The sequence below is a fragment of the Enterococcus sp. C57 genome (genome assembly GCF_040887305.1).
Lineage (GTDB): Bacteria > Bacillota > Bacilli > Lactobacillales > Enterococcaceae > Enterococcus_B > Enterococcus_B hirae.
The window spans coordinates 1-57,671 of the sequence record NZ_JBFOFP010000010.1 but is presented as its reverse complement, the minus strand read 5'-3'; the positions used below and the strand labels follow the sequence as shown (position 1 = coordinate 57,671).

The window sequence follows — 57,671 nt, the reverse complement described above, 5'->3', positions numbered from 1 at the left end:
ATCCCCTGCACTTGTTGTTCATACAGGTCCTGGTTTGTTAGGCGTCGGGGTTCAAGTATTAGAAAAGTAATCAGAAAAATAGCTATTCAACAAAGTCAAACAGCTTAAAATAGCAAAGAAGAGGTTGAAATAAAAGTGTTTAGCATCGAGAAATAAGAAGGGATTTTCGAAAATTGAAAAGAAGTATAAATACTAGTGTTGCTGTTAATTGTTATCTACTTGGCACTTCCCAAATTATTGGTTAATTTCGGCTTATTTTTCGAAGATGTTGGTTTCACCATTTATTTGTTTTTTCTAGATACTAGAAGAGACTGAGGCAAGTTTTGCCTTAGTCTCTTTTTGATCGTTTAGCTAAGAATGACTCTGAGCGATAGGAAAGATAAAAATCAACATTTTACAACTTAAACAAAAAAAGATAAATATTATATAGCTTAAGTAGCGATGTATTTGGCAGCGTAAAATGTTATAATACGAACTATTAATAAAAAGAGGTGGTATAAATGAAAAAAGTAGGATTTGTAATGGTTATTTCAGCTTTTCTTCTTGTTGGTTGTGGCACAAAAGGAAATAAAGCAGAAGAATCAAAGGCTGCTTCATCCAGTGAAACTCAAACAATGACTAACTCTTCAAGTTCAGCCAAACAAGCATCATCACAAACCCAATCTACTACGACTAACTCCCAGTCTGTCGCGAAAAATACGAATACTACGCAAAATGAAACAACGAGCGCATCAACGACAATCAGCAGCACCACCGAAACAATGGTCACTCCCGATCCGCTAAGTGGCTATACAAACGACCAAATTGAATATGCCCGTGTCTGGTTAGCGGTTATGGGTACACACTACAAAACCGATTTAGCCAGTGGGAATTTTAAACTTCATGTGTCACATTCAGCTGCTGGAGCAGCAGTCAATCCTTATGATAGCACGAGTTTGACTTTTCCAACTGAAACGGTCACTCTTTCAGGAGAATATGGTTATCAAAGTTTAGTTGTTTATTCAAGCAATCATAACGGTACGATCACTTGTTATCCTGTTCCGAGTCATTTTCAAGGTGATCCAAGAGATCAAGCAGCAGTGAAAAAGCAGGAACAAGAAATCCTTGATCAAGCAACGATTGTTTCGATCCCGACTGGCAATCCTGAAGATGTCAAAGAATTAATTGCGGTACAAGTTGTAGATAACTGATGAATACCGTCGTTTTCTATAAAAAATAAAATAGCCCTATCAATCAGTAAAACGAATCGAAAAAATGCTATTTTTTGATTCGTTTATTTTTTGTCACCAAAAACAAATAAAGGATAAACAAAATGAGGATTCAAGTGAGAAGTGTATGTTTTCTGTAAGGCTTTTTTTACAAAGATGAAACATCTTGGAAAATACGTTATAATGGGAGAGTATGACAATAATAAAAAAGAGGTGGCTCTTTAATGAAAAAGATTTTAGTTGTCGATGACGAAAAGCCGATTTCGGATATCGTCAAATTCAATTTAGCCAAGGAAGGCTATGATGTTTATACTGCATATGACGGGGAAGAAGCCTTAGAAAAAGTCACTGAGGTGGAACCTGATTTGATCTTGCTAGATTTGATGTTACCAAAAATGGATGGCTTAGAAGTCGCGCGTGAAGTACGGAAAACCTACGACATGCCGATCATTATGGTGACTGCAAAAGATTCTGAAATCGATAAGGTATTAGGACTGGAATTAGGTGCTGATGATTACGTGACGAAGCCTTTTTCTAATCGTGAACTAGTGGCTCGAGTGAAAGCCAATCTTCGTCGTGGCGCAACTGCTACCAAAGAAGTAGAAGAAATTGCCCCTTCTGAACTCGTGATTGGTGACCTGACGATTCATCCGGATGCTTATATGGTAACGAAACGAGGCGAAACAATTGAACTAACGCATCGTGAATTTGAATTGCTTTTTTACTTAGCAAAACACATCGGACAAGTGATGACACGAGAGCATTTGCTGCAAACCGTGTGGGGTTATGATTACTTTGGTGATGTGCGAACTGTAGATGTAACCGTGAGACGTCTACGCGAAAAAATTGAAGATAATCCAAGTCATCCTAATTATTTAGTGACACGGCGAGGTGTTGGTTACTATTTACGTAACCAGGAACAGGAGTAATTGATGAAAGGAAAAGTGCGCTTTTTTCGATCAGTCAATTTCAAAATTGCGATCACGTTTATTTTGATCTTACTGATTTCGATTGAGATTATTGGTGCCTACTTTATCCGAGGGTTAGAGCGTTCAACAATCAATACATTTATCAAAGATATGAATCAAACAGTTGAATCTTTAGCGACCACGATCAGTCCCGAATTAAATCGTAAAGACAACGCAGACATTGAAGAAGTCAATGCCAATATCAAACGATTCATTGAAAACAATGCCTCGAGTGACATTTTAGAGATTCGAGTTATTGATGAAAAAGGGATTATACGTGGGACAACGGATGTCAGTGATCAAAGCTCAATCGGTAAGAAAAACGATTATGTAGATATCAATGATTTCACAACAAAAAGGTATGTCGCATTAGATAGTGACGATAAGCGAGTGAATATCAATATTCAACCGATCCTGTCCCCGACCGGCGATGCCGTTATCGGGGCTCTTTACGTCAAAAGTAATATTGAGCAAAAATATTCTGAAATCAATAATACTGCGATTATATTCTTCACAGCTTCGTTAATCGCAGCCCTGATCTCCATGGTCGTATCAGTCTTAGTCGCACGGTCGATCACTCAGCCCATTGGCGAGATGCGAGAGCAAGCGATTAGGATTGCTCGGGGAGATTATAGTCGTAAAGTTAAAGTCCATGGACAAGATGAATTAGGGCAACTGGCGGATACATTCAACCAGCTGGCTGAAAGAATCGAAGAAGCTCAAGACACGATGGAAGCGGAAAGGAATCGGTTAGATAGCGTCCTGTCACATATGACAGATGGTGTCATTGCGACCGATCGAAGAGGTAAAGTCATTACGATCAACGATATGGCTGTTTCTTTATTGGATGTCAAAAATGAAGATGCAATCGGTCAGTCGATTTTGACTTTGTTAGATATTGAAGAAGAATATACATTACGTAAACTGCTAGAAGACCCAAATGAAATGGTACTTGATCGTTCAACTGGATTAATGGAAAGCGACCAAATGATTTTACGAGTAGATTTCTCCATGATCCGCAGAGAATCAGGTTTCATTAGTGGATTGGTAGCTGTGCTGCATGATGTAACAGAACAAGAAAAAACAGAAAGAGAACGTCGTGAATTTGTCTCGAATGTGTCTCATGAACTTCGCACACCGTTGACAAGTATGCGTAGTTATATTGAAGCTTTAAGTGAGGGAGCTTGGAAAGATGAAGAAGTTGCTCCTAATTTCCTAAAAGTAACGTTAGATGAAACAGATCGAATGATCCGCATGATCAATGACCTGTTGAATCTTTCGCGAATGGATACAGGAAATACACAATTACAGTTAGAGTACGTCAATTTTAATGAATTAGTCAATTTTGTTCTTGACCGCTTTGATATGATGGTGGGTAACCAAGAAAAGAACTATACGATTAAACGGGAATTTACTCAAAGAGATCTTTGGGTAGAGATTGATACCGATAAAGTAATCCAAGTGATTGATAATATTATGAATAATGCGATCAAATATTCTCCAGACGGTGGAATGATCACATGTCGTTTGTTGGAAACACACAATAATGTGATTTTAAGTATTACTGACCAAGGACTTGGGATTCCTAAAAAAGATTTGAATCGAGTATTTGAACGATTTTACCGCGTGGATAAAGCGCGTGCGAGAGCCCAAGGTGGAACGGGGTTAGGGTTGGCTATCTCTAGAGAAGTAGTCAAAGCCCACCGTGGCGCAATCTGGGCAGAGAGTAAAGAAGGAAAAGGATCAACCTTCTATATCTCGTTGCCATATGAACCATATGAGGAGGAATGGTGGGAATGAAAATTTCTGAAAAAGTTATTCGAATAGGATTGCTCCTAATGATTGCTTTAAGTATCTACCTCTCATATGCCATTTGGCTAAGTCCAGCAGGTAAAACCTCGGTTAATTTTGACGAATCCAATTCACAGATGATCGATTCACAAAACTACCGAAAAGCATCTGAAGTTTTTCTTCCATTACATGTGACTTGGTTGCATTCAGGACAAATAAAGGAAACAAATAGTGAAAATCTTGTTTCTCGCCTCCAAACAGTTATCGAGGGCGCTCGATTTGGCAGAGTAACAGAAATCGTCAATGGCGATAAAGAGAAATTTGACAAGCTAAAAACTATTCAAGAAGGCATTGAGCTTACTTATAATGCGCCGCTGCTACTTAGTGAGTATAAAGAAGCCTTTCATCTAAGTTTGGATTTTTCAGCGCTTCCTAATCGGACAGATTCTATTTACTTTATGCGTATCCAGTTTGATAAAAATGAGAACAAAGTGCGATTCCTTGATTTTGAGACGGATTCCATTTACGAATCGAATCTTTCAGTTGATTGGAAAGAGTTGGAAAAAGAATTAAAGGCAACCGATAGTACGTGGACGGAGATGGAAAAAACGCCTTCGATTGTTGAGACGCAATATGAAACGAAAGATAAAATCAAATTAAAAAAATATAGTTATATCCTGTCACAACAACCATATACTTTGTTTAGAAATGCCTTTTTCCAAAAGCCAGACGAGGTCAAAACAAATAATGAGAGCAATGAACTGCTTTTTTATGATGGAAATGAGACGATGAGGATTCATTCAGAAACACAAATCGTTGATTTTAGGGGAGAAATCGGACAAGACAACGTCACAGCGAATATTTTCTCACAAAGTTTTCCATATATTAGTAAATTAGGCAATTCATTAGGAAATATGCGTTATTTTGATCGAGAGAACAATCAGATCGATTATCGAATATTTGTAGAAGGATTTCCTGTATTTGGTTCAGACAGTAAAGGGAAAGTTGAGATTGAAATTGGAGCGGGTCAAGTAGATTCACAAGTGAAGATCCAAACCAGCTTGAATACGATCCAAGTACCGATTCCATCTGATGAAGAAGTTGAATTGCCACAAACAGAAAAAGTCATCCAGAGTCTTTTGGATAAAGGGGCAGACAAAGAAAAAATCGAGTCGTTGATTGTTGGCTACACGTGGCAAAATATCAAGGAAACGAATCGAGTCGTCGATTTATTACCTGAGTGGTATGTAAAATACCAAGGTCAATGGTACGCTGTCAATGATTTGCTTGGACGATTACCTGAAACGGAGGCGAATTAAATGGATTTCAAAAAAATTGAATGGATTTTTTTCGTTGCTTTTTTAGGGTTAAATGTTTTTTTATTTAGAAGTTATCAAGAAACGATCAGCCAAGAAAATAATGTGATCCGATCAGGACAAACCGAATCCATTCAACAACGACTTTCTAGTGATGACATTTCTTATACTGGTAAAATCTCTTCAGAAAGTAGACAAGGGTATTATTTAAGTGCGGAGGAAACGGACCTTAGTAAGGAACTGGACAGTCAACGTCATGGGACAAGTAAAAAAGGACTGTTGAGTAGTGGGATTGTTTTCAATGACAATGTTTTAACAAAAACTTTATCTGAGACAGAATCAGAAAATAGTATTTTTGATCCTGATAAAATGGGAAGTTCAGTGAATAGCTTTTTAAACAAAAAAAACAATGTACTCTTTGGTAGCGATTATGTTTATATGAAGAATTTTTCTGATCTAGACAGTGCAACGCCGGAAGTACAAGCAAGTCAAAAATATGATGGCCTACCTTTTTATGATGATACAGCTAAAATTGTGTTTTCACTGAATAAACAAGATAAAAGTTACATGGTCACGAAGTACACGCAGACACATTTATCCGATATTGAACAATTACGGGAAAAAACAGAATTACACACAGAAGAAGATGCAATCAAAACATTGTATGTAAATAATAAGATTTCTCGAGGTTCAAAAATCCTTTGGAGGCAGCTTGCTTACTCTTGTATTTTGAAAGTGCGAGAAAAGAATGTTTATGTTCCAGTCTGGTATGTGGCGATAGAAACGCCTGATAAATCGATCCAAGTAGAGTCGGTCAATGCATTTAGTAATACGATTGTAACAAATAATACGATTCCAAAGGTGGAAGATCATTAAAAAAGTAGTATAATGAAAAAAGTTTACAAAGTAAGAAGGGAAGTAGTCAAATGGCTGAAGAAAAACCAGCTTTTAAAATCAGTATCCTAGCCAGTGGAAGCTCTGGAAATTCACTTTATATCGAAAGTGATAAAAAAAGGCTCTTGGTAGATGCTGGTCTCAGCGGGAAAAAAATTACTTCTTTGTTGGCACAAATTGATCGGACACCTGACCAATTAGACGGGATTTTAGTCACTCACGAACATCGAGATCATATTCATGGGGTAGGGGTACTTGCAAGGAAATATCATTTAGATGTGTTTGCCAATGAAAAAACATGGGAAGCAATGTCTCCATTAATTGGGAATGTTCCTATTGAACAAAAGCATTTGTTTGAAATGGGGAAGGTGCAAACATTTGGGGATCTAGATATTGAAAGCTTTGGCGTTTCTCACGATGCTGCAGCTCCGCAATTTTATCGTTTCCATAAAGAAAACCGTTCATTTGTGATGTTAACTGATACAGGTTATTGCAGTGATCATATGCGTGGAATCATCAAAAATGCAGATGGCTATTTGATGGAAAGTAACCATGATTTAGAGATGTTGCGGATGGGCCCTTATCCTTGGAATTTAAAGCAACGTATCTTAGGTGATCGGGGACACTTATCCAATGAAGATGGCGCCTTAGTCATGACTGATGTTATTGGTGATCGTACCAAACGTATCTACCTTGGTCACTTGAGTAAAGAAAACAATCTAAAAGAACTAGCTCACTTGACGATGGAGAATGTCCTAAAAGAAAAAGATCTAGGTGTCGGTTATGAGTTTGATATTTATGATACCGATCCCTCAGAAGCAACGGAGTTATTTTCGATTTAGCCGTAGTCAACTATATAACCCAAAAAACGCTCAAACAACTTGTTTTGAGTGTTTTTTTGTTCATTAGTCACGGACTGTTTAACTGGGAGTATTTTGGCTAATCCAGTAACGCTTTATTAATGACAATAGGCGGGCCTTTCAAAAAATATGTAATAGTTTAAATTTTAGATAAGATATATTGTTTGTTGGTTATTTATAGTGATTTTTTATTATATTTAATTAAATACAAATATTTATCCAACTGAGGTGTTATTATGAAAAAAAGTTATTTTATTATTTTAGGGTTGTTATTATTGTCGGGGTGTTCCAACTCAGGAGTTGATCGTACCTCTTCCAGCACGGATCAGACTTCCACGCAGATCACCAAGACTTCTACAGAAAATGCACAAAATAGTACTACCAAGGAAAAAGAGAATCAACCTATTAGTAATGTAGAATCGACGGGAAATAATCCTGCAGAGGATTCAAATGTGCAAGAAATAAAGGATTCTTCAACTACTACTGAAACGATTGCTAATGAAAGCGAGAAAACAGATGAATACTATCGTTTAATCAAGCAGGCGTGGCAAGAACAATCTGACTATATCAACTCGTTAACAGATCCTAAGGTGAAACAATCTGTTCAAACACCGTCTGCTGCCGCAAACGCCAAAGCTAGCCAATTGGAATTGGACAATCCAGCAGATACTCAGTTGATCCAAACTAGTTTAAAACAAGTGCTGAATGGTCAATAATAAATAAGGAAAAATAGTTGTGATTAACAGGATCCTTTCCGAAAAAATTAGCCGAAGGAGATTGAGACAAGTTTTGTCTCAGTCCCTTCGGCATTTTTTGACAAATGCTGAAACAGCTATTCAAAGATCAAGTATAGTTAGACCGTAAATGAAAAATATAATAGAGAAGACTAGGCAAGAGGGACATTGCTCAAAACAGACAGATACAAAGTGAAACTAGCTTCCCATTATTATTGTATTAGTGAAAAGGATGAAAAGTTTTATTACGCCTAATATGTGTATCAATTACTTTTACATAATCAAAAAGTTGAAACCAGCTAAAAATTTTTAGAAAAATGATTAGAACATACCAAATGTTTCACTGTTTTGTACTCTCCATCCGGGATAACGATACCACTCAAAGTTGGAAACATAATCAGATGTGATCCACATTGACGATAGACATGCCATTGAAATGCTTTGCTATTTTTCAAAGTAGATGAATAGGGAAAGAAAAACATAGTGATTAGGCAATATATTTCAAGAATGATTCTTTGATTCGTTGACATTTTTTTCTGGTTTTTGCATCGTAAGTCTTACTGATTCCTAAAAGGAGACAAATTTCTTTACAAGAATAACCGTGATAAAGCAGTTCGATGAAGGTACCTCTAAAAAAGTCCTGTTTTTTAAAATTTTCTATTAGAAGTTTTTCCTCGATCGAACGTTCTGCACTTTTAACTGTGCAATTTTTAGAATGATGTAGCGATTCGATGTTTTCCCATCTTGTCACGTCATAAGTAATCCCATCTTTATTGAAGACCTTACTTCCGGATTTTTTATATTGTTTCCAAGTCTTCTTTTCAGCAATATAAATCCTTCGCAACGTAACATTTTTAAACGTGGAGCCTGAGATACTCTTGAAATCTTCAATACCTTCCCATATTGCTAAACAAAGGTTACTGTAGAAGTCTTCAAAAGGAATAAATACTCCGTTAGATTGTGCTTTAAATACAAAACGATGCGCACAAGATTTTATATAAGGGTCTAAATCTAAAATGATTAAATCTAAGATATCTTTATCATTCGTCAGATAATATTTCTTCAATAAGTCATCAATCATTTGCCAGATATTCATTTCGCAACACACTACCTTTATTTTTTGAAAGATACGTTCCTAAAAATGTTATTTTGTGACATATAAAATAACTTTTTTGTAAAAGTTAAATAAATGATAGTCTGATAGATATATAATAAAAACAGTAGTTTTTTAACAAAAAATTTTATTTTTGTTTTATTCTTTATAAAATCGTGAATGACAGCAGTCAGTCTGATATAAAGGAGATGTCTTTCTTTAAATGATTTTTCTAAGAGATGGTGCATTCGTAAGTAGTAATGATTGATAAAATTAATTAAAGCATGTAATGAATTAGCAAGTTCCTCATTTAATAACAAAAACAAAACAATATTAATTGTTTTAAAATCACTTTTGTATTTATCTTTTTATAAATAAAGTGTTTTTTAATCGCATTTTTGTTAGGCTGTTTTTCTCTCATACTGCGTATTTTTGTAAAACGAAAGGAAAGACACTTTAGTTGGAGGAGAAGGGGAACGAGTTGGTTTAGTGCAAAGTTGATAACTCTTGTGGGCGCTCATAAGACGATGTCGATGTGGTTAAATTTTTTCTATGAACCAATCTAATTCAATGTTTATAGTTAGATCTAGATGAACATGATTTTAATAGGATCTGAAAATAATCCAAATGGCAATGACTGCTATTTTCTGTCGTATTTAAAATAAGTGTGCTATTAGAGAAGACCATCAAAGTATTTTGAGAAGGTTAACAGAGGAAATGGCGAGTGTCACGATAAATGGAAACTGCTAGTAGCTAGCGGATAAAACATAATGAATAGCTCTAAATAAATCTATCTTTTTCATGACTATGAAGGGGAAATTTGTTAAGAGAATGAGCCGGGATCGGAAAGAACGCAAAAAAGACCAGCGACTAAGATTTGCTGGTCAGTAGATAGTATAAGGCGAGTCTTTAGATTGGTGTTAGTTGGCAGCTCATGAAGCAGCGATCCAGCCCTTTTGTACGGCGATCTGCACCACTACCACCAATGTATTCATTCCCACATGTGTGATCATCGAGGTCCAGATTCTTCCCGTTGCTTTGTATTGGAGACTAAAGAAAAAACCTAAGAAAAAGTAGATCAGTAAGTGGCCATCGTTATGGGCAAAAGCAAACAATAAGGAACTAACAATTGCCCCAATCCAAAAGTTTGTATATTTGCCAACGATACCTAAGATGCTGCGGCGAAAGACGAATTCTTCCATGACTGGACCAGCAACTGTGGTAGCTATTAAAAAGGCTGGAGCTTCAAGAATCATTTGAATAATATTTTGCGTATTCTCAGAAGGAGCGCTGTTACCAAATAAAAGAGTTTCCAACGTTACTGCAAGCGCCTGTAAGATTAAAGCAATGAAAATCCCAACAAACCCATATAAGATGATTTTTGGCGTCGAAGCACTAGGAATGGCTGCTTCTAGTGGTAGTGGTTCATTTTGCTTGAAATAAAAGAAAGCTAAAACAATTGCTCCTAGGATATAGGCAATCGTCGTTGCTGTAATCACGTCAGTAACAGTATGGACGATTCCGATAGAGGAAAGGATCAATGGGGAAAGAAAAATGAGTCCATAGCAAAAGATACTAGCGAAACTATATTTTTTTAATGACATAAAATACCTCCTTAAAGATAGGCAGAAGTAGACTGCAAGAATAGAAATTAATTATAACATAGATCAATTTAGAGGCTATTACTAAGGGACTTCTAACGGTTACGGATAAAATTAGTGTACTTTCATTTAAAAAGCTTGCAAAAAAATCAAAGTATGAGTATTATTAAAAATGTAGGTTAGCACTCGATGTGTAAGAGTGCTAACGAATCCAAAAAAAGAGTTATCGGAGGGATTTATCGTGTTAAAACCATTAGGTGATCGCGTCATTATCGAAGTCGCAAAAGAAGAAGAAACAACTGTTGGAGGAATTGTTTTAGCTTCATCCGCTAAAGAAAAACCACAAACAGGAACAGTTGTTGCAGTCGGTGAAGGCCGTTTATTGGAAAACGGAGAAAAAGTTCCTGCTGCTGTAAAAGCGGGCGACCAAGTGATGTTTGAAAAATATGCCGGTACAGAAGTAAAATTTGAAGGAAAAGAATATTTGATCGTTGCAGGAAAAGATATCATGGCGATCGTTGAATAAATAAAAAAGTACGAAAAAAATTTGATGAGGTGAATAGACATGGCAAAAGAATTGAAATTTGCAGAAGATGCACGCGCAGCAATGCTACGTGGAGTTGATAAATTAGCTGATACAGTAAAAGTAACATTAGGTCCAAAAGGTCGTAATGTTGTATTAGAAAAATCATACGGTTCACCATTGATTACTAATGATGGCGTAACGATTGCAAAAGAAATCGAATTGGAAGATCACTTTGAAAATATGGGTGCTAAATTAGTTTCTGAAGTGGCTTCAAAAACCAATGATATCGCAGGTGACGGAACAACAACCGCTACTGTGTTAACACAAGCAATTGTTCGTGAAGGATTAAAAAACGTAACAGCTGGAGCAAATCCTTTAGGTATTCGTCGTGGGATCGAATTGGCAACCAAAGCAGCAGTTGAAGAATTACACAATATTTCAACAGTCGTAGATTCTAAAGAAGCAATTGCTCAAGTTGCAGCTGTTTCTTCTGGTTCAGAAAAAGTGGGACATTTGATTGCTGATGCAATGGAAAAAGTCGGTAATGATGGTGTTATTACTATTGAAGAATCAAAAGGAATCGAAACCGAATTAGATGTTGTAGAAGGTATGCAATTTGATCGTGGTTACTTGTCACAATACATGGTGACTGACAATGACAAAATGGAAGCTGTTTTAGAAAATCCATACATTTTGATCACAGATAAGAAAATTTCTAATATCCAAGACATCTTGCCTTTATTAGAACAAATCTTACAACAATCTCGTCCGCTATTGATCATCGCTGACGATGTGGATGGAGAAGCTTTACCAACATTAGTCTTGAACAAAATCCGTGGGACATTTAACGTTGTTGCAGTGAAAGCACCTGGTTTCGGTGATCGTCGTAAAGCAATGCTTGAAGATATCGCTATCCTAACAGGCGGAACAGTGATTACGGACGACTTAGGATTAGAATTGAAAGATGCAACAATCGAAAACCTAGGAAATGCTTCAAAAGTTGTGGTAGACAAAGATAACACAACAATCGTTGAAGGCTCTGGCGATAAAACAGCCATTGAAGCACGTGTTCAATTGATCAAAAACCAAATTGCTGAAACAACATCAGATTTTGACCGTGAAAAATTACAAGAACGCTTAGCAAAACTTGCTGGTGGGGTTGCAGTGGTCAAAGTTGGTGCAGCAACTGAAACAGAATTAAAAGAATTGAAATTACGAATTGAAGATGCGTTGAATGCAACTCGTGCAGCCGTTGAAGAAGGTATGGTTTCTGGTGGTGGTACAGCATTAGTGAATGTCATCAGCAAAGTTTCAGCAGTTGAAGCTCAAGGAGACGTTGCAACAGGTGTGAAAATCGTTGTTCGTGCCTTAGAAGAACCAATTCGTCAAATCGCAGAAAATGCGGGATATGAAGGTTCAGTCATCGTTGATAAATTGAAAAATGTTGAATTAGGAACAGGTTTCAATGCTGCAACAGGCGAATGGGTAAATATGGTTGAAGCAGGGATTGTTGATCCAACCAAAGTTACTCGTTCAGCATTACAAAATGCTGCATCTGTTTCAGCTCTATTATTAACAACTGAAGCAGTAGTTGCTGACAAACCAGAACCAGCAGCACCTGCAGCGCCAGCAATGGATCCATCAATGATGGGCGGCATGATGTAGTCATTAAATCCTCATTGTCAAATGATGATTATGATGAGAAATTTTAGAATAATTGGGACAGAAAGAAGTTTTTCTTCTTTCTGTTCTTTTTTTTGGTAGAATCTACCATGATGAATCATGATCCGTCGTTTGATAAGTACCAACTTCCCAACACATGATCTCAGAGAGGGGGGCACAAAGACAATACAGACATTCCTCTGGCGTGTCCTGAAGAGTACTTTTACAAATCAAACAAATTTTCTCTTTCTATTTTTGGTTAAACAATTTTTCTTGAAATAGATAGTTCGGTCTAAAATAATTAAGGTAGCTTTGATAAGCTGATGATAAGATATCTTGAGTTCTCCTATGAATTGGTTAACCAAAATAATTCTAAAGGATTTCAGGTTGTCTTTTCTATCCTTTTAAATCATAAAAAAAGATGTTGATGAATTTCACTCATATCAAAAAGCATAGAGCCTTCTTGAGAGCTGACGATTGTCTCACAGTCTTTATTTAGGTAAATGTCTAGTCAAGTCGTGTTGACTAGGTTCCTACTTCCTACTTTATACTTATATAAAAAATATATATTTATGTGAAGGTGGAACATTGTTTGGAAGATAAAGTGTATGTCGTATTTATATTTTTACAGTATGCTATTTTGGATTTTTATATGGGAAAAATTTTTTTACATAAGAGATACAAGTTATTTTTTCTTTTATCCTTAATCATTTTTTGTTTCCTATCATGGAGATTTATCAATCTCGCTGGATTTTTTATCTTAACTGCAATGGGACTGAATTTATGGCTATTGTTTTATTCTTTTAAAAAAAAGTCTCTCTTCTCATTTGTCTATATACTTGGAGTATATTTTTTCATTCAATTTCATATTACCAGTATTGATACTATATATAGTTTTTTTGCTCAATTAGATAGTGTGAAAAATCCTTTATTTCTATTGATTGGTCTGCAAATACTAATCTTTTTGATTTTTTTGGCTGGGAATTTAATGGTAAAAAAGGTTTATACTAAAAATAAAATTTTCTTATTTCTTCATAGAAGAATACGCATAAAAAAAGTTCTTATTTTATGTGGTATTTTCTTTTTTATTTTAGCGATGTATTTCCAATTCATGTACTCGGTGTTAGATCGTGGAGACTTTTGGCTTGTATTAATTATTTTGTTGTTGAAAGGAGCCCTTATCTTCGGAGGCATTGTCTTTCTGGAGTATTCAGCTGTATGCCATGAAGATTTATTTAATACCATAAATTTTTACGAAGAAAAATTAGAGAGAATCGATGAAATAGAAGGTTTTAAACATGATTACGAAGGAATACTATTCACATTGGCGCTGTTGCTGGAAAAAGGGGACACGGAAGAAGCAATAGAGCAGCTTTTGAAGATTAAAGATTATTCTAAGAATATTATTTTTTCAAAAAATAATATTGGGGGATTAACTAAGGTAAGAAATATGGCAATTAAGAGTGTGCTTTTGATTGAAATCAATAAAGCGATAAGCATGGGAATTAAAGTAGATTTATCTATTGATACAGTGATCGCTGAAGTACCTATAAATAGTTTAGATTTTATTCGATGTCTCAAGATTCTGCTAGATAACGCAATTGAAGCGAGTATAGAGACAGAATCTCCTTATATAAACTTAACTATTAATAAACAATTTGGTATCTATCAAATTTTGGTCAAAAACAACTATGTTAATAGTGCAATATTGAGTGATATAGGGAGGAAAGGGATTACCTCAAAAGAACAGCACTATGGAATTGGATTCAGTAATTTACATCGAATTACTCAAGAATATAAAAATTTTTCCTATACAATTTTAAGAGATAATACTGCTTTTACAGTCACTCTCTTTTTAAAAGAGTAAGAAAAATTTTGTTTTTTTCATAGAAATTGTTTCAGTGACTCTTCTATTTTTTTTATTACCTTATGTCCAAAGTAAATTTCTGATCCGTTTTTAAATATAATGATTCCTAACTTACGATTAAGTGCTTTTATCTGCCGTAAATTTATGATATATGATTTTAAAAATAAAAAATATTTGGGAAATTTGAGTTTTTTTATATCTGAAAAGCTCTCATTGATCAAAAGTTCTTGAGAGGTCGTTTGTAGGTATACCCGAAAACGATCCTCTTTTATTGTTTGTATATAATTTATATGAGAAAAGGCAAATACTTGTCTTTCTTTTTGAACAGATAATATCAGTATTTCTCCGGTGTTTATTTGCAAAGAAAAAAATAGTTTTTTTAATGTAGTATGAATTTTTTTGCGCATATCGGGTAAGCAGATGCTTTTATGAATATAGTCAAAAGGAATGATATTGCGAGTAACAATAGCCATACTTTGATCTTCGTAATTGGTGATAAAAATGATCTTACAAAATGAATTGGTATATCTGATCCATTCGGCAATATCGATCCCTGTATATTGATGTTTTAAATCTATATCTATAAAAAAGATGTCAATATCGGTTATATCAAGTAGATGAATTTCTTTAATAAATGAATTGACAGACTTGATAGGTACAACTTCTGCAGAAATGTATGAGCGTTTGATAAAATCGCTGATTGTTTCTGCAATAAATTTCTGGTGTAATAACTGATCTTCGATAATGTAAATCCTTTGCATTCTTTTCCTCCAATAAAACTTTCCTATAAAACTAGTAAATGAAGTTTAACAAAGACTAGAATATTTTTACATACTTACGACGTTAAAATAACGCAAAAGGATAAAAATGCTACGTGAAAGAAATGAAAATAAACCATAGATAAGACACAATAAGTTCTAGGAGATTGTTTAAATAAACACTCATTTAATCAGAAGAGAAAAGGGAGGAGTTGTTGAGATAAGACTATATAAAATTAACGAGCTGTAAAAGACAAAAATGTATGTAACTCATTTAAAAGTAAGTTAAGGATTTTAATGATTCTTGTGGGGGAGAAGAGGGGCTTTAAATGTATAAAATAACGAATGATATTTATCTTGAAGATGAAGGTTACGGTGTCCTGATTATTGATTACTTAAAAAGTCCTTTTTTAAAGTATACATTGAAAAATGGACGTCCTGTTTTAAATGAAAAAATCTATTTTGTTCATCCGAGAGCAGATAAAGTTAAAGTCAAAGAACTTAGTAAGCAATCTCCTATGTTTATCCAAGTTTCGAAAGAATTAAACGATCTGATAGAAGAGAAAAGGGGAGGAAAAAATGAATAAAAAGCTGGCAAAAAAATTTTTCGCATTATCATTAGTTGGGATTTCTTTATTGAATACACAGTCACTGACTGCATTTGCTGAAGAGTTACAAAAAAATGATGGTACATTAGTGATGAATGATACAACCAATCATATTGAGGGATTGAATGCTTCTCATATGTGGTCAAATGACGGAGGAAACAGTTGGTCTCAAGGAAGAGAAGGACAATTATTCAGAGGGACCCAAGAAGTACGTGTAGCGGCATTTGATCAAGTTGTTGTGGATAGTTCAGTATGGCAAGTAAAAAGCTATCCAGGAGGAGCAACAGTTATCTATAACGGAAGTGTCTGGCGTAATGCTTATTGGGCAGAGCCTTCAGATAGACCAGGTAGTGCTTCTGTTTGGCAAAAAGTCAAAGACTTGCCAACACCTTTAAATATCTTTAAATTTAATCGATTTACAGGTGAAGAGGCAGAACGATTACAAAAAGAAGAAGCACAAAGAATTCAAAACGAGAAAAAAGTAATTGGTTATTTCTCAAATTGGCATGGGTATAAAACAGACTATGAGCCAGATAAGCCAGACTATAATTATAGTCAAGGAATCATCGATGGAAAAGGATACGATCCAGTAGATGTTCCTTTTGATAAAATTACTCATGTCAATTATGCTTTTATGGTTATTGACCAAAATGGAGAATTGGTTTCAAATGATCCTTGGGCCGACTTCGATGATTCACATGAAGGTGGGGGCAGAAACTACATCAATCAAATCACTCAATTAGCTGAAGAACATGATGTTGCAGCAATGGTTTCTATCGGTGGTTGGACCAACTCGGTAGACGATCATGGATTTGATCATGCTACAGCAACGCCTGAACGTATGGATCGTTTTACTACACAGTTAGTAGACTTTATGCTGAATTATCATTTTGAAGGTATTGATATTGATTGGGAATATCCAGAAAATGATGAACAAAAAGAAAAATTTGTGGCTTTGATTAAACAGCTACGTGAAAAGATGACCGCAGCAGGGAAAGAAAATGACGTCTACTACCAGTTAAGTATTGCAGTGACAGCAAATCATGAAAAAATGGCGTTTATTGCTCCCGAAATTACGAATGATTATGTCGATAACTTCAACGTAATGACTTATGATTACCGAGGTGGGTTTGATGATCAAACCGGACATCAATCTCCACTATATCCAAAAACAAGAGACGATAAAGATCAAAAATTCAATATTTCTGCAACCATGGAAGAGTACCACAAGGTTTACGGGATTCCTAAACATAAATTGATGGTTGGGATGAGTTATTACTCAAGAGGGTTTGCTAATGTTGATTCAGCAGCAATGGCTGTACCAAGTAGAGGAGCAGCCAATGGCGGAAGTTGGGACGATCCTGAACAATTAGCCGGTTTGAAACCTTGGTGGCAATTAAAAGAATTTGAAGCTAAAGCTAAAGATCCAACTGTTGAACACTTGTCTTACCATTGGGATGATGAAGCCGAGGCGCCATTTATCTATGATTCAGAGAAGAAAGAATTATTCACTTATGATAACATCGCAAGTATTTCTAGAAAAGTAAACTATACAATTGATCAAGGTTATGGCGGCGCGATTATTTGGGAATTAGCACATGATACACCAGATACAGCTGAATTAACTACTTTAGTCAAAAATATTCTAAGTGATACTCATGTTGATATTACGGATGAAACAGCCTTTACTACCCAAAGGTTTCATATTGGCGGTCAAAAAGTTCCGTCGAATCCAGAAGTATTTCCAACAGGGTTTTCACGTTTGGTAGTAGAATCACAGAACGGAAAAATTTCATTGGTCAAACACTCTGATTTTAGATTTCAATGGAATGACTGGCAAAATCAGAAATATGTTTCAGTCAAGATTTCTGAACCTAACGGCAAAATACTGTTTGACCAAACTTGGAATGGGAATGAGTCAGTCGTTGGAAATGGACTTCACACGTTTGGGACATTCGCTCAATATGACTTACCTGAAGGAAGTACTGTAGAAATTTATCATGCAGAAGGTCCAAGTTATATGTTTAGAACGAGCTTCGATCAGGAATTGAAAAGAAAACTAGGGAACGATAAAACGACTTATATTTATACGATGAAAAACAATAAATTAGAATTAACAGCTGTTAAGTAGTTAGCTTTATAAATTTATGAAGAAACTGATTATCTATGAATACTTATTTCATGGATAGTCAGTTTCTTACATGTAAGAAAGAGGTTATTTGGTGAAAAAAATTTTTTCAATATTCATACTATTGTTTGTTTTGGTTTTACCTAAAACAGTAGATGCTCATTACCATCCAGCATATTTACGTTCGATTTCAGAATTTCATTCTAGAAATCCCAATTGGATGTCTGAAATAAAAGATAATACTAGACTGTCACAGTTATCTATTCCAGGTACGCACAATACCATGTCTAACGGTCCAGGGGGAGATATCGTTCAAAACCAAGGATTATCATTGAATGAACAATTAGAAGTGGGGATCCGTTTCATTGATATACGTGTAGCTGCAAGACCAAATTCGCTTACGGTTCACCATGGGTTTGTTTTTCTAGCTAGATTTGAAGACGCTTTAAATACATTACGAACATTTCTTCAAAGGAATCCTAGTGAAGCGATTTATATGCGGTTAAAACAGGAGCATACTAGCGTCAATGATACGGAGCTGAACCGCTTAGTGAATAGCTATCTTAATAATCCTAATTATAAAAATATGTTTTTCTTAAGCAATAATGCGAATCCTACTTTAGGAGAAACCCGTGGTAAAATTGTAATTTTACGTAATTTTGAAGGATCTTCTTTAGGAATACGCTATCCAGCCAGCTTTGTGATACAAGACAATTATCATCTAAGAACAAATTGGGATCTATACGATAAATGGTTAAGTGTAAAAGAACATTTAAATCAAGCAAATAAAGTTAATGGAAACAGGATTTTTATTAACTACTTATCAGGATCAGGAGGATCCTTTCCTTATTTTGTAGCTAGCGGTCATAGCAGTTCGGGAACCCATGCAGGTAGACTTGCCACTGGTATGACTCATCCGGGATGGGCAGGTTCCGTTCCAGATTTTCCCAGAATCGATTGGTTTTTAGGTATCGCAACGATTGCTTTTGAAGGTACAAATATATTGACTTCTGACTATATCAGAAATCAAAAATTAAGACATGTTGGGATTGTTGCTGCTGACTTTCCTGGAGAAGCACTGATTCATAATGTGATCCGACTAAATGAACGTCATATAAATAAACAATCTTTTTCAATTGGCGGAGATGCAAAAGCCTCAAATCCTTCTGGTTTTGCTAGGGTTACTGTAGAAGTAAAGGGAAGAAAAATTTTATTAGTAAAGAATTCTGATTATCAATTTCATGGAAGTGGGTGGAACAATCAACGGTATGCGTCTGTTAGAGTCAATGACCCTTCTGGGAGAATATTATTTAGCCAAATGTGGAATGGAAACGGTACGGTTATAGGTAACGGTCCTCGAACATATGGAACGTTTGCACAGCAAGTTTTATCTGAGGGAAGTACAATTGAGATTTATCACGCAGAAGGGCCATGGCACAGATTTAGAACGAGTAACGATGGTGAGTTAAAAACAAAACTAGGAAATAATAAACATACGTATGTATATATGCTGAGAAACGAAAAACTAGAATTAATATCCGCAACATAAGTACGAGGCGAAGGATCTGAATGGAAAATCTTAAATAGAACTTTTCTTTTACAATTAGAAAAAGACGAGAAGATGTAAACTTTTTATGGAATAAATCTTGAATCAACAAAACCATTTATTGATTTTAGTGTTATCTTGGATTTTTTACACTAAAAATTTATATGAAAATACAAATAAGCCTTCTGAAGCTAGTTTGATCCACTAGTTCCAGAAGGTTTATTTGTGTGTAATAAATTTCAATTTTTAAGTCACTCCCAAGGATTTCGAAAGCTGAAATAATCCCTTCTATTTATAGTTCAGGTAAAAACCAGCATTTATAATAATCAATTGCTTGTCCAGTTTCTGATTTTCCTGAAGCAAGATATTGGGCAATACAAGTAGTATCCACAGGAAAATTTGCTCGTTCTAAGAGAGATTCCAAATTATTCTTTTTATAATTTATATTGTCTACTTCAAGCAGTCCACCAAAAATAATTTTTTGTTTTTGTTTTTCGAATAATAAATGATCACTTAACTTTTCATCTACAATAATTCCCTCTTGATAAGCATGACCACTGTCATTAGAAAAAAATAAGACAAAGTTTGTTGGACTAGTGGAATATTGACTGACATGTTCCATAGAACTAAGACTAAGTTGCTCTACATATGAAAAATTCATTGGAATAGATAGAGATGTCGAGTTTTTTTGTAATTGAATCAATTCTTCTAAGCTTTGTTTTTTGTGTGCAAGCATTTTTTGCTGTTTTGTTATTTTATTTAGTTCATCCATTAAATCCTGTTCTGACTTTACTAATGCTTCATAAGTAGTTTCGGGCTTTTGATGTAAGATCAATTTTAATTTTTTTATTGGGATATTTAAATTACGATAGAACACAATGTCTAGTAAATCAAGTAAAGTACGGCTGTCAATAAGTCGATAGTTATTATCATGGTCACGTTTGAAACTTAGTAAACCTTCACGCTCCCAATAACGAATAGTTGATTTGTTTAATGTGGTTAATTTTAAAATATCTTTGATATGAAATGTTTTTTTATCCATAGTATGCCCTCCCTTTAGAAAATAGTTTAACGGTTAATATCTGAAATGTAAAAAAAAAGTTTTGACTGGGCACTTGGTACATACCTTAGAATGGCTGATGTAAAGGAGGGAGTGAAATGAAAGTACGATTAAATAAAACCACTATAATCATAAAATTAGCTCTTGTAGCCGTTCTTCTTTTAGCAATTGAAAAAATAAATCAAGTTCCAGTTTTTGGAGATTCCAGCGCACCATTTTCAGTTAGGAGTTTGGAAGAAGATGGATCAGTAAATGAACAAGGCTATTACATCTTTGAAGGGAATCCAAATGAAGAAGAATCCGTGACAATCGAAATAATGAATAACAGCAATGAATCAATAAAGATTGGAGTAGAAGCCATTCCTGCTCAAACGAATCAAAATGGGATTACCTCATTCATAAGTAAAGAAAATCTTGATGAAACGCTGGAATTTCCTTTTGACACATTAGTAGAAAATAAAGAAGAAACAATTGAGCTTAATACAGGGGAAACCAAAAAATATACAACAAGAATCAATTATCCAACAAAAAAATGGGGTGGCGAGATTCTTGGAGGGTTCCGATTTTATCAAGAAACAGCGCTTCAAGATCAGCAAGTTACACATCAATTTGCTTATACAGTCGGGGTGTTGATGCGTCAAAAAAATATAGAACTACCTGTTAACGAATTAATCGCTCGGGACGCTAGGATGGGGCAGCGAAATTATAGAAATGTCGTTGAGATAAATTTACAAAATAAACAACCTGTATCGATTCGAACCATGGAAGTTAATGCAAAAGTATACTATCAAGAGGAAAAAGACCCACTCATTCAATATGAAAAAGAAAATTTAAGAATGGCGCCAAATTCGAACTTTGATTTTGGGATACCCACTTTTTCCCAGCTAGTTCGTGCCGGGAATTATCGTGTTGAGTTAATAGTGAAAGCTGATACAGAAACCTATCATTTTGTCGAAAATTTTCATATCAGTTCATCTGCCGCAAATACACTGAATCAAACAGCTCTGGACATCGAATTACCGACACCTTGGTTGACCTACTTGTTGATAGGGGTCGGAATAATCTTGATATGTTTGATTTTGTACTTACTTCTAAAAGATAAATTTAAAGGGGGTGAGGAAAAAGAGAATAATTCAGTGGTAACAAAATAAAATTGACTTTTATTAGAGGGTGAGAAAACAATGAAAAAAACAAACTTACTATTTATGACTAGTTTATTAGGAATCATGACTTTAGGACAAGCGATGAATGTAGCTGCTGTTGATTACGATGGGGCAACTAAAGCAACAACTGAAGGTTCTGTAACAGTTGGTGCACCAGATCCAGACAAACCCGAGGTTGTCGATCCAGAAGATCCAGACAAACCAATCGAGCCGCCAACTCCACCGAATCCTAATCCTGGAGATTTAAAAATCAACTTCGTAGCAGATTTTGATTTTGGAGAAATTGAACATACGAACTTAGCAATTAATCAAAATGCCCAGTTGATTGATGTTCAAGTAGATGGTCAGACGGAAAAACGAGTACCATTTATTTCAATTGAAGATCGCCGAGGTTTAGCCAGACAAGGGTGGGAATTAAGAGCTTCGCAGCCTAGTCAACTTACTAACGAAGACGGTAAAGAGTTAGATGGAGCAGAGATATCGATTCAAAACATGTATTATGCAAACACTAATAATACACCACAAATCCCTAATTCGAGGGTTGTATTGAATAGTAGTGAACAAGTTATTTCTACAGCAAATGCTACTCAAGGAGCAGGTACTTGGTCATTAGCTTTGGGAAAACCTCATGGTGATAGCTCAACAGATGGCGTCAGCCTTCATATTCCTGCTAATACAATAAAATCAGATAAAACATATTCTACTTCCATTGTTTGGGAACTCGTTGCAGATCCAGGCGCAACACCAACACCTTAGTAGACCACAGAGATAGAGGAGATGACTAATGAAGAAGCTGATTACATTTTTAGGAATAGTGTGCATGCTAAGTCAAGCCATATCTCCTTCTATATATATGGTGTATGCTGAAAGTTTCTTAGAAGATGAAAGCCCCCAACCTGTTTCAGAATTAGAAGAAACAGAAGACACTACTTCTTTGCCGGAAGATACAGTTGCGTCTGAAAATATTTCTGAAAAAGAAGATAAAGATGATTCTCCTTCTGTATCCGAAAGTGAAGAAAATGCGGATGATTCTGAAAGTAAAAGTGATGAAGAAGCTGGTAGCGCTGAGAAGACAAGTGAAACTGACATAAAAAATGTACTAGAAAATGAAAGTATACTACAAAGTTTCTCTGCTCCGCCTACAGGTGGGCCGGGTCCAGGTGCAGGGAATTCTCAAGGAGCGCTGCGGCTACGGGACAGTGCAGGTAATGCTTCAGTTTTACCTACTGCGCAGGCTTGGCGGTCTACATGGCTTAATGCTATTAATGCAACGCATTTTATTGGAGACACATGGGATGGGGATTCTTTTCAGCCATTTAGACATGCTATGTTGATTTCTGGAGCATCTGATGAAATTCTTAACGATAGAAGCCGACACATGGGATTTTTGGTAAGGTTAGAGAAAAGAGAGCTGCTTTTCTGGCCGGAGTATACTGCTCCTTTACATTATCAAATTATTGAATTTCCAGATGACGATATTGCGAATGCTTCTACAGGAAATTCGGGTGCAAGATTTACCGTTCGAATTACAGATGAAGTTGCGCCTCATGGCTGGATTGATCTATATGGATACGTTCGAGTGCTATGGTCAAATGGAAATAATAATGCTATCTACATGGGAGCAACACAAGGTTCAGGAGGTGTGTTTTTATATAATCCACAAACACGACAGATAGAATTTAAACGTCATGAAAGAAATTCTTCAACTATGTCATCAAATGCTGGAATGTTCTATACGTTTTCGGTAAGACGACCAGGTGTAGCACAAACAATAGAAAATATCAATCCTATTTTTTCGTTTACTGCTAATGGTGGAGATACAGTAGATACTTTACGTACAAAATATAATTCAGCATCTAAACCAGCGCTTGCATATGGCGATGTAGTCGAGGTATTTCACACACAACCGAATAGAGTAGGCACTCTTTCAAGCGGAAATGTACAAGGATTTGGCTCTGTCGCAGATTCACGTGATGGAAATAGAGGCTATCTTGAACTAACAAATTCAGGTTATCGACAGTTAACTTTTAATAGAGCGACACCACGTCAAGCAACAATAAGTACAAACACAACAAACGCACAATTAGATGCTAGTCTAGCAAATTATTTAGATATGAGTCGTGCTGCGGGTTCACAAATTGAACGATTTGTTACGTATCCTGATCGTTCCAGAACAGGGACAAGTAATGGCGTTATTCGTGTTCGTCAACAGTTATCGACAGGAAACTTTGTCTATAAGGACTACCAAGTACCATTTAATGTGCAAGATGGGATTCAAGCAGATATCACCCATCAGAATCTATTAGTTGGTGAAACATTTGATATTAATAAATCTATATCAAATGTTCGTTACAGGGGCACAACATTAAATAGCAATCAATATACCCTTGATTTTCAATTAGGAACAGTTTTAGATGTGGCTGGTACAAGAGATCTATCGGTGAAAGTAACACATAATACTAGTGGAGAATCTACTGATTTTAGTGTACCGATAACGCTAAGATGGGGTAACACTATTATGTTCCGAGGTGTTAATGATCGTGCGGGAGGAGCGCTTGCTTATGTTCCATCAGAGCAACGATTGACGATGACACGTGGAAGTTATGAAACTCTTGCTCCTACACATCCTCTTTTTTCACATGAATACTTCAATCTCTCTTTGTTGCGTAATTCAGCTAATCGACAGAACTTTACAGAGTTACCTGAATATTATAAGTTTTCCTCACCAGGTACGTGGAATGCTGAACAAAATAAGCAGAATTTCGGTAGCCGAACCATCAATTACGGGGATATCTTAAAAGTGCATCATGAAGAAGCTGAAGAACGATTAAGGATCTTCAATAATGAAGCAGAAGGTGCCTTGTCACATAGAGACAATATAGCTTACTTGGAATTAACACCGACAGGTTACCGCCAAGTATTGATCGATCGAGTAGCGCCTAAATCAGGGACAATTAGTCGTCGAATGACTGATGGACAATTGGATCAGCAAGTGGCTTCTTATTTAGATTTGAGTAATGCACCAAATGTCGAGGTGGTTGGTTTTACAAGATATCCAGACCGATCAAGTTTAGGACAAACGACAGGGACAATTCAGGTTCAAGAAAAACTAAGTAATGGCAACTATATCCAACTGACCTACGATGTGCCATTTACTGTCCATCAGGGGCTAGAAGCCACTCCTGTGGCTCAATCATTAACGTTAGGTGAATCTCTTAATTTAGAAAAAGCAGTGGGGGAAGTAAAATATAACAATGCTGTTCTAGCAAGAGATGCTTATGAATTCGAGTATGATACTGGCCAAGATCTGGATGTGCCAGGAAGCAGAAACACAACAGTAACAGTCGTTCATAAAGCTTCTGGTGAACGAATCCAAGTGCAAGTTCCTGTAGTAATTACGTGGGGAGAAACCCTTCTGTTTAGAGGGCAGGCAGATCGCTCAGCAGGAGCATTGGCCTATTTACCTGGAGAAAATAAACTTGTGGCTCGTCGTGGAGACTATACCTGGGCAGCCCCGATCCATCCAGGATTTCCAGATATGTATTATTCATTAGAAGTATTAAGAAATACGGATTCAAAACAAGCGCTAAATGAGTTGAATACAGTTACTAGTTATGAAGCAACTGGAAATAGAGATGTAAATGAGCATATCCGTGATATTGGAACGATTTCGATTGAACATGGAGATATTTTAAAAGTGTACCATGCAGAAGCGCAAGGTCGATTGAGAATCTTTAATAACGAAGCAGAAGGTGCCTTGTCACATAAAGACAACATTGCTTACCTTGAATTAACAGCAACTGGTTACCGCCAAATATTGATCGATCGAGTAACACCTCGTACAGGGACAATTAGTCGTCAAATGACCGATGAACAGTTGGATCAACAAGCTGCTTCTTATTTGAATTTGAGCAACGCACCAAATGTCGAAGTGGTTGGGTTTACGAGTTACCCAGATCGATCAAGCTTAGGGCAAACCACAGGAACAATCCAAGTTCAAGAGAAATTAAGTAATGGCAAGTATGTCCAAATGACTTATGAAGTACCATTTACTGTTCATCAAGGATTGGAAGCCACTACCATAGCACAAGTATTAACACTTGGTGAAACCCTTGATTTAGAAAAAGCAGTGAATGAAGTCAAGTACAATAATACTGTTTTAGCAAGGTATGCTTATGAATTAGAGTATGATCCCGGACAAGATCTTGATGTAGCGGGAAGTAGAAATACAGTAGTAACAGTCGTTCATAGAGCGACAGGAGAACGAATCCAAGTGAACGTACCTGTTACCATTAGATGGGGTAATACCATTATGTTCCGAGGTATCGGTGATCGTTCAGGGGGAGCACTTGCTTATGTTTCATCAGAGCGACGACTGGCGATGACACGTGGAAGTTATGAAACGTTGGCTTCTACACACCCTAATTTTCCAAATGAATACTTCAGTATCTCTTTATTGCGTAATTCGGCCAATCGTCAAAATTTAACAGAATTACCTGAGTATTATAAGTTCTCCTCGCCAGGTACATGGAATGCTGAACAAAATAAACAGAATTTTGGTAGCCAAACAATCAGTTACGGGGATATTTTAAAGGTGTATCATGCAGAAGCACGTACGCGACTCAGAATTTTCAATAATGAAACAGAAGGTGCCTTGTCCCATAGCAATAATATAGCTTACTTGGAATTGACGCCGACCGGTTACCGTCAAGTATTGATCGACCGGGTAACGCCTCGTACAGGAACAATTAGTCGTCGAATGACTGATGAACAATTGGACCAGCAAGTGGCTTCTTATTTAAATTTAAACAACGCACCAAATGTAGAGGTGGTCGGCTTTACGAAATATCCAGACCGATCAAGACCAGGACAAACAACAGGGACAATCCAGGTTCAAGAAAAACTAAGTAATGGCAACTATGTCCAAATGACCTACGATGTGCCATTTACGGTGACGGCTGGGTTAGAAGCAACTGCCGTTTCACAAGTATTAAACTTAGGTGAAACAATTGATCCAAGCCAAGTAGTCAAAGATGTTAAATATAATGGTCAAGCCTTATCTAACAATGACTTTGAAGTAAAAGTCAGCGAAAACGGAATCATGAATTTAGTTGGTAGTCGTACGATTAACGCGTCCATCACACACAAAGTATCGGCTGAAACTATTGAAGTGGAAATTCCTGTAACTATTCATTGGGGGAATACGCTGATTTTGAAAGGGACAGCTCGTCATGAAAGTTTAGGACTTTCATTAATAAGAGCTGGAAATCAACTACAATTGATCGGAACAAAAGGTTCAGAAGACAGAAATCTTCAGCTTCATACAGGTCTCTTTTTTGACGCCGCTTATTTGAAAATAGGCTTGATTTCAGGACAACAAAATATAGCACTGGACTTACCAAACTATCAAAGAAACTTTACGTATTATGGACGAGACTATAAGTTTGATATTATAGATGATTTCGGTGTAAATAATGTTCAAGTTGGAGATGTTGTAGAAGTTTATCATCAGGAATCGTTAAGTGCTGGCAGAATGATGAGTTTGTATACCGATAGTGTTGAAGTGGATGTTCACGAAAACAATGGATTCGTCAATCAAACAACCTATTATGAAACCACGAATGATGGATTAAGATTGTTGTTCATTAATCAGCTAAGCCCTAAAAACACAACAATCTCACAAACGATGAGTGACGAACAATTAGATGCAGCAGTAGAAACATATCTTGAATTTGGTAATGCTAAAAACGTTGAAGTAGTCGGGTTTACGAGATACCCAGACCGATCAAGACAAGGTCAAACGCTAGGGACAATCCGAGTTCAAGAAAAACTAAGTAATGGCAACTATATTCAAATGAACTACGATGTACTATTTACTGTTCATCAAGGATTGGAAGCCACTACCATGGCACAAGTATTAACACTTGGTGAAACCCTTGATTTAGAAAAAGCAGTGAATGAAGTCAAGTACAATAATACTGTTTTAGCAAGAGATGCTTATGAATTCGAGTACGATCCTAGACACGATCTTGATGTGCCAGGAAGAAGATATACTATGGTGACAGTCGTGCATAAAGCTTCTGGTGAACGGATTCAAGTACAGGTTCATCTAACCATTAGGTGGGGAGAAACTCTTCTTTTTAGAGGAGAAGCAGATCGCTCAGCGGGAGCATTAGCCTATTTACCTGGAGAAAATAAGATTGTAGCGCGTCGTGGAGATAATATTGGAGTAGCACCTATCCATCCTGATTTTCCAGAATTGTATTACTCATTGGAAGTACTAAGAAATACAGCTAGTCAGCAGTCGTTGGATGAATTAAGTATTAAAAAGAATTATGAAGCCGCTGGTAGCAGAGGTGTCAATGGGCATGTAAGTGGTATCGGAACGATTTCAATTGAATATGGAGATATTCTAAAAGTGTATCATGCGGAAGCACGGGAACGGTTAAGAATCTTCAATAACGAGATAGAAGGAGCATTGTCACATAAAGACAATATTGCTTACCTTGAACTAACACCAACCGGTTATCGCCAAGTGTTGATTGATCGAGTAACACCTCGTACAGGGCTGATTAGTCAAAACATGACCGATGAACAATTGGCCCAACAAGCTGCTTCTTATTTAAATCTGAGCAACGCACCAAATGTCGAAGTGGTTGGGTTTACGAGATACCCAGATCGATCAAGCTTAGGGCAAACCACAGGAACAATCCAAGTTCAAGAGAAATTGAGCAATGGCAAGTATGTCCAGATGGCTTATGAAGTACCATTTACAGTAGAAGGTACGCGTAAGATAACAAATGTATCCAATTTTGATTTCGGTACTATCAGAAAAAGTAATCGTCGCCAGATAGTTACAGCTTTGAATGAAGAAGATACTCCGTTGGGATTACAGTTATCTGACTATATTGGTACAAGCAACTGGTCTCTTCAAGCATATCAAAGTGCTTCATTTCAAAATTCTAATGGAGATGAACTAAGAGGAGTGGAAATTAGGCTTCATAATATTGTCAGCCAAAGTGATCAAGCAGCCAATCTTCATACGCAAAACGAAGTAAATTTAAATACGCAACCTATAGAAATTGCAAACTATGTCTTAAATAGCTCGGTAGGAAGCCATCCAGTTGGTAACACTACTATCTCATTTGGAACGAATCATACACCTGGTGTAGAGCTTCAAGTACCGAATTCATTAGAGGCAAACGAAGATACCTATAGGACAACGATCAATTGGGAACTGGTAGCAGATCCAAGTCAGGGAGTGAACTAACGTGAGGATAAATTTTAAGAAAAACAGCATTCTATTGATGCTCGTTATGATACTCGTTTTTTTCACACCGCAAAAGATAGCTGCTGATACAATTGATATGGAAAAAATATATGAAAATAATGTTTCCGTACGATTTATCCCGAAAAAAACTGGGAGGTTGCCCCAAACAGGCGATATGAGGATGGGTTATCTACAAAAGGTTGGAACCATTCTTATTCTATTGATATTTATAGGAGTAAAAGATAAGCACATAAAGAAAAATAAATAAGCTATCCAATGTTAAGATGGATTCTAGGTACCCCTAACTGTAAAAAGATAGTTAGGGGTATTTAGGATAGAAAATCATACATCTCAATCTTGCATAAAATGACTTACTTCAGTTTTTTATTGATTGCTAAAGTAAAATATTTTTTCTTCTTATTCTAAGAGAAAGGTGACCTGCTAGAGATAATTGCTTGTTGAAATCTAAAACTTTTTTCAAAATTGTATATATTAGATGATTTTGGTTTTGGTAAACGAGGTACATTCTATTTAAGTGAAAATAAAAATTTTTATGGAGCTTCTGTAGTGGGTTGCGCCACAGGTATATTTCACAATATATCAAAAGTATGGAGTCTAAGAGAACCCTTATGTAATAAGGGCTCTCTTTTTTTATTACAAGCTAAAGGGTGCAAAAATATGAAAGATTATTTTTTTAATCAATCATTCGATGCGGATAGTTGCTTATGTTCTAGAACGACCTATATACGTGAAGCTAGAGGATCTTGATGTGCTACTATTTTTGTCTTTTTTTTTCTTCTTTATATTCTTCATATTTTTCAGATTCTCATTCTTAGACAACAAGGAGTGATTATTTTCCTTTGTACTTTTTAATGGCATAGGTTTCTCTACTAGGCAGTATTCGTTAATGTTTACTAGGTTAGACATTCGTTCGTTTATTCGATGTTTTCTTCTCAATATTTTTAATAGTCTTATGCGTTGTAGTATGGCCTTTATTTTCTTCTTTATTAGTCTCAGTATTCTTTTCAGTATACCTGCTTTTTTTTGCTTTTTATACAATTGAAAAACTCCTCTCATTTACTGGTTTAAATGCATAGTAACAGAGTTTGAATGAGGTACTTGAACTTATTTTTCTAGATAATTAAAATAAAGTTCTGCTTTTTAAAAATTCAAAGACAAGTTTAAAGATTCGCAGACAAAAGTATGTATCGTATTGCTCGTTTTTTTAGAAGGTGAAGCAAAGATCTTGCTATGAGACGCGTTTCATAAGCTATACTCAATTCATCAAAAAGGAGGAATTACTGATGAATACTTATATCAAAACGACCAATGGCGCTACGAATGACTATTTTTATGCTTTTGTTGAATTTAAAGAAACAATACTTGAATTGTCTAGTCCTCAAGGGTTAAATAAAACGGTAATGAAAAAAATTCCTTTAGATGAAATTAGTGGATTGGCAAAAGATACGTATCTGGGTGGGCAACGTATTAGCTTTGAATATGATGGAACGTTCTATCAATTTTTTGAATGTGGGCATGCTGTGGTAGACTATTTACAAGAAAATCTTTTTGCATAGGTGGTTTTAGTAAAGCATGACAAACATCAGAGATATTGCAAAACTGACGGGCTATTCTGTCTCTACCGTTTCACGGGTGATCAATAATCATCCTTATGTTGACGAAACAAAACGTGCCAAGATTCTATCCGTCATTAATGAGTTATCGTATGTTCCTAATGCAAGTGCCAGACAGCTCAGTTATGGAAAAACAAAAAATGTTGGTGTTATTCTGCCTTATACGGATCATCCTTATTTCGATCAATTGCTTAGTGGGATCATTGAAGTCGCCTTCAACGAAGATTATCAGGTGACCTTGCTACCAACAAATTATCAGGCAGAAAGAGAGAGAATGTATTTAGAAGAATTTGCAGGTAAACGATTTGATGGTTTGATCGTTACTTCTCGTGCCAACAGTTTAGATGTATTGCTCTCTTATCAAAAGTATGGGCCAATCATTTTTTGTGAAGAAATAAAAGAAACAGAAGCTGGTTGCGTGTTTATCGATCGTGAACAATCTATTACTGAAGCATTATTGTATTTAAAAAAACAAGGCGTGGAAAAGCTTGGCGTTACTTTAGGAAGAAGTGGTCGTCTTAGTTTTAATACAAAAGTGACGTTGGAACTTTGTAAAAAAATATTTCCCGATTTCAAAGAGGAAAATGTTTTTTGGAACTGTATTGACTATGAACAAGGGGTGAATGCAGCGACGTATTTTAAAGAAAAAAAGGTAGATGGTGTCTTCACTAATTCAGATACAGTTGCTGCCGGTATATTGCAAAGCTCCATCTTAGAAAGTAAAAACCGTCTTGTTGGTCGTGATAATCTGTTGATCAGTGAGCTAATGTCTTTTTCTACGATTGACCATGGCTTAAGAGAGTGTGGAGAAACGGCCTTTCTACTTTTTATCGAAGAAAAAAAAGATCAAATCAAAATTCCTTATCGATTTATTGTGCGATAGTCGAAATGGTTTTAATGCGGAATCAAAAGTAGATCGAAGTAACGCAAAAACCTAAAAAAGAAACCGAATAGCCAAAAATAGTTTCTCCTATTTTTGTGATTGCTTCGGTTTCTTTTTGACGTCAATGGATTATGAAAGAATGTGGTGTCTGCATTCTGACAGGATGGATCACAAAGTGAGATCTTCGCTACTTATTTCCTAAAATGAACGTCCACTCAAAGACAACTTATTCAACCGCGTATGTTTGAATGATCGTATTCAATGCTTGGGCAGCTCCGTTTCCACAACGCTCATCATAGTAAGCGGTGAATCGTTCATCAGAAATATACAATAAGCCTAAGCCACGATGAGCTTCGGAACTATAAGAAGGCCAGCTAAAAGTAAGCCATTTTTTGTGTTCTTCAAATAGTTTCAATGCTAGTTTTTGATCAGAGTCTGATTGTAAATAAGCTGTCAAATCAGCTAAGAGTTGTTTTTCTAAAGACTGCATTTCTTCAAATTTTTCTTCAGACATATTTTGCCATTTTTTATTTGCTTTCTCAACGGTGTCGTCTCCATATTTTTCTCGTATTTCTTGTCCATAGTTTGTTTCATTTTCCATTATTTTTTGTTTTTTAAATCCTTCAAATTTCTCATGATCTTTCATTGGTTTTCCTCCTTCGTAACTCTCCAGTGTATGTTGAATAGTCATTAATAGTGTGTCGAGCTGTTTTCTTTTTTCTTGTAACATTTCTTGATGTTGGATCAACGCTTGTCGATGATCGAAAGCTGGATTATCTAAAATTTCTGCAATTTGTTCTAACTTAAAATCAAGGGAGCGATAAAACAAAATCTGTTGTAGTCGGTCAACTTCTTGGCTAGTGTAGATCCGATAGCCAGACTCAGTCACCCGTGATGGTTTCAGTAAGTGGATCTGATCGTAAAAACGCAGGGTACGAGGACTAACACCAGAAATTTCTGCCATTTTTTTTATAGTATATTCCATGCTTAACTTCCTTATAGAATGATCTTATTCCTTGACGTAACTAGAAGGTCAAGAAATTTTGAATATTTTTTTGTGTTTATTTTTATGTTATAATAAGTAAAGTAGAAAAACGAATTTTTCTGCTTTAAATATGTCATGTTGAAAGCGATTCCTTTGTTGGGCGCTTGTTATAAATAATAATAGAAAAGAGGAATAAGATGAAATTAATCGAAACGCCAGTTACAAGTAATTTAAATATTAAGACGTTTTATCCTAAAGTAGTAGATTTTTTCTTTAGTAGCAAAGCCATCAAATACTATAAACTTTATTCGCTTGATCGAACACAGATTTTATACATTGATACGTATGAAAAATCCCAATTATTGATGATTAATACGAAGAAAAAAATCACCAAGCAAGAAATTGATTTTGCAATCCGTCGTATTTTGAAAGCAGAACGTGAAGACGTCAAGGTCCATATTGGTGTAAAACAAGACTTAGAACGAGCAGGTGTCCAATTCAAACGACCAAATAAAGATATCGTTATTGTTGAACAGAAAGTAGGTCGTTCAGTGGAGGACAAATAAAACAGTCTTCTGCAAATGAGTAAGTTGTGTACCGGTCTCAAAATTGGAGCTGTTAAGAAAAACTAGATACTTGGTTCAGAGAACAAGAGAAAAAATTTTTTTCAAGGTCTCTAGGGATGGATGACTAAGGGCAAAATGCATCCCTTTAGTATTGTAGTAAGTTTTAATACATTTAAATATTTCCATCTGAGTTTGAGGTGATGTCTCTGAATTGAGTCTCTTTGTCCAACGAGGTTGGTAACGAGAAATCTTAGGATAAATTCAACAGAAAGAAGAAAACTTCTTTCTGTTTTTTTGAACTGGAAATCGGACGCTTGTTTGACTTCAAAAAAACTAGGAACTTTTTTATAAGCCTCGTTCCTCTCTTAAGTAATGCTTTTCTTGTTCTAACTTCTTCATGTCATCATGAGCATCAAAAAGTGCGTTCCCTTTTCTAAGAAACGCACTTGCTTTATATTTTTTAACTTCTTGAATCCAACGATACAAGCGGTGAGCCTGTTTTTTTAGCTACAGGCTAACTTCTTTCGCAAAAAATTATTCTTCGATCATTAGGTTGACGGCAACAATTTTACTTACTTTATCAACTGAATCTCTTGGCATAATAGAAATCCTCGATTTTCCTTCATTTTTTATCTAGTTTATTACAACAATTCCAACATTAAACTATAAATCTTTCCTAATACTTATTAAAATATAAAAAAAAATTTATGATGGTACCTCTTTATCAGTATATAATGCTAAGTGTCGGGAGATACGTTACATAAATCTTATTACTATAGATAAAGGGAGGTCGTTAAATATATAAGAAAGTGCAAAGTGTAATATTTTTATTTAGGAAAAAAAATTAAGTTTATGTAACTATGTATTATTAGATCTCTATTGAATCCAAGGATGATTTATTTAGATGATAATTAAATTTAAACCCATTCAGACATCTATTATTGAATAAACATAATTATCCGATTACTTGGAGAAAAATCAATACCGACATTTATTAATGGTTAGAGAATATGAACTTTAGGATGTCATGATAAAAAATAAAACATAAAAGGATTGATTTGATGAAACATAGTAAACTATTATTATTAACCTCGTTTTTGTGCATTAGCGCTGGGACAATAAATACCATGACAGTTAATGCAGCTCAACAAGTAACTGTCTCAGATTCAACTGTCCGAAACGCTGTAGAGGCTGTAAACCATTTATTTACCGACAATACATACACCACATTATCTCCAAACACAACAACTGAAACGATCAAAGAAGCTAGAACGCTGATTCTTAAGACCGCAGGAAAATGTGACATCGTTCATTTAAGTAATTTATGCAAGAAGGCGGAAAGCTTGTTATTAAAAAGTACCAATTCAGTAGATTCAGCTGTCCGAAATGCTGTAGAGGCTGTAAACAATTTATTTACCGACAATACATATACCACATTATCTCCAAACACAACAACTGAAACGATCAAAGAAGCTAGAACGCTGATTCTTAAGACCGTAGGAAAATGTGACATCGTTCATTTAAGTAATTTATGCAAGAAGGCAGAAAGCTTGTTATTAGAAAGTACTAATTCAGTAGATTCAGCTGTCCAAAATGCTGTAGAGGCTGTAAACCATTTATTTACCGACAATACATATACCACATTATCTCCAAACACAACAACTGAAACGATCAAAGAATCTAGAACGCTGATTCTTAAGGCTGTAGGAAAATGCGACATCGTTCATTTAAGTAATTTATGCAAGAAGGCGGAAAGTTTATTAGCACTATCTGTTCATTTATAAAAAATAGAAAGTTTATAACCTTTCACTTCTTTAAATATTCCTATAGGCACGACACCTAAAAGTGGGAAGTAAACAAATTGACATAGGCTGTTTGTTCTCTGCGCTGTACGGAGGGCGAACAGCCTAATGTCTGTAGTCTTTTATGAGAGAAGCGGTGATTAAAGTCATTTTTTTCGGAAAAATCATGGAAGATTGGACAACTTTTAATTTCACTTCAAAATTGTCTGTAACCATAAAAAAGTCGACCCCCAAAAAGGTCACTTTTTAGTCTAAATTTTTTGAGGTTGGTTCATTATTGTTCTGGGTTATAAATTTATTTTCATTTGTCCTTTTTCAGAAAATAATCAAGATTTCTTCTACTCTAGCGTTTTTTTGTTATAATGGATAAGAAATGAAAACTTGCCAAGAGGAGTAATATAAAGATGAATAAAATTTACCCAGATGACAGTTTGACGTTGCATACTGATTTATACCAAATCAACATGATGCAAACGTACTGGGAATTAGGTCGTGCGGATCTCCACGCTGTTTTTGAATGCTATTTCCGTGATATGCCATTTAACCATGGGTATGCCGTGTTTGCAGGATTAGAACGTCTTGTGGAATACTTAGAAAATTTGACGTTTAGTGAGTCAGACATTGAATACTTACGCAAAATGGACATCTACCCAGAAGGTTTTTTAACATATTTAAAAGAATTTAAATTTAAAGCTACTGTCCGCTCGGCGCGTGAAGGTGAATTAGTGTTTGCCAATGAACCATTGATCCAAGTGGAAGGTCCGTTAGCACATTGTCAATTGATTGAAACAGCCCTACTGAATATGGTGAACTTTCAAACGTTGATCGCTACGAAGGCAGCAAGAATCAAATCAGTGATCGGCGATGATCCATTGTTAGAATTTGGTACTAGAAGAGCGCAAGAATTGGATGCTGCTGTTTGGGGAACTCGAGCTGCTTACATCGGTGGAGCAGATGCTACTAGTAATGTCAGAGCTGGGAAAATCTTTGGGATTCCTGCAAGTGGAACGCATGCGCATGCACTTGTTCAATCTTATGGAAATGATTATGAAGCGTTTATGGCTTATGCGAAAACTCATAAAGACTGCGTGTTCTTAGTTGATACTTACGACACCTTGAAATCTGGTGTGCCTAGTGCGATCCGTGTAGCAAAAGAATTAGGCAATAAAATCAATTTCCTTGGGGTTCGTATCGATAGTGGCGACATGGCGTATATTTCGAAACGTGTTCGTGAACAATTAGATGCTGCTGGTTTCACTGAGGCTAAAATTTATGCTTCAAATGATTTAGATGAAGCAACGATTTTAAATTTAAAAATGCAAAAAGCTAAAATCGACGTTTGGGGTGTAGGAACGAAATTGATTACAGCCTATGACCAACCTGCGCTTGGTGCAGTCTTCAAATTGGTTTCAATTGAAGATAAAGAGGGCAAAATGATCGATACAATCAAGCTTTCCAGCAATGCAGAAAAAGTAACAACTCCTGGCAAGAAACAAGTGTGGCGAATCACTCGCAATTTTGATGGCAAATCAGAAGGAGACTACGTTACGCTTTGGGATGAAGATCCTAGAGAGGAAGCAGAGATTTTTATGTTTCATCCTGTGCATACCTTTATCAATAAAACGGTGCGTGACTTTACAGCTCGACCTATCTTACAAGATATTTTCGTGAAGGGCGAACGGGTCTATGAATTACCAACTTTAGATGAAATCAAAGCATATACACGTGATAACCTTGATTCACTGTGGGAAGAGTACAAACGTGACCTTAATCCACAAAAATACCCAGTTGATTTATCAACAGATTGTTGGAATCATAAAATGGCTACGATGGAACGGATGAAGAAAAATGTAGCTACTTTATACAATGAATATTAAGGAGGAAAAAGAATGAGCTTACAAGAAGAGATTATCCAAGAATTAGGTGTCAAACCAACCATTGATCCACAAGGTGAGATTCGAACTAGTATTGATTTCATGAAAGCTTATTTAAAGAAATATCCTTTCTTAAAAACCTTTGTTTTAGGAATCAGTGGGGGACAAGATTCTACGTTAGCGGGACGTTTGGCTCAATTAGCAATGGAAGAAATGCGTGAAGAAACACAAGACGATCGTTATCAATTTATCGCTGTACGCTTACCTTATGGCGAACAAGTAGACGAAGAGGATGCGAAAGCTGCAGTTGAGTTTATCCAGCCTGACGTTCGCCTACGAGTGAATATCAAACCTGCTGTCGATGCGCAAGTTGCTGAATTAGTCGCTGCAGGGATCGAAGTCAGTGACTTCAATAAAGGAAATATCAAAGCTCGTCAACGGATGATCACACAGTATGCAATTGCAGGTGGGCATGCAGGAGCAGTCTTGGGAACGGACCATGCAGCTGAAAACATTACTGGTTTCTTTACAAAGTATGGCGACGGTGGCGCCGATTTGTTACCATTATTCCGCTTGGACAAACGTCAAGGAAAACAATTATTACAAGAACTAGGGGCACCTGAGAAACTTTATACCAAAATCCCAACAGCTGATTTGGAAGATGGCAAGCCGTTGATCGCCGATGAGGTTGCTTTAGGTGTTACTTACACTGAGATTGATGATTATTTAGAAGGTAAAGAAGTTCCAACAGATGCCAAACAAAAAATTGAAGCTTGGTGGAACAAAACTCAGCATAAACGACACTTACCTATCTCGGTGTTAGATGATTTTTGGAAATAAGCCTAAAAACTTTGTTGAAGATCACACCAATGAATGAAGTAACATTGCTTGTTTTTAATGAACTCGTCATTTAGTAAAAAATAAGGTTGTCATAGTAAAGTTCAGATGGAAAAATAACCTGCTATATCCGAAAACAGCTTCTCGCATTTTCTGGATATAGCGGGTTATTTCTATTATCAAGAGAATATGAACCGCATGTTCTTTTTCAAGATTTAAGACAAAAGATTAAAAATAGCTATTCATTGGGTTTCAGTTCTATTCTGTAGTAGTACGTCAATGAAGTACTATTAATTAAGATTATAAACGCATGGAGGATTTTTTAACGCCTTTTTTATAAGTCACTACTTGCATACTATTGTTATGTTTTTGCAACACGATATTGAATGGTCAACAATTTATGAACGATCAAATCGGACAACGAATAAAAAATGATAAGGGTTTGTAGACAGTTCTTTACTTGTTATCTGGAAATCATTAAAATAAGGAAAGCGGTATCGAATAATAAATGAATTAAAGGAGTATCCATTTGAAAAGACATATAAAAGATAGTCTCAATCAATTGTCTGTCAAACAGAAAAATTGGTTAAAATATACATTAGTGGCGATAAGTATCGTTTTTGTCGTTGGACTAAGTAATTTGTATTTACAATGGTGTCAAAACGATCTTTCTTTTGATTTAGCTGTAAAATTTGCTTTCTCGTGGCATACGGAAAAATTTTTATTAGCTTGTTTAGTGTTATTAATGATCTTCCTTTTTTTAGTGGCAGTATTAGGTTCTTTTCTCTTTGGAACATTCTTTTATCTTGTTGGCATTGGAATATTAGGTTACGCAAACTATTTAAAAATGACCTATCGACAAGAACCGATTTATCCCGACGACCTAAAGATGATCAAAGAGTTTGGTTTATTAAAAGATATGACAGGCACAATCTCGTTTTATCTATTAGCAGGAATGATTCTATTGGTGGTAGCAGGTGGTTGTTGGGCTATCTATCGGAGTTTTAAGAAAGACAAGAAATTTCAAGCCATCCGAGTGATCACATTATTTACTACGATCTTTGCGCTAATTTATATTAGTCATTTCAATAACCCAAATAATTTATTACGTAAAGCATATAACAAAACGGCTTTGTGGATTCCTTATAGTCAAAAGATGAATTATTATAATACAGGTTTTATTGGTGGTTTCTTATACAATTTAAAAATCGATCCAATGGAAAAGCCAAAAGGGTACTCCGAAGAAAAAATCAAGGAAATTACATCACACTATCAAAAGCTGGCAGATGAAAAAAATAAAACTGCCTCAGAAGAACAACCGAATATCATTTATGTGATGAGCGAAAGTTTTTCAGATCCTAGTCGTTTGAATGGGGTGGAAATTACCGGTGATCCTTTGGCAGATTATTATGCGGTGGCTGATCAGACTTATAGTGGTCAGATGCTTTCTCAAAATTATGGTGGGGGAACAGCCAATATCGAATTTGAAGCATTAACTGGTTTTTCAATGGGACTATTCAATGCTCAATTAACAACACCCTACACAATGCTAGTACCCAAAATGAATCAATTACCTTCGATCGTTTCAACATTGAAAGATCAAAATTATCATACGACTGCGATCCATCCTTATAACACCTCGATGTACAAAAGAAAAGATGTTTACGAGGTTTTAGGTTTTGATGAATTTATTAGTGAAAATACGATGACGTATACAGACACCATTGAAGATAATCCCTACATTTCTGATGCTTCTGCTTATCAAGAAGTGATGGATCTTTTAAAAGAGGACGATACACCCCAATTTATCCATCTTGTGACGATGCAAACCCATATGCCTTATGATGGAAAATATCAGCAGCTCGAATATACAGCCAAAACAGAGGATAATAGTGGGATAAGTAGTTTAGAAAATTATCTTCAAGATATTTCGTATAGTAGCCAATCCTTAAAAGCGTTCACGGAAGAACTGAAGAAGTTATCAAGAAGAACACTAGTTGTTTTCTGGGGAGATCATTTACCAGGGATCTATTCTGACACCATTCAAAATAGTAATGAGAAACACACCTTACACGAAACACAGTTTTTGATGTTTGATAGTCAAGGAGAATTAGAAAAAACCGAAGCTCCTGTTACAAGTCCCTTTTATTTTGCTGCTGACTTGATGAATCAGACTAATCAACAGACAACTGGGTTTTATCAATTATTGTTGGCACTTCAAAATGAATTACCAGCGTTTGAGCGAGAACTATACTACCAAGAGGGGCAATGGCATCGGGAAGCACAATTAAACAAAAAACAAGCAGAACTTTATCAAGCCTATCAGATGATTCAATATGATATTGTTTCTGGAGAAAAATACAGTTTGCAAACAAATTTTTTTGAAAAATAACATATGACTTTATTACTCTGGGTAGAAAGCCTATTCAATTGTGCTAAAAAAAGGTAAAATAAAAGAGAAATAAAATCGAAAGTAGGAGAAAGAATGTTACCAAATATTGGTTATTATGTACAATCAGTCGATCGAATGGTCAAAGAGACGGAAGAGATCGGTGAACAGATGCATCCAAAATATCAAGTGATCAGAGAAGCGATTGATCAGAAAAAAACAGAAGACTTGTCTCCAGAAGAGTTAGCTGAAATCGTTCATTTGTTTGAAGAAGGAACAAAAAAATATCGTGTGATATTGAAAAAAATCAGTCATTTGCGACCACCAGCAAAAGTAATGGGTATTCATAAAAGTTTTGAAAAAGCCTATACTTCCTACGTGGCTGGTTGTGAAGAAATGACTCAAAGTATCCAACCAGAGTCTGGAGTTGACCATGATTTATTTGATGCTTCTGAAGAAAAACAGGATCAAGCGACAGAAAATATTTCTTCAGCCATCCAAAAAATGACAAATTTATTGTTGAAAAAATAAAACAGTATAAAGTTTCATTGAAAAATAGAGTGTTTTAATTTAATTATCATATGTTTTTTATGAAAAAAATCAGTCAATCACTTATTATATGAAAGTAACCTATACCAACAACAATTTTGAATTACTCGATCGAATAATTCACTTTTACCGTCAAGCCTAACCAACTTGACGGTTTTTGCTATTTACCGATCGTTTGTCTCAGTTCAACTCAATCCCTCCATATTCAAGTTCAACTTATAGAGGCTGCTCTCAACAAATCGTTCACCGAAAACAATGTAGTTCGGATGAACAAATAATATACCCGGCGGAGTTTCAGCACTAAGCAAAAAAACTCGAAACGTGAAAAACTTGTTTCGAGTTTTCGTCATGATCAAATCAAGTAACGCTTTTCCGATCACTTATTAATTTTCAACATTTCTGACATAATCATCAAAATATTGAAGTAAATCTTGTTTTAATTTTTGATAATCTGCTTCACTATATTCTTTTTCTTCTAACTTTCCTTGGAAAAAAGGAATTTCTAACTCTTCCCGTAATCGATCCAATACTTCATCTTTGTTCATGTTACTGCTCCTTTTCAAAATAAACACAGACACATTCTGGTGCATAGATGTCTTTTTGGCGTAATTCTAGTAAACCAGTCTCTTTATTTCGCGCGAAAAGCGTAAGATTATCGGTATTTTGATTGGCACATAAGACATAGTCGTTCGTAGGATCTAAAGCGAAATCTCTAGGGAAATCGCCTTCAGTAGAAATAATTTGGATACATTCCAACAGTTGCTCCTTTTCAGAAACTGCAAAGACTGCAATTGAGTTATGGCCACGATTGGAAGCATATACAAATCGACCATCATCTGAAATACGAATTGCAGCACCACCATTTTCTCCTTGAAAATCATCTGGTAGTGTACTAATTTTTTGTTTTTCTTCAAAGCTGCCTTGGGCTTTATTATACGAAAGCACACGAACAGTACTATCAAGTTCACCAAATAGGTAAGCAATGGTTTCATTTGCAGGATGGAAGACAAGGTGCCGGGGACCAGTTCCAGGTTCTGCCACAAATTCAGAAACTATAGTTAATTTTCCTTGATCAGATACATCGTACGTATAGACCCGATCCGTTCCTAGGTCACAAACCACTAAGCGGTTGTCTGGAGTTAAATCAGTATAATGGACATGTGCATGGTCTTGATTTTTATGAGGACCAGTTGCTTCTTGATGAAAAACGGCATCAGTTGCTTCGAGACCTCCATCGTCTAAAATACGATAAACATTGACTTCACCTTTATGATAATTAGCACCATATACTAATTGACGTGATTCATCAACTGCAACGTAACATAAAGGAGCGCCTGATTCTGTTACCGCATTCAAAAAATGGAATTCTTGATCGTAAGCCCCGATCCCACCTAAACCGTCCAGACTTGTGACGTTATAAAGATTACCAGCTTCACTTTTTGCTAAGTAAGTTGGACTATTTTCTTTTACAGCTAGCTTCAATCCTGAGACTTCTGCTTTTTCTGTATCTAATTCAATGGTATAAATTCCTTCACTCACACGTCTTGTGTACGTCCCTAAAATGATTTTTTCTTTCATTTTATCCCTCCTAGAATGTATGAAATAGGTTCCTTGTTTATTTTAGCACATTTCAAACAGGAGAGTTAAACAATGAGAATATGTTATACTGAATATAGAGTTGAGCGACAGAATTTGTAACAAAGGAGAGAATAAAATGATTCATGCAACCATCAAAGAAATCGGAGAAAATGCAGTAAGTGAACAAGAACCGATCTTGATTTTATTTGATCGAACAGCAACAACTACACTACGTAACTATTCAGTGATCCAAAAGATTACTTCTACCGAAAAATTTTCATTAAAAAAAGGGGATTCACTTTTTTTTGATCAACAAGAATATCAGATTGAACATGTGGGAAGATTGGCAAATGAAAATTTAAACACAGTAGGGCATGTTACGCTGATTTTTGATCATTATTCTGAGGAAAATAGTATTGTGAACGGTCTTTACTTAACACCACATCAGTTACCTGAGATTCATGTCGGTACACAAATCAAATACAAGTAGGTGAGATTATGGAAGGAAAAAACAAGCGATCAAAACCAGTCTCTTGGTTTTGGCGATGGTTTTTAAATAATCAAGTCGTTACTGCGTTATTAGTAGTACTTTTGATCTTATTGATCGTTTTTTTATTTACTAAGGTGTCCTATCTATTTGCCCCGATCTGGCAATTCCTGGCGATCGTTGGCTTACCCATTATTTTAGCGGCAATTTTGTATTATTTGATGAATCCAGTTGTTGACTATTTGGAAAAGCGCCAAGTTCCAAGGCTCTATAGCATCATCGGGTTATTTGTATTAGTCGTGGCACTGATTGCTTGGGGAACAGTGGTAATCATTCCTAAAATCCAAGAGCAAACCGTGAGTTTTATCAATCATTTTCCTCAATATGTGGATACGATCGATAATAAATTGACAGAAATACTAAGAGATCCTCTATTCAACCAATTTAGGGAACAATTGGAAGCTACTGGCGATAAGTTCATGAGTTCAGCAGGTGATATGCTCCAAGATATTTCAAAAAGTACGGTTCAAAGTTTAGGAAGTTTTGTGGGAGCAGTTGCTACGATTATTGTTGCTTTGCTAACTATGCCGTTTATCCTTTTCTACTTATTGAAAGATGGCAAGCAACTTGCCCCTTATTTTGTGAATTTCCTACCAACACGTATGCGAAAACCAACTTTGAAAGTATTAAGTGAAATGAACGATCAAGTTTCTTCTTATATCCGTGGACAATTGACGGTGGCTTTTGCAGTAGCGATCATGTTTATGATTGGATTTGCGATCATTGGACTCGATTATGCAGTCACCTTAGGGATCATTGCCGGTTTTTTAAATTTGATTCCCTATCTAGGCTCATTTTTAGCAATGATCCCGGCAATATTCTTAGGAATCGTGGCGGGACCGATCATGTTGATCAAAGTATTGATCGTGTTTGCTTTAGAACAAACGATTGAAGGACGATTGATTTCTCCATTAGTCTTAGGGAATCAATTGGCGATCCATCCGGTCACGATCTTATTAGTTTTATTAACTTCTGGGAAGCTGTTTGGAATCGTCGGTGTGATTTTAGGTATTCCAGTATATGCTGCAGCAAAAGTGGTTATCTCACATGTTTTTGAATGGTATACAACTATCTCTAGTTTATATGAAGAAAAACAAAGTGACTAACCAATTGTGCACTAAAAACACATGACTAAAAAAACGAAGAAAGCGAAAATAGTTTAACTATTTTCGAGATTCTTCGTTTTTTTTTTTTTTTTAAATTTTTTAAGAAATTTTTAGGTACTCGCTATGCAACAATCAAAGTTAGTAAAGGACTAACTTTATAGTAAACCTGCAAGTAGCTTTTATTAGAACGTTTGACCAAATGCTGCAGCTTTATCTAAAGCTGATTGCATCAATTCTTCTGCACGGTCAGGGGTATAGTCGATACCTTCAATAAATAATTGATCCACTTGATCGATACCGACAAAGTTTAAGATGCCTTTGACATATTGAGAAGCGAAGTCTTGACCGTTATAAATGCCTCCGTTGGATTGGATGTGCAAAGCTTTTTTACCAGAAACTAATCCTTCTGGTCCGTTTTCAGTATAACGGAATGTCTTGCCAGCGACATTGACGGTGTCAAACCAAGCTTTTAATTTTGTTGGGATATTCAAGTTCCATAAAGCATTCGCAATAACGATCTTGTCTGCAGCAAGAAATTGGTCGGTCAATTCATTGAAACGAGCAATTTTTTGTTGTTGACTTTCAGACAAAGTAGAGAACTCAGCACCTGCCCGAAGTGCTTCCCATCCTGAAAGTAATTCTTCATCGATTTCTGGGATATCATCACGATAAAGCTCTAAAACAGTCACTTCATCTTCTGGATGATTTTCTTTGTAACTAGTTAAAAAAGTTGTTAATGCTTTAACTGAACGTGATTCCTGTGCAGTTAATGGGTGCCCTTTTACTACTAAAACTGATGCCATAATATTCTCTCCTTTAAGCTGACTTGTTATCTGACTAACATAGCTAGTTTACTTGAAAGCGAAAAGGCTATCAAGTTTTTTTAAGGTTCGATTTTTAATTATGAATTTTTTTAGTCTTTTCATGAAAAAATATGGAAAAGCATTGCAAAACATCTTCTTGGTGTTATAATGACATAGCGTCATGTGACAGTGTGTCATTTTAGGAAGGAGGAAAAAGATGCCTACGAAAACTTTTTTTCATCTACCAGAGGAAAAGCAGAAACGTTTATTAGAAGCAGCTAGGATTGAATTTTCCAGAGTACCATTAAAAGATGCTTCCATCGCAAATATCGTGAAGATCGCAGAAATCCCTAGAGGTAGTTTTTATCAGTATTTTGAAGACAAAGAGGATCTTTACTATTATTATTTTGAAACTGTTCGACGTGATAGTTCAAAAGATATGTTCCAACTGATAAAAGATGTCGATGGGGATTTATTCGAAGGATTCGAGCTTTATTTTACTAAAATCATTCGGGAGATTTTAGTCGGGGAAAATGCTTCTTTTTATCGTAATCTTTTCATGAACTTGGACTATCGTGCTTCTCGTAAAGTCGTGCCACATACAAAAGATGATCAGCGTCATTCACATGCAAAACATCAAAAAGAGGCAAAAGAATTAATTGGATTGATTGATCGAACGACACTGAAAGTAAACGATGATCATGAACTGGAACTACTGATCCAATTGATCATGAATATCGTCTTTACTACGATTGCTCATGCCTATAAATCATTTTCAAAAAACGAAAATTACTCCGTGGATCATGCCATTAAAGAATTTAAATTAAAACTATCATGGTTGAAAGACGGCGTATATCAATAGAAAGAGGGGAATTACATGCTAAAAATCGTCAAACGGATTTCACTGACTTCAGCTATTGCAGCCACGTTGTTCATGGTTATCCAAGTTTTATCAGATCTTTATTTGCCGACGCTCACATCAAATATCATTGATAAAGGTGTAGCACGAGGTGATGTTGATTATATTTGGCAAACAGGTTTTGTTATGATCGGTTTTTCTTTGATTAGTATCATCGCAGCGATCGCAAATACCTTTTTTGCTACACGTGAGTCACAAAAATTAGGAAAGCAATTACGTACCGATGTTTATAAAAAATCTGAAAGTTTAACAAAAGATGCATTTGACAAATATGGTACAGCATCCTTGATTACCCGTACAACTAATGACGTGACACAAATCCAGATGGTTACGCAAATGTTTTTAAGAATGATGATCAATGCACCGATCACATTGGTTGGCGCAAGTTTTCTTGCTTATCAAAAAGATCATCAATTAACCAAAATCTTCTTAGTAGTTATTCCAATCATGCTAGTGGTGATCGGCGGAATCATGTTTTTTGCGGTACCACTATTCAAGAGCATGCAAAAGAAGACAGACCGTTTGAACCTAGTGTTTCGTGAAGGATTAACAGGGGTAAGGGTAATACGAGCGTTTGATAAGACACGTTTTGAAGAAAATCGTTTTGATTTAGCAAACAAAGATTATACAAATACAGCAATTAAAGTCAACACGATCGTTGCATTGATGATGCCGATGATGACTTTGATTATGAGTGGAACAAACGTAGCAATTACTTGGTTTGGTGGACACTACATAGCAGATATGACGTTAGAAGTCGGAAACCTAATTGCATTTATGACGTATGCTATGCAAATTTTAATTAGCTTTATGATGCTTTCAGCTATTTTTATCATGGTCCCTCGAGCGCAAGCTTCTGCTGATCGGATCAATGAAGTATTAGATGAAAAAGTAGGTATCTCAGATCCTGAGAACCCAACTGAGGTGACTCCTGCAGGTAAAGCTGCCACAATCTCATTTGAACATGTCAACTACCGGTACCATGGAGCTGAGAAGCTGGCATTAGAAGATATTGATTTTTCAGCAAAATCAGGCGAAACTGTTGCGATTATTGGTGGAACTGGTTCGGGTAAATCTACTTTAGTCAACCTTATCCCACGACTATACGATGTCGAATCAGGAACAATCAAGATTGATGGTGTAAGTATTACCGATATGACTCAGTATAATTTGCGTGAATTGATGGGCTTTGTTCCACAAAAAGCCATGTTGTTCTCTGGCACGATCAGAGAAAACATGCAGTACGGCAAAGCAGATGCTACTGATGAAATGATTTGGAAAGCGTTAGAAATCGCCCAAGCCAAAGACTTCGTTTCAGAAATGGAAGAGGGCTTAGACAGTCATGTTGAACAAGGCGGAGGAAATTTTTCTGGTGGGCAAAGACAACGTTTGGCGATTGCTCGAGCATTAGTCAAACCAGCTGATATTTATGTATTTGATGATTCTTTCTCGGCTTTGGACTTTAAAACAGATGCAAAATTACGTCAAGCTTTAAAACAAAATATGAAAGAAAGTATTACGGTTTTGGTTGCACAACGAGTAAGTACAGTAATGGATGCGGATATGATCTTAGTCCTTGATGAAGGAAAACTAGTTGGCAAAGGCACACACGATGAACTTCTTAAAACGAATGAAACCTATCAGGAAATCGTTCATTCACAATTAAGAGAGGAGGATCTAGCATGAGTAAAGGAACGACCAAACCTTCTCAACGACCAATGCCTGGCGGCGGTCACGGACCCGGTCGAAACATTGGGGCAAAAGGAGAAAAACCAAAGAATTTTTGGGGCACAGTGAAACGTTTATTTGGCTATATGTCAAAACGCTCGGTTGCGATCATTGCTGTATTTGTATTAGCGATCGCAGCAGTCATTTTCCAGATCCAAACACCAAAAGTATTAGGGAGAGCAACTACTGAGATTTTTAATGGGGTGATGGCTGGAGCAAAACAAATGCAAGCGGGGCAACAAATTTCTAAATTCCCAATTGATTTTGATAAAATTGCTCAAATCATCGCCACGGTTATTGTGATGTATTTGATTTCTGCAGTATTCAATTTCTTGCAACAATTTATTATGACACGAGTATCGCAACGAACAGTTTATGAGTTACGTCATGATCTAGAAGCAAAAATGAATCGTGTACCGATTTCTTATTATGATACACATACAAATGGAGACATCATGTCTCGTGCAATCAATGATATGGATAATATTGCCAGTACCCTTCAACAAAACTTAACACAGTTTGTAACAAGTGCAGTTACTTTGATCGGTGTCATCGTTATGATGCTTTCTATTAGTTGGCAATTGACGTTAGTGGCTTTACTGATGATTCCATTGAGTTTGATCGTCGTGATGATCATTGCACCCAAATCCCAAGTCTTTTTTGCAGAGCAACAAAAAAGTTTAGGTCTCTTAAACAACCAAGTAGAAGAAACTTATGGTGGTCATACGATCGTCAAAACTTTCAATCATACAGCCAAAGACCAAGAAGTTTTTGAAGAAGAAAACGATAAGTTATATGCTGCAGGGTGGAAAGCCCAGTTTATCTCTGCGATCATTATGCCTTTGATGAACTTCGTTAAAAATCTTGGCTATGTATTTGTTGCTGTATTAGGTGGGGTCAAAGTTGCAAATGGGAATATGACACTTGGGGACGTTCAAGCGTTCTTACAATATACGACACAATTCTCACAGCCGATTACTCAACTTGCAAGTTTAATGAACACGATCCAGTCAACTGTTGCATCTGCGGAACGGGTTTTTGAAGTGCTGGATGAAGAGGAAATGTCTGATAAAAAATCTGGGTTACCTGTTGAAGAGAACACACCATATAAAGTTCGTTTTGAAAATGTTCAATTCGGTTATACCAAAGATCAACTATTGATGACAGATTTTAATCTGGATGTGAAACCTGGAGAAATGGTGGCCATTGTTGGTCCGACTGGTGCTGGTAAAACGACCTTGATCAACTTGTTAGAACGTTTCTATGATGTTTCTGGCGGAAGTATCCGTTATGACGGGGTAGATACGAGAGATTTATCTCGAGATAACTTACGTGCTCAATTTTCAATGGTTCTGCAAGATACATGGCTATTTACAGGTAGCATCTACGACAATATCAAATACGGAAACGATGATGCAACTGACGAACAAGTGATTGAAGCAGCCAAAGCTGCCCATGTTGATGACTTTGTTCGCAAACTGCCTGAAGGTTATCAAACGGTATTAAATGAAGATGCCAGCAACATTTCCCAAGGGCAACGACAGTTAATCACGATTGCTCGGGCATTTTTAGCTAATCCGGATGTATTGATACTTGATGAAGCAACTTCTAGTGTGGATACTCGGACAGAGATTTTGATCCAAAAAGCGATGAATCGTTTATTAGAAAATCGAACAAGCTTTGTAGTAGCTCACCGTCTGTCAACCATTCGAGATGCCGATAACATTATTGTCATGAACCACGGTTCAATTGTTGAAACAGGAAATCATGATCAATTGATGGAAAAAGATGGATTTTATGCTGATTTATATAACAGCCAGTTTTCCGAAGAAGCTGTTTCTTAACAATTCATTAATAGTAAAACGCATGGAAAGAGCATCTGAAGCGTTCCATGCGTTTTATTTATTATAATGAATGTTATTTAAAAATAATTGCAGTATTGCGTGGAAAATGCGAAAATTCTCACATTTTTTTTAATAAAAACCCATTTATTGCTTGAAAGAAATGTGAAGCATCGTTAAAATAAAGCTGGACGTAGAGGGGAGCAAGAAAAATGAAAGAATTTAAATTGGGGTCTACTACTTACCTAAAAAGTGTAGCAATCCGGGTTAAAGATAGAGATAAAATGATTGATTTTTACAAAAATACGATCGGTTTTGATTTGAAACGGGAAGAAAATGAATTAGCTATTTTAGGGACACAAGAGCAAAATAGTGAGATGCTATTGCTAGAAGAAAGTCCTAGAGCGCATGATTACATTGGGGAAATCAAAAAACTGAAACGTTTTTCATTGATTATTCCAACGGTAGCAGAAATGGCTGATATCCTTTCCCGTATCCGTAAAACAAACTATCCAATTGAAGATGCGTTAGAAGATCAAGGGCGCATGGGGATCTTACTTAAGGATCCAGAAGGTAACGAATTAGAAATTTATCACGAAGAGGACAATGTTCAAGAACGAAATCAACCAGAAGCAATGGATCAAGAGTCATTATTACGTAAGTCAGAAGAGCGTTACAAAAAATTATCCGCTAATTCTTACTTTGAAAAAATCCATTTAAACGTTTTTGATAGCGAAGAAGAACGCCGTTTTTTAAGTGATTTACTGGGACTAAAAGTTCGGGAAGAAAAGAACGGATTACATGTTTTAAATGAAGGGAACTTCCATGTAGGAATCTCAGAAGCAAATAGTGAGGCATTAGCATTGCCGACTCATGAAGTATTAGGTTTAGATTTCTTGAAATTCGTGATTGATCAAGAAAGCATGGAACAGTTGATTCAGCATTTAAATGAAACTGCAGTTGACTTCTTTATCGATCAAAGACATACTGTGTTAACAATTTATGATGCGATTGGTATCGAATGGTGGTTTGTGATCGATACAAAAAAAGCCAAAAAATAAAGCGAAGACAAATAATTGAATAGGTAGAAATAGCTCCTAACGATTTGATGTTTAGGGGCTTTTGCTTTTGTTCATTGTTGGCAAAGCGCATCACAAGCAGCAACGGAAATCGAAAGCTGATTTTTTGTTCAATATATAAAGAGATACCAGAAACAACTCTTCAACTAAAGAAGTTTCTCTAAGATACAAGAGGATAGAAGAAAAGTTGATTTAAAAAATTTTCTTATTGTCATTGGAGCTGAACGCTTCTTTCACGACCTAATCCACGGCGTTCAAGAAGCAACTCCTCAGCAATAAGCGATGATTTTCTAAAATATGAGAAGCTATTTTAAAAAATCCTCTCTTATTCGCTCGGAGCTAATCGCTTCTTTCACGACCTAATCCACGGTGTTCAAAGAGCTGCCCTTCGGTAATAAGTCAAAAAATCTCAAAACATGAGGAGCTGTTTCGAGATTTTCCTCCTTATTACTCAGGGCAAAACGCTCTTTTCACAACCTTTATCCACGGCGTTCAAACATCAGCTCCTTGAAATAAGCCTGAATTTTTCAAAACATGAGGAGCTGTTTCAAAAAAATCTTTCTTATTGTCATCGGAGCTACCCGATGTTTTCACGACCTTACCCACGGCGTTCAAGAAGCAACTCCTCAGCAATAAGCGATGATTTTCTAAAATATGAGAAGCTATTTTAAAAAATCCTCTCTTATTCGTTCGGAGCTGAACGCTTCTATCACGACCTAATCCACGGTGTTCAAAGAGCTGCCCTTCGGTAATAAGGAGTAAAATCTCAAAACATGGAAAGCTGTTTCGAGATTTTCCTCCTTATTACTCAGGGCAAAACGCTCTTTTCACAACCTTTATCTACTTGCATCCTCTTGGATAAAGCTATATGATTTGACTTAGCATGATGAACAAAAATTGATTTCTTCGACAGAGAAGGAGAATAAAATGTACCCAGAAACGAAACAGTTGATTTTAAATAAACTTGAAGAAGGTTATTATCCTGGTGTTGTTGGTGCGTTTATTAAGCATAAGCATGTTGAAACTTTTTCAGCAGGTCATGCACAGATCGTACCTGAAACCCAACCAATGACAGCAGATCTATTATTTGATGTGGCTTCTTTAACAAAAGTGATCGCTACCACCAGTCTAGTGTTACGCTTGTGGGAAGATGGTAAAATCGACTTAGACAAACCGTTACACCATTATTTACCGGCTTTTGAAAATGAAACAATCACGATACGACATTTACTGACTCATACATCAAATATTGAAACTTGGATTCCTAATCGAGATCAACTCTCTCAAGAACAGCTGATCGAAGCCTATTTAAAGCTTCAACCTGGTGATCAGTTAGGGAAATTAGTGAAATATACAGATGCAGGCACGATTTTATTAGGATTGATGCTTGAAGAGATTTTCCAAGAGCCAGCCACAGAATTATTTGAAGAACAAGTATTAGCGCCTTTAGGGATGATGCACAGTACTTTTTTACCGTATCCTTCCAAAAGAATTGTTCCCACACAACAATTCGCTTCAGGTGAGGTTTTGCGGGGAGTTACACATGATCCTAAAGCGAGAGTACTCGCTGAACATGCAGGAAATGCTGGGTTGTTTCTTGATTTAGAGGACAGTATTACCTTTGTAAAAATGTATTTGAATTTAGGGAAAGCTGAAAATGGGCGTTTTTTAGAAGAACAAACGATTCGCTCACTTTTACAAGATCATACGCCAACGAAAAAAGGCAATCGTTCCTTAGGATGGGATTTAAAAAAAGGATTAGAACAACAGCAACCAATTCTTTTTCATACTGGTTATACGGGCACGTTCTTACTAATTGACATTATTGAACAAGAAGCATTTATTTTCTTATCAAACCGTATCCATCCAACGGATCATCGTGAAGCTTATATTCGTTGTCGTGATGAAATTGTTGAAAAATTTTTGAAAGAGAAAGCGTTATTAAAAAAATGATGCTATAATAACTATGAACATTGAGAGGAGTTTGAACTATGCAAGAACCTATGTTTTTAAAACCAGTTTTTCAAGAAAAAATTTGGGGAGGCAGCCGTTTAAGATCAGTATTTGGATTTGATATACCTAATGATAAAATCGGTGAAGATTGGGCGATCAGCGCACATCCACATGGTGTAAGTGTCGTTGAAAACGGTGAATACCAAGGACAAAAATTAGACGAGTTATGGCAAAACCACAAGGAATTGTTTGGCAACCCAACTGAGCCTGTCTTCCCATTATTAATTAAAATCTTAGATGCAGAAGATGAATTATCAGTACAAGTCCATCCAGATGATGCTTATGGAATGAAGCACGAAGGTGAGTTAGGAAAAACAGAATGTTGGTATATCATTGATGCTGAACCTGGAGCAGAAATCATTTATGGCCATCATGCAAAAACAAGAGAAGAACTTGCTGAGATGATCCAAGAGGGTCGTTGGGATGACTTATTGAAAAAAGTCCCAGTTAAAAAAGGCGACTTTTTCTATGTCCCTAGTGGAACGATCCATGCAATTGGTAAAGGGATCATGATTTTAGAAACGCAACAAAGCTCGGACACGACTTATCGTGTATATGATTATGACCGTAAAGATGCCAATGGCAATACGCGTGAATTGCATATCCAACAATCAATTGATGTGACAACTGTTCCAGCTATTACGCCACAGATTCAAATGAAAGAAGTACGTAAAGGGAATTCTTCGATCGTTACGTATTTAGAGACCGAGTTTTTTAATGTTTATGAATGGGATATCAAAGGAATTACATCATTTAAAAAACAAGCACCTTATACATTAGCGACAGTAATCGATGGAGCAGGAGAGTTAGTTGTTAATGAAAAAATTTACCCATTAACTAAAGGGGCAAGTTTTATTTTACCAAATGATGTGACAGAATGGACGGTTCAAGGAGAGTTATCAATCATTGCCTCTGAACCAGGTAAAGCATCGAAATAAAGAATCAGTGATTTATTAGTTAACTTTGCAGATGGTTATTTTTTCTGATTGGTGTTGTGAAATAAAAAAACTGAGCCTTGTGTTGTGAATGTCTTAAGTTAGACCAAGATCTAACTTAAGCAAGTCAGCACAAGTGTTCAGTTTTTTTTGTTTTGGAATGCTGGTAAAAATGAAGCTGCTGATTGCTAATAAAAAATTAGGAAAAATAGGTTCTTGAAATAGCTTTCAATCTGTGGTATATTTTCGATGTAGAGTTAAAACGTTTTAATTATTGATGAATGGCGTTTGATTCAATTAATATGTAATATGGAGTGATGAAGGAATGAACACTGTAACAGTTATCGGTAGCATTAATTTAGATCGGACCATCCGAGTTAAACACATGCCTAAACCAGGAGAAACGATCCACACGAAAGAAACATTTTCAGCTGGCGGAGGAAAAGGAGCAAACCAAGCAGTTGCTGCAAGACGTTCAGAAGCTACTACTCATTTTATTGGAGCGATTGGTACCGATGAAGCTGGCAAAACAATGGCTGAGCTTTTAGAACAAGAAGAAATCAATTTACAAGGTGTAGCAACTCTTGAAAACCAAGCGACTGGTCAAGCTTACATCATCGTTGATGATGCTGGGGAAAATAGTATTATGATCCATGCCGGAGCGAACAATGCGTTTACACCAGAACAAGTTAGACAAAACAAAGCGATCATCGAAAAAAGTGATTTTATCATCGCACAGTTTGAAAGCGCTATAGAAAGTACGGTTGAAGCTTTTAACCTAGCAAAAGAGGTTGGAGTAAAAACAATTTTGAATCCTGCCCCAGCATTAGAAAATGTGCCTGAAGAGTTATTGAAAGTAACAGATATGATTATTCCTAATGAAACAGAAACAGAAATTTTAACAGGGATTTCGATTACGGACGAAGAAAGCTTAAAACAGGCTGCAGCTCACTTACATCAATTAGGAATCGAAGTTGTAATTATCACGATCGGAAGTAAAGGCGCATTTTACTCGATTAAAAACAGCAAAAATGGGATCGTGCCAGCGTTCAAAGTGAGTGCAGTCGATACGACAGCTGCAGGTGATACATTCATTGGTGCGATGAGTAGCATGTTAGCAACTGATTTTAGTAATTTAGAGGAAGCAATTACCTATGGAAATAAAGCTTCTTCTTTGACAGTTCAACGTTTTGGCGCACAACCTTCTATTCCATATAAACAAGAATTGAATTAAGAAAGGACGTTTTTATTATGAAAAAATCAAAAGTAATCAATTCAGATATCTCTCGTGTAATCGCACAAATGGGACATTTTGACACATTAAGTATCGGTGATGCAGGTATGCCCGTGCCGATGACAACTGAAAAAATCGATTTGGCTGTAGATAATGGTATTCCAAGCTTTATGGAAGTCTTGAACAATGTGCTTGAAGAGTTAGAAGTTCAACGTATTTATTTAGCTGAAGAAATCAAGTCAGAAAACCCTAAAGTATTATCGGAAATTCAACAACGGCTACCTGAAACACCTATTACTTTTATCCCTCATAGTAAAATGAAAGCTGATTTGAATCAGTGTCATGCGTTTATTCGCACAGGGGAAATGACACCTTATGCTAATATTATTTTAGAAAGCGGCGTCGTTTTTTAAAAAAGAAGGAGGAATAGTCTACCATGAATACTACCGCGCTTTTAATTGGCTTAGGCCCACTACTTGGTTGGGGGTTATATCCTACGATCGCATCTAAGATCGGGGGACGTCCGGTCAATCAAATTTTAGGTTCAACATTAGGAACATTGATTTTTGCAATTGTTTTTGCTTTATATAAAGGAATGGAGTTACCAACAGGATCTGACCTGACTTTTTCAATCTTATCTGGTGTTGGTTGGGCAATCGCCCAAATCATTACATTCCAATCCTTTACCTTGATTGGTTCTTCTCGTGCAATGCCTATTACTACTGCTTTTCAATTATTAGGAGCTTCATTGTGGGGCGTGTTTGCTTTAGGAAATTGGCCAGGTGCTACTGCGAAAGTCTTGGGTGCCTTTGCTTTAGTTTTGATTATTTTAGGTGCTTGGATGACTGTTTGGACTGAAAAGAAAAATACAGAAGGCAGTAACTTATTGAAAAAAGCGGTTCTTTTATTAGCAGTAGGCGAAATCGGCTACTGGGCTTATTCCGCAGCTCCTCAAGCAACTTCAATTGATGGAATGCATGCCTTTTTACCTCAAGCAATTGGTATGGTAATCGTTGCTGTTGTTTATTCAGCTGTTTTAAGTTTTAAAGAAAAATCAGCGTTTGTCGAAGTTGTCTCTTATAAACATATTTTTTCAGGATTTTTCTTTGCCTTCGCTGCTTTAACTTATTTAATTTCAGCTCAACCAGATATGAATGGGTTAGCAACAGGATTTATTCTTTCTCAAACATCCGTAGTATTAGCGACACTGACTGGTATTTGGTTCCTAGGACAAAAGAAAACCAAGAAAGAAATGACTGTTACAGTTATTGGACTAGTCTTGATTTTAGCTGCTGCTACGATCACTGTAATGATCTAACTCTTCCCCAAAACAAAATAAGCTGAACTGAAAGACATTGATTGACTTAAGTTGATCAATGTCTTTTATTTTTTTTGGAAGAATCGCAAATAAATCGTAATTATAGAGTGAGGAGGGATTTACGTGTTACGAATCTGTTCAAAAAAAGCAATTCGAAGTAAAGCACTAACGATTCGATTATTTGATGGTTCTACGTGGGCTAATTTAGGAAATGGACAGTTTATCAATCAAGAGACAAAAAAAGAATTACCTGACTACAAGATTTATCCACAAATAAAAACAGCCGTTTCTTCTGGCGGTCTTATCTTTGCTAAACGAAGGAACACAAAACAAAACTTACAGTACGTGGAACGACCAATGAAAGTAAAAGCTTGGCAAGTTTAGTCGTTGCAAAAAAACATATTTGTTCGTTGAAAATGTTATATGTGAGCATCATTACTGGTTAGCAATCTAACTGATAACGATGATTTGCTGTCAATCTTTATCGATGCTCAACTAAATGACAGTCCTGTTAGTGTTGGCATGCTAACAGCAAAAGTATGACTAGAATCTCTTACGGAGGACGGAACCGATAACTGTGATTAACGGTTTGAAGAAAAATTTCTTACGTAATGTTTTTTCCGAGGACCGTGAGGATATGGGTTGGCTTTTTCCTAAAAAAGTCAGGTTTCCATTTATCCTAAAAATGGTGTGGCCTTAAAATTTTTAAGGAGTGACAACTTGATGACAGAACTCCAGCGATTATTAACTTTTATGCGTAGTAGTAAAAGAAAACAGATTACTTTGCGTGAATATGAACAGCTTGTTCATCAAGATGGATGGACAAATGGAGACAAAGCAAAATTGATCAATCAGATACAAAAAAGTGGCGTTTTAAGGTATGACCGCACTAAAAATGAATATGTGATTCGCTTGATTCAGTAGCGAATATTTTGATTTTTAGTGTCAGTAGTAATTCTATGTTTATGAGAGAACTTTTGTAGATAAGCAGGTTTATTATCAAAAAACAGGAGAATTTCGATGAAAAAATACCAGTTAGTTGTACGCATATTTTTGATCATTCATTTATTATCCGTTTCGTTTTGCCGACCACTTGTTGTTTTAGCAGGAAATTTAGAAAATACAGATCAAGACGATCGTAAAATAAGTTTTTTTCAAGAGAATCAGTTGATTCAAACTGAAGACGGCAAATTATATACGACAACTCCTTCGAATTACATCACTCACTCGATTCATGCTGCTTTAGGAGAAACTCAAACCCACCAACGAAACAATCAAACGATTTATGTTGACCCCAATGCTCATATCTCCAATATTGATATTCGCTTATCGAACGGTGTACGTGAATATGGCTGGTACGGTAAACGGATCAACAATGAAATTGCCTTGTGCATAGAACCAGGTGCTGCACTTAATCTTGGAAATAACTCTGGCTATACAGTCGCTGAGCGAAATACTGAACAGATGAAAAAAATTTCTTTGATTAAGTATTACGGGCTGATGGTTTCGGGCCACACGTTGAAAAAAGAATTGATGACTCAAATTTTGGCATGGGAACAACAAGGGATTACACCGTTGAGTATTTCAGGGGTATTTTCGATGACGGACTATCAAACCTTTAAATCTGCTGTCATGAAAAATGTCAATTATTTCTATACATCACCTTCTTTTGACAAACAAACGATAAACTTAAAAGTTGGAGAAAGTATCACCTTAACTGACACGACCCATGCCTTTAGTAATTATCAGTCATTACCATCTTTCGTCTCACAAGGACTAAGTATTTCTAAAAAAGGAAATCAATTAACGATTCTTGCCAACAAAAATGCAGAAGCGACTAGTCGAGTTGAATTTGACTATGATATTGCCTCTACTTTTCAAGGTGTTCCGCTAATTTATCAACACCCATATACCCAAAATATGATGGTTGGCAGATTAAATGAACGTAAAAAAATTTCTTTAACCATAACTGTTTTAAAAAACGGCAATGCCCGTGTA

General features: G+C 36.1%; 47 protein-coding genes and 1 pseudogene (1 of these 48 running past the window's edge). 40 read left to right on the top strand and 8 right to left on the bottom strand.

Going from position 1 to position 57,671, the window contains the following annotated elements; translation table 11 throughout:
- The 8 genes from AB5M32_RS11865 to AB5M32_RS11830 all read left to right on the top strand — a co-directional run.
- Positions 1-70, top strand: the end of a protein-coding gene (locus AB5M32_RS11865) for a DegV family protein (protein ID WP_010738442.1). The gene continues 788 nt to the left of window position 1, outside the view; 70 of the gene's 858 nt are visible here — the last part of the coding sequence; the start codon falls outside the window, past its left edge; it ends in the stop codon at positions 68-70.
- 430 nt (positions 71-500) lie between these two features.
- Positions 501-1,190 (top strand): hypothetical protein, encoded by a 690-nt coding sequence (locus AB5M32_RS11860; RefSeq protein WP_053765760.1) that lies wholly within the window; start codon positions 501-503, stop codon positions 1,188-1,190.
- 242 nt (positions 1,191-1,432) lie between these two features.
- Positions 1,433-2,137, top strand: a complete 705-nt coding sequence (gene yycF, locus AB5M32_RS11855; protein WP_010720053.1) for a response regulator YycF — start codon at positions 1,433-1,435, stop codon at positions 2,135-2,137.
- A gap of 3 nt (positions 2,138-2,140) precedes the next feature.
- A complete protein-coding gene (gene walK / locus AB5M32_RS11850) occupies positions 2,141-3,976 on the top strand; it encodes a cell wall metabolism sensor histidine kinase WalK (protein WP_010738440.1) in 1,836 nt (611 codons plus the stop codon).
- Complete coding sequence (gene yycH, locus AB5M32_RS11845) at positions 3,973-5,286, top strand: YycH family regulatory protein (RefSeq protein ID WP_178286825.1); 1,314 nt, start codon at positions 3,973-3,975, stop codon at positions 5,284-5,286. The genes walK and yycH overlap by 4 nt, the downstream gene beginning before the upstream one ends.
- Positions 5,287-6,159, top strand: coding sequence for a two-component system regulatory protein YycI (locus AB5M32_RS11840; protein WP_368016161.1), 873 nt, complete (start codon positions 5,287-5,289; stop codon positions 6,157-6,159).
- A gap of 50 nt (positions 6,160-6,209) precedes the next feature.
- A complete protein-coding gene (locus AB5M32_RS11835; protein WP_010720049.1) occupies positions 6,210-7,019 on the top strand; it encodes an MBL fold metallo-hydrolase in 810 nt (269 codons plus the stop codon).
- A gap of 254 nt (positions 7,020-7,273) precedes the next feature.
- Positions 7,274-7,753, top strand: coding sequence for a hypothetical protein (locus tag AB5M32_RS11830; protein ID WP_368024477.1), 480 nt, complete (start codon positions 7,274-7,276; stop codon positions 7,751-7,753).
- Between the two features lie 505 nt (positions 7,754-8,258).
- Here the strand turns inward: AB5M32_RS11830 and bacL2 are convergent.
- Positions 8,259-8,867, bottom strand: coding sequence for a BacL2 family protein (gene bacL2, locus AB5M32_RS11825; protein WP_034699527.1), 609 nt, complete (start codon positions 8,865-8,867; stop codon positions 8,259-8,261).
- 929 nt (positions 8,868-9,796) lie between these two features.
- Entirely contained in the window at positions 9,797-10,468 is a 672-nt protein-coding gene (locus AB5M32_RS11820) for a CPBP family intramembrane glutamic endopeptidase (protein WP_010738437.1), read from the bottom strand.
- Positions 10,469-10,706: 238 nt separating this feature from the next.
- Between AB5M32_RS11820 and groES the strand changes: the two genes are divergently transcribed.
- The 3 genes from groES to AB5M32_RS11805 all read left to right on the top strand — a co-directional run bounded on the left by groES (position 10,707) and on the right by AB5M32_RS11805 (position 14,520).
- Positions 10,707-10,991 carry a co-chaperone GroES gene (groES, locus tag AB5M32_RS11815; RefSeq protein WP_010738436.1) on the top strand — a complete coding sequence of 95 codons (285 nt, stop codon included), beginning with the start codon at positions 10,707-10,709 and terminating at the stop codon, positions 10,989-10,991.
- Between the two features lie 39 nt (positions 10,992-11,030).
- The gene (groL, locus tag AB5M32_RS11810) at positions 11,031-12,656 is read left to right on the top strand and encodes a chaperonin GroEL (protein ID WP_010720044.1); all 1,626 of its coding nucleotides are present in this window, start codon (positions 11,031-11,033) and stop codon (positions 12,654-12,656) included.
- A 589-nt stretch (positions 12,657-13,245) separates the two neighbouring features.
- On the top strand, positions 13,246-14,520 hold the full coding sequence (locus AB5M32_RS11805) for a GHKL domain-containing protein (RefSeq protein ID WP_242697193.1): 1,275 nt from the start codon (positions 13,246-13,248) through the stop codon (positions 14,518-14,520).
- Between the two features lie 17 nt (positions 14,521-14,537).
- On the opposite strand, the gene AB5M32_RS11800 is transcribed toward AB5M32_RS11805, so the two are convergent.
- Positions 14,538-15,281: a response regulator gene (locus AB5M32_RS11800; protein WP_368024476.1), complete on the bottom strand. Its 744-nt coding sequence runs from the start codon at positions 15,279-15,281 to the stop codon at positions 14,538-14,540.
- 326 nt (positions 15,282-15,607) lie between these two features.
- On the opposite strand from AB5M32_RS11800, the gene AB5M32_RS11795 reads away from it, so the two are divergent.
- The 3 genes from AB5M32_RS11795 to AB5M32_RS11785 all read left to right on the top strand — a co-directional run bounded on the left by AB5M32_RS11795 (position 15,608) and on the right by AB5M32_RS11785 (position 19,563).
- Positions 15,608-15,865, top strand: coding sequence for a hypothetical protein (locus AB5M32_RS11795; RefSeq protein ID WP_368024475.1), 258 nt, complete (start codon positions 15,608-15,610; stop codon positions 15,863-15,865).
- A complete protein-coding gene (locus AB5M32_RS11790) occupies positions 15,858-18,017 on the top strand; it encodes a glycosyl hydrolase family 18 protein (RefSeq protein ID WP_368024474.1) in 2,160 nt (719 codons plus the stop codon). The genes AB5M32_RS11795 and AB5M32_RS11790 overlap by 8 nt, the downstream gene beginning before the upstream one ends.
- 91 nt (positions 18,018-18,108) lie before the next feature.
- Positions 18,109-19,563: a phosphatidylinositol-specific phospholipase C domain-containing protein gene (locus AB5M32_RS11785; protein WP_368024473.1), complete on the top strand. Its 1,455-nt coding sequence runs from the start codon at positions 18,109-18,111 to the stop codon at positions 19,561-19,563.
- A gap of 289 nt (positions 19,564-19,852) precedes the next feature.
- Here the strand turns inward: AB5M32_RS11785 and AB5M32_RS11780 are convergent, their stop codons facing one another.
- Positions 19,853-20,602, bottom strand: coding sequence for a MerR family transcriptional regulator (locus AB5M32_RS11780; protein WP_178286809.1), 750 nt, complete (start codon positions 20,600-20,602; stop codon positions 19,853-19,855).
- A gap of 116 nt (positions 20,603-20,718) precedes the next feature.
- Between AB5M32_RS11780 and AB5M32_RS11775 the strand changes: the two genes are divergently transcribed.
- The 6 genes from AB5M32_RS11775 (at position 20,719) to AB5M32_RS11750 (ending at position 31,570) form a co-directional block, all read left to right on the top strand.
- Entirely contained in the window at positions 20,719-21,771 is a 1,053-nt protein-coding gene (locus tag AB5M32_RS11775; protein ID WP_368024472.1) for a DUF3324 domain-containing protein, read from the top strand.
- A 30-nt stretch (positions 21,772-21,801) separates the two neighbouring features.
- A complete protein-coding gene (locus tag AB5M32_RS11770; RefSeq protein WP_207432802.1) occupies positions 21,802-22,539 on the top strand; it encodes a WxL domain-containing protein in 738 nt (245 codons plus the stop codon).
- Positions 22,540-22,567: 28 nt separating this feature from the next.
- Positions 22,568-29,053 carry a putative mucin/carbohydrate-binding domain-containing protein gene (locus AB5M32_RS11765; protein ID WP_368024471.1) on the top strand — a complete coding sequence of 2,162 codons (6,486 nt, stop codon included), beginning with the start codon at positions 22,568-22,570 and terminating at the stop codon, positions 29,051-29,053.
- A gap of 1 nt (position 29,054) precedes the next feature.
- Entirely contained in the window at positions 29,055-29,321 is a 267-nt protein-coding gene (locus tag AB5M32_RS11760) for a hypothetical protein (RefSeq protein ID WP_207432817.1), read from the top strand.
- A 1,036-nt stretch (positions 29,322-30,357) separates the two neighbouring features.
- Complete coding sequence (locus AB5M32_RS11755) at positions 30,358-30,630, top strand: hypothetical protein (protein WP_178286801.1); 273 nt, start codon at positions 30,358-30,360, stop codon at positions 30,628-30,630.
- 16 nt (positions 30,631-30,646) lie between these two features.
- Positions 30,647-31,570 (top strand): LacI family DNA-binding transcriptional regulator, encoded by a 924-nt coding sequence (locus AB5M32_RS11750; RefSeq protein ID WP_178286799.1) that lies wholly within the window; start codon positions 30,647-30,649, stop codon positions 31,568-31,570.
- A 226-nt stretch (positions 31,571-31,796) separates the two neighbouring features.
- Here AB5M32_RS11750 and AB5M32_RS11745 read toward each other — a convergent pair whose 3' ends face one another.
- Positions 31,797-32,555, bottom strand: a complete 759-nt coding sequence (locus AB5M32_RS11745; RefSeq protein ID WP_034699548.1) for a MerR family transcriptional regulator — start codon at positions 32,553-32,555, stop codon at positions 31,797-31,799.
- A 197-nt stretch (positions 32,556-32,752) separates the two neighbouring features.
- Between AB5M32_RS11745 and AB5M32_RS11740 the strand changes: the two genes are divergently transcribed.
- The 6 genes from AB5M32_RS11740 (at position 32,753) to AB5M32_RS11715 (ending at position 40,554) form a co-directional block, all read left to right on the top strand.
- Positions 32,753-33,121, top strand: a complete 369-nt coding sequence (locus AB5M32_RS11740; protein WP_063626561.1) for a DUF1827 family protein — start codon at positions 32,753-32,755, stop codon at positions 33,119-33,121.
- Positions 33,122-34,182: 1,061 nt separating this feature from the next.
- Positions 34,183-34,905: a toxin Cry1Ac domain D-VI-related protein gene (locus tag AB5M32_RS11735; RefSeq protein WP_231105532.1), complete on the top strand. Its 723-nt coding sequence runs from the start codon at positions 34,183-34,185 to the stop codon at positions 34,903-34,905.
- A gap of 422 nt (positions 34,906-35,327) precedes the next feature.
- Positions 35,328-36,800 carry a nicotinate phosphoribosyltransferase gene (locus AB5M32_RS11730; RefSeq protein WP_010738428.1) on the top strand — a complete coding sequence of 491 codons (1,473 nt, stop codon included), beginning with the start codon at positions 35,328-35,330 and terminating at the stop codon, positions 36,798-36,800.
- 12 nt (positions 36,801-36,812) lie between these two features.
- Positions 36,813-37,637, top strand: coding sequence for an ammonia-dependent NAD(+) synthetase (gene nadE, locus AB5M32_RS11725; protein ID WP_010720037.1), 825 nt, complete (start codon positions 36,813-36,815; stop codon positions 37,635-37,637).
- 538 nt (positions 37,638-38,175) lie between these two features.
- Entirely contained in the window at positions 38,176-40,026 is a 1,851-nt protein-coding gene (locus tag AB5M32_RS11720; RefSeq protein WP_178287305.1) for an LTA synthase family protein, read from the top strand.
- A gap of 93 nt (positions 40,027-40,119) precedes the next feature.
- Complete coding sequence (locus tag AB5M32_RS11715) at positions 40,120-40,554, top strand: hypothetical protein (RefSeq protein WP_178286797.1); 435 nt, start codon at positions 40,120-40,122, stop codon at positions 40,552-40,554.
- 401 nt (positions 40,555-40,955) lie between these two features.
- Here the strand turns inward: AB5M32_RS11715 and AB5M32_RS11710 are convergent, their stop codons facing one another.
- A complete protein-coding gene (locus tag AB5M32_RS11710; protein ID WP_010720034.1) occupies positions 40,956-41,117 on the bottom strand; it encodes a hypothetical protein in 162 nt (53 codons plus the stop codon).
- A gap of 1 nt (position 41,118) precedes the next feature.
- Positions 41,119-42,150: a lactonase family protein gene (locus AB5M32_RS11705; protein ID WP_010720033.1), complete on the bottom strand. Its 1,032-nt coding sequence runs from the start codon at positions 42,148-42,150 to the stop codon at positions 41,119-41,121.
- 136 nt (positions 42,151-42,286) lie between these two features.
- On the opposite strand from AB5M32_RS11705, the gene AB5M32_RS11700 reads away from it, so the two are divergent.
- Positions 42,287-42,640: a PTS glucitol/sorbitol transporter subunit IIA gene (locus AB5M32_RS11700; protein ID WP_034699568.1), complete on the top strand. Its 354-nt coding sequence runs from the start codon at positions 42,287-42,289 to the stop codon at positions 42,638-42,640.
- An 8-nt stretch (positions 42,641-42,648) separates the two neighbouring features.
- Complete coding sequence (locus AB5M32_RS11695) at positions 42,649-43,803, top strand: AI-2E family transporter (RefSeq protein ID WP_178286795.1); 1,155 nt, start codon at positions 42,649-42,651, stop codon at positions 43,801-43,803.
- A gap of 182 nt (positions 43,804-43,985) precedes the next feature.
- Here the strand turns inward: AB5M32_RS11695 and AB5M32_RS11690 are convergent, their stop codons facing one another.
- The gene (locus AB5M32_RS11690; RefSeq protein ID WP_010720030.1) at positions 43,986-44,606 is read right to left on the bottom strand and encodes an NAD(P)H-dependent oxidoreductase; all 621 of its coding nucleotides are present in this window, start codon (positions 44,604-44,606) and stop codon (positions 43,986-43,988) included.
- Between the two features lie 217 nt (positions 44,607-44,823).
- On the opposite strand from AB5M32_RS11690, the gene AB5M32_RS11685 reads away from it, so the two are divergent.
- The 12 genes and pseudogenes from AB5M32_RS11685 to AB5M32_RS11630 all read left to right on the top strand — a co-directional run.
- The gene (locus AB5M32_RS11685; RefSeq protein WP_010720029.1) at positions 44,824-45,468 is read left to right on the top strand and encodes a TetR/AcrR family transcriptional regulator; all 645 of its coding nucleotides are present in this window, start codon (positions 44,824-44,826) and stop codon (positions 45,466-45,468) included.
- Positions 45,469-45,483: 15 nt separating this feature from the next.
- On the top strand, positions 45,484-47,211 hold the full coding sequence (locus AB5M32_RS11680) for an ABC transporter ATP-binding protein (RefSeq protein WP_034699574.1): 1,728 nt from the start codon (positions 45,484-45,486) through the stop codon (positions 47,209-47,211).
- Positions 47,208-49,097 carry an ABC transporter ATP-binding protein gene (locus AB5M32_RS11675; protein ID WP_063626571.1) on the top strand — a complete coding sequence of 630 codons (1,890 nt, stop codon included), beginning with the start codon at positions 47,208-47,210 and terminating at the stop codon, positions 49,095-49,097. The genes AB5M32_RS11680 and AB5M32_RS11675 overlap by 4 nt, the downstream gene beginning before the upstream one ends.
- A 209-nt stretch (positions 49,098-49,306) precedes the next feature.
- The gene (locus AB5M32_RS11670) at positions 49,307-50,155 is read left to right on the top strand and encodes a VOC family protein (protein WP_010738419.1); all 849 of its coding nucleotides are present in this window, start codon (positions 49,307-49,309) and stop codon (positions 50,153-50,155) included.
- A gap of 945 nt (positions 50,156-51,100) precedes the next feature.
- On the top strand, positions 51,101-52,126 hold the full coding sequence (locus AB5M32_RS11665) for a serine hydrolase domain-containing protein (protein ID WP_368024470.1): 1,026 nt from the start codon (positions 51,101-51,103) through the stop codon (positions 52,124-52,126).
- Between the two features lie 38 nt (positions 52,127-52,164).
- On the top strand, positions 52,165-53,124 hold the full coding sequence (gene manA / locus AB5M32_RS11660; RefSeq protein WP_010720024.1) for a mannose-6-phosphate isomerase, class I: 960 nt from the start codon (positions 52,165-52,167) through the stop codon (positions 53,122-53,124).
- 322 nt (positions 53,125-53,446) lie between these two features.
- A complete protein-coding gene (gene rbsK, locus AB5M32_RS11655; protein WP_178286789.1) occupies positions 53,447-54,355 on the top strand; it encodes a ribokinase in 909 nt (302 codons plus the stop codon).
- Between the two features lie 17 nt (positions 54,356-54,372).
- Complete coding sequence (gene rbsD / locus AB5M32_RS11650) at positions 54,373-54,768, top strand: D-ribose pyranase (protein ID WP_010720022.1); 396 nt, start codon at positions 54,373-54,375, stop codon at positions 54,766-54,768.
- A 23-nt stretch (positions 54,769-54,791) separates the two neighbouring features.
- Positions 54,792-55,673 (top strand): ribose/proton symporter RbsU, encoded by an 882-nt coding sequence (locus AB5M32_RS11645; protein WP_010720021.1) that lies wholly within the window; start codon positions 54,792-54,794, stop codon positions 55,671-55,673.
- A 123-nt stretch (positions 55,674-55,796) separates the two neighbouring features.
- The gene (locus tag AB5M32_RS11640) at positions 55,797-56,057 is read left to right on the top strand and encodes a hypothetical protein (RefSeq protein ID WP_010738415.1); all 261 of its coding nucleotides are present in this window, start codon (positions 55,797-55,799) and stop codon (positions 56,055-56,057) included.
- 339 nt (positions 56,058-56,396) lie between these two features.
- Positions 56,397-56,597: a hypothetical protein gene (locus AB5M32_RS11635; protein ID WP_010720019.1), complete on the top strand. Its 201-nt coding sequence runs from the start codon at positions 56,397-56,399 to the stop codon at positions 56,595-56,597.
- Between the two features lie 96 nt (positions 56,598-56,693).
- Positions 56,694-57,671 (top strand): annotated as a pseudogene (locus AB5M32_RS11630) (hypothetical protein); the annotation flags it as partial.

Coding starts and splice junctions, on each gene's coding strand:
- AB5M32_RS11860 (WP_053765760.1), top strand. CDS start 501: ATGAAAAAAGTAGGATTTGTAATGGTTATTTCAGCTTTTCTTCTTGTT.
- yycF (WP_010720053.1), top strand. CDS start 1,433: ATGAAAAAGATTTTAGTTGTCGATGACGAAAAGCCGATTTCGGATATC.
- walK (WP_010738440.1), top strand. CDS start 2,141: ATGAAAGGAAAAGTGCGCTTTTTTCGATCAGTCAATTTCAAAATTGCG.
- yycH (WP_178286825.1), top strand. CDS start 3,973: ATGAAAATTTCTGAAAAAGTTATTCGAATAGGATTGCTCCTAATGATT.
- AB5M32_RS11840 (WP_368016161.1), top strand. CDS start 5,287: ATGGATTTCAAAAAAATTGAATGGATTTTTTTCGTTGCTTTTTTAGGG.
- AB5M32_RS11835 (WP_010720049.1), top strand. CDS start 6,210: ATGGCTGAAGAAAAACCAGCTTTTAAAATCAGTATCCTAGCCAGTGGA.
- AB5M32_RS11830 (WP_368024477.1), top strand. CDS start 7,274: ATGAAAAAAAGTTATTTTATTATTTTAGGGTTGTTATTATTGTCGGGG.
- bacL2 (WP_034699527.1), bottom strand. CDS start 8,867: ATGAATATCTGGCAAATGATTGATGACTTATTGAAGAAATATTATCTG.
- AB5M32_RS11820 (WP_010738437.1), bottom strand. CDS start 10,468: ATGTCATTAAAAAAATATAGTTTCGCTAGTATCTTTTGCTATGGACTC.
- groL (WP_010720044.1), top strand. CDS start 11,031: ATGGCAAAAGAATTGAAATTTGCAGAAGATGCACGCGCAGCAATGCTA.
- AB5M32_RS11800 (WP_368024476.1), bottom strand. CDS start 15,281: ATGCAAAGGATTTACATTATCGAAGATCAGTTATTACACCAGAAATTT.
- AB5M32_RS11795 (WP_368024475.1), top strand. CDS start 15,608: ATGTATAAAATAACGAATGATATTTATCTTGAAGATGAAGGTTACGGT.
- AB5M32_RS11790 (WP_368024474.1), top strand. CDS start 15,858: ATGAATAAAAAGCTGGCAAAAAAATTTTTCGCATTATCATTAGTTGGG.
- AB5M32_RS11780 (WP_178286809.1), bottom strand. CDS start 20,602: ATGGATAAAAAAACATTTCATATCAAAGATATTTTAAAATTAACCACA.
- AB5M32_RS11775 (WP_368024472.1), top strand. CDS start 20,719: ATGAAAGTACGATTAAATAAAACCACTATAATCATAAAATTAGCTCTT.
- AB5M32_RS11770 (WP_207432802.1), top strand. CDS start 21,802: ATGAAAAAAACAAACTTACTATTTATGACTAGTTTATTAGGAATCATG.
- AB5M32_RS11765 (WP_368024471.1), top strand. CDS start 22,568: ATGAAGAAGCTGATTACATTTTTAGGAATAGTGTGCATGCTAAGTCAA.
- AB5M32_RS11755 (WP_178286801.1), top strand. CDS start 30,358: ATGAATACTTATATCAAAACGACCAATGGCGCTACGAATGACTATTTT.
- AB5M32_RS11750 (WP_178286799.1), top strand. CDS start 30,647: ATGACAAACATCAGAGATATTGCAAAACTGACGGGCTATTCTGTCTCT.
- AB5M32_RS11745 (WP_034699548.1), bottom strand. CDS start 32,555: ATGGAATATACTATAAAAAAAATGGCAGAAATTTCTGGTGTTAGTCCT.
- AB5M32_RS11740 (WP_063626561.1), top strand. CDS start 32,753: ATGAAATTAATCGAAACGCCAGTTACAAGTAATTTAAATATTAAGACG.
- AB5M32_RS11735 (WP_231105532.1), top strand. CDS start 34,183: ATGAAACATAGTAAACTATTATTATTAACCTCGTTTTTGTGCATTAGC.
- AB5M32_RS11730 (WP_010738428.1), top strand. CDS start 35,328: ATGAATAAAATTTACCCAGATGACAGTTTGACGTTGCATACTGATTTA.
- nadE (WP_010720037.1), top strand. CDS start 36,813: ATGAGCTTACAAGAAGAGATTATCCAAGAATTAGGTGTCAAACCAACC.
- AB5M32_RS11715 (WP_178286797.1), top strand. CDS start 40,120: ATGTTACCAAATATTGGTTATTATGTACAATCAGTCGATCGAATGGTC.
- AB5M32_RS11710 (WP_010720034.1), bottom strand. CDS start 41,117: ATGAACAAAGATGAAGTATTGGATCGATTACGGGAAGAGTTAGAAATT.
- AB5M32_RS11705 (WP_010720033.1), bottom strand. CDS start 42,150: ATGAAAGAAAAAATCATTTTAGGGACGTACACAAGACGTGTGAGTGAA.
- AB5M32_RS11700 (WP_034699568.1), top strand. CDS start 42,287: ATGATTCATGCAACCATCAAAGAAATCGGAGAAAATGCAGTAAGTGAA.
- AB5M32_RS11695 (WP_178286795.1), top strand. CDS start 42,649: ATGGAAGGAAAAAACAAGCGATCAAAACCAGTCTCTTGGTTTTGGCGA.
- AB5M32_RS11690 (WP_010720030.1), bottom strand. CDS start 44,606: ATGGCATCAGTTTTAGTAGTAAAAGGGCACCCATTAACTGCACAGGAA.
- AB5M32_RS11685 (WP_010720029.1), top strand. CDS start 44,824: ATGCCTACGAAAACTTTTTTTCATCTACCAGAGGAAAAGCAGAAACGT.
- AB5M32_RS11680 (WP_034699574.1), top strand. CDS start 45,484: ATGCTAAAAATCGTCAAACGGATTTCACTGACTTCAGCTATTGCAGCC.
- AB5M32_RS11675 (WP_063626571.1), top strand. CDS start 47,208: ATGAGTAAAGGAACGACCAAACCTTCTCAACGACCAATGCCTGGCGGC.
- AB5M32_RS11670 (WP_010738419.1), top strand. CDS start 49,307: ATGAAAGAATTTAAATTGGGGTCTACTACTTACCTAAAAAGTGTAGCA.
- AB5M32_RS11665 (WP_368024470.1), top strand. CDS start 51,101: ATGTACCCAGAAACGAAACAGTTGATTTTAAATAAACTTGAAGAAGGT.
- manA (WP_010720024.1), top strand. CDS start 52,165: ATGCAAGAACCTATGTTTTTAAAACCAGTTTTTCAAGAAAAAATTTGG.
- rbsK (WP_178286789.1), top strand. CDS start 53,447: ATGAACACTGTAACAGTTATCGGTAGCATTAATTTAGATCGGACCATC.
- rbsD (WP_010720022.1), top strand. CDS start 54,373: ATGAAAAAATCAAAAGTAATCAATTCAGATATCTCTCGTGTAATCGCA.
- AB5M32_RS11645 (WP_010720021.1), top strand. CDS start 54,792: ATGAATACTACCGCGCTTTTAATTGGCTTAGGCCCACTACTTGGTTGG.
- AB5M32_RS11635 (WP_010720019.1), top strand. CDS start 56,397: ATGACAGAACTCCAGCGATTATTAACTTTTATGCGTAGTAGTAAAAGA.